Genomic DNA, 57,671 nt, shown 5'->3' on the forward strand with positions numbered 1-57,671 from the left:
TTGTTCAATTCCAATCTTCCTACATCTGTATTCGCAAGCGCTGCTGCTTTTTTTACAATTGCGAACGCTCTAATTAAACTTTCATGAATTTTATACCCTGTAATTGGGAAATTTTCAACAGCGCGTAAAGTCTGAATTCCGTAATATGCCTCAATAGGTAATTCCTTTCCTCCCAAAAAATCATTCTCCACTCGCACGTTCTTGTTTGTCATTGCCATTTTAATTTCTCCCCCATATTAAATGTAAAACCTAAATAAATCATATGAAGTCATTACCAATCCTTATCAGATTTTATTGTTAAATCGTAGGCTAAAGGCTCTTCAATAATTTTTTTAATCTCTTCTAATTTATTAGTTTTCCCAAGCGCCCACATCAATTTTGCTATGATGGCTTCCGTATTCATATCTCCAGACAATATTACTTGATGTTGCGCCACTTTCCGTCCTACTTCATAGAGAAGTATGTCTTCTCCTTCTTCCAGGCATTGAGTAGTAATCACTACAGCAATCCCCATTTCAGTCAACTCTTGAATTTTCGAAAGCAAGTTCCTTCCTTCAAAAGGTAATCCACCGTTTCCAAAACTTTCAATAATAATCCCTTTATACAAATCTTTTAAACAATCAAATACCTCAGGCTTTGTACCTGGATACAATTTCATAAGAAAAACATCCGTACATAAATTAGTATTTATTGAAAGTTCACTATGTGAGGAAGTTGGCTTCCAATGATATTTCACTTCATCTTCATTTACCTCAGCAACATATGGATAATTCACACTTTCAAATGCATCATAACTTTTTGTTCGCATTTTAACTGCTCTCGTCCCAATAATCACCCTACTATCAAAAACAATAAACACACCGCCAACATCCTCACAGGCAAACCTAAGAGCATCAGCTACATTTTTCTTTGCGTCTGTCTTTTTAAAACTAATAGGTACTTGTGAACCTGTTAAAACAACTGGTTTTCCTAAACCTTGCAGCATATAAGATAACGCAGAAGATGTATAAGCTAACGTATCCGTTCCATGTGTAATCACAAACCCGTCATAGTCATCATAGTGATTAAAAACAGCATTAGCTATTTCTTTCCAGTGCTCAGGTTGCATATTGGTACTATCAATATTCATTAAGATTTTGCAATCTATTTCTAAGTTTCGAGAAGACTTCGAAAAATAATTCAATAATTCCTCAGCGGACAATCCTGGAACAAGCCCCTCATTCCCCTCCACAGATGCAATTGTCCCACCAGTTGCAAGTAATAAAATTTTCTTCATACACAACCCCTCCATAAAATAAACAACGATATATCGTTCGCGTAATGCGTATTTATATTTATCATTATAGAACTTAATTTGAATTAATCAAGATTTTGTATTCAATACGCGTACTTTTTTTCTATTCTTGATTCTTTTTCTATGTTATAATTAATTTAATAAAATTAGATGGGGTATGAGACGAATGCTGGAACGTTTATCTAAATTAAGAAAAAATCAAAAATGGTCCTTACAAGAGACAGCAGATCGACTTGGGATTGCAAAAAGCACCTATGCCGGGTATGAAAATGGTTATAGATTACCTTCATTACAATCTTTATCAAAAATAGCCGATTTATTTGATACATCTGTAGATTATATATTAGGTCGAATTGAACATTCACATCAAAACAAAGATGTAATTGATATTACAAGACTCCTAAACGATCCAGATCCAACACTTTTAATAGATGGAGAAGCACTGTCAACAGAAGAGATAATAGATTTTATTGCTTTTGTGAGAAGTAAACGAGAACTAAGTTCCAAGAGAATAGAAAATATTGAACCAACATGTAAAAGTTGATTCAATAAAAAACGAAGACACTGTACTCTTTAAACTTAGAAATACTTAGACAATTAATTTGCAAACGGTTTATATAATGAATTCTTAGCAGCTGGCCTCATTCGGGGACTTATACTTGGAAACAATCCCATTGGTTATATGATTCAATTATTTTTCATCATTTGTGTAGTGGTAGCAGCTATTTCCGGAGGTTTCACATCCAATAAATCAATTATCATGAAACAAGGATTTCTCGCTATTTTAGCGTTGCTTGCCCTTTTATCTGTCATATAGAACTAAAACTTTTCAATAAAGGAACTCACTTTTGAAGAATACGCCATTCTTTCTGTAGATTTATAAGAAAGAATGGCGTTTTTGTATGTCTATTTCTGTATCGAAAGAATTTGAAAGTATAACAGAATTTAAACAAGAATTAGCAAAGTATATAAAATACTATAATCATGAAAGAATCAAGGAAAAATAAAAGGAAATGAATCCAGTATTGTACTAGGCTCATTCCCTAGAGGCTACTTAATAAACCGACCTTTCTAACTTTCGGGGGCACAGTCTAGTTGAAGTGCTACAAGCAACGAATTTACTATTTTAAAGTTAAGTGTTTAACCTTGAAGTACTTAAATTCTTTTTTTCAGACAAAGCATACATTATATCTTGATGCTTTATTGTCCTCTTATAATTATGTGGTATCGGGAATTTGTTTCGGTGTTCTTTTATTATAATTATGATTACTATAAGTGATAAAGCTACAGGTATAAAAACGATTAACAAAGCATCTTAATGTTTATGAAATTCTTTGTTAATCGTTGCTCTTCTCCCTAATCTCCTGCGAGACTATATTTTTTTATTAAAATTTTCCATATCTTATTTGATTTATTCTGTAACACCAGATTGGGTTACTTTTACATCAGCTGTTACACGAAAACGTAAATGTTTATAGGATTCTTCCCATTCTTGACTGTTCCATTTTCTTACGTGAGTTCTACCAAGCTTTCTAAGTCCTATAGGATCTGTGTCTTTTTTAATAAATCTCTTTATCAATGTAGTTGCTTTTTTTTCTATTTCTTTTTCCATAATTTTTTCTAATTTTTTTATTTCTTTAGGATTATCTAGATTTTTTGTTTTTGTAAATTCTTGAATTTCAGCTTTAACTTGAATATGAGCATTTACGAATGGATGCTTACTATTCCCCTCCATCTTATATTTTGTTCTAGCTTTTATATTCTCTATCGTGGCGTAAGTATTTGAGGAACCAGGTAGTTTGAATTGGTATGTACCTTGTTTAAAATTATCTGTCAACAATTTAAATACAAATAAATCTTTAGGGTTTACTTTATCAACCATTTTACATCTTTTAAAAAGTGCTATTCCATCTAACTCCAACACATTACCTTTTTTAGATATTATCGGTAAATATGAATCTCTCGCATCATCATTAAGTTGGTTTAAAAACATAAAAAAATTTGTTTTTGGCTGCGTTCCATTATCCATATTTTGCTCCAGTAAAGAGGATAGATAGGAAGCAATTTCTTTTTCTTCAGAATAGTTCCCCTTTAATAGTGATTCCCCTTTTACATTTGTAATTGCTAAATAAATTGCATTTCCTACACTAGGATTTCGGTTCAAAGTCTCTAAAATTTCCTGCATTCCTTTATCAATTATTTTTTGATTAAATATAATAACACGCAATTGCCCCAACTCTAGAGGTCCAGAAGATTTTTCGGATGCTCTTGCAAGAACTTCTCTACCAGTCTGGCCTGATGCTGAATAGATTTTCGTTTCACCTTCCCCGCCTCCTTTATAAGCTGAAATCGCAAAGGTTCCTTTTAGCTTACCTTTTGCTTCGGTATCATATGCCGCAACTTGAACTAAGTCAATGTCATCCACAATTTTCGTTTTAGCACAACCTATTAAGAAGACACTTACTATAAGGAAAAGTATCCATCGCTTCATGTTTATCTCCTTAACTTTATTTTGGCGGTTTGAATTAGCCATAATATAGGTAGGTATACATATATATATACAAAGCCAATTTGACCTGTCCAAGTATTTAATAAGTTAATTTTATTACGGTTATTCAAGAAAAATGATAAAACAAAGATGAACAGGATGATAACTGGCAAAACATATTTTTGCTTTATTCCCAGTGCCTCTTTTATACCACGACTTACTCCCCATAATGTAAAGGAAACATTGGGTAATATAAAAAAAGCCCAAACAGAAACAATAATGTATTCAAACCGCTCTATAAAGGGAAATTGTATAATTTTAATCATACTTAAATATGCCCATATCGCGCTCGCTAGTTGTTTTTCACTAAAAAACGCAAGAGTTAAAATCATAAGGTATGTGTAGACAATAGTCGTTACTAAATTTGCATAGTGCGCATATTTTTGAGACGTTCTTGCCTTTTTAATAAATGGGTAGTATAACAATAACATTTCAAATCCAAAAAAACTAAACATATTTCCTTTCATTCCTTTCATAATTTCTAGGAATGAATGCTGTGCAATTGGAAATAAATTTTGGAAATCTGCATACTGCAAAGGATAAAAAAATGTGAAGATTAGAATGCTTGGGATAACGATTCCAAAGAAGCCGATTCCGGCAACTACACGAAATCCTCCAGTCACAATGTAATAACATAGACCCAAAAAAGCCCCTGCTATAATCCAAGATGAAATGGAAGGAAACATCCAAACATGTACTACTTCTATATAAGTATGTAGTGTTGTTGCACCTAACAATACAATATAAGATAAAAAAATGAAGTTGAACAATCCACCAATCCATTTTCCAAGTACGTCTTGATTGATTGCAATGATATCTCCATTACCCTGATTTAAAATCTGATATATAATCCAAATCATAAGATTAACAGATATTCCAAAAAGCAGCGTGCTAATCCACGCATCATTTCCAACTAATTTTGCACTAATCCTTTCAAAACCAAGCATACCAACCCCCATCTGTATAGTAATAATTAAAAAAAACACCATATATGGAGAGACTTGATACTCAATTGGGATCTGTTTCATAATGCTCCTCCCTGTTAATTTCAATCATCAAAATCATTTCGTGATTTGATTTTATTTTTCTCTACCTCTTCTGGATTAAAACGAAAACGCTGTTTAGATCTTGAAAAAATAGGACGTCGAAACATCGCTGAGATCGGCAAACGGATAATGCTGTCTTTCCAATCTGTAGGGCGTGTAGGATAAAAAGGAAACAAATAAGGACGTCTTAATGATTCTGTACGTAATAAACGTGCTAAAAGCAAAGAACTTGTTAAAACAATTCCTAATAAACCCAACAGGTGTGCAGATATTATAAAAGGAAAACGAATTACTCGAATTGTATTACCAATTCGATATATTGGTGCTGTAAATGAGCTAAGAGCTGAAAGTGCAACAATAATAATAAGTACATTACTTGTAAGACTTGCCTCTACAGATGCCTGTCCAATTACAATACCACCTACTATACCGACAGTTAGACCCACTTTAGTTGGTAGACGTGCCCCCGCTTCTCTCAGTAATTCAATCGTTATTTCTAAAAAAAGCGCTTCAATTAATGGAGGAAAAGGTACTTTACTTCTCGATATGATTAACGTTTCAAGAAGTTCTTTTGGAATAAGCTCGTAATGATATGTTAAGATTGCAACATATAATGGAGTCGTTAAGACAGAAAACATAAAAGCAAAAAGCCTTAATAGACGAAAAAAAGAGGCAATAATCCAAGGCATGGTGTAATCTTCTGTCGTAGAAAAAAAGTCAATTAATGTTGTTGGAAGAGTGATTGCATAAGGTGAGCCATCTACAAAAAGTGCAATTTTCCCTTCTGCCAATACAGCTGCTACACGGTCTGGTCGTTCTGTATTCAAAAATTGAGGAAATATAGAATTCGGGTTGTCTGCAATTAACTGCATCAAATACGTGCTATCCAAAACGTGGTCTGTTTTTATTAGACTCACCCTTTTTATAATTTCTTGTAGATTTTGATCATTTACAATTCCCTCAATATATACAATCGCGACGGTTGTGTTAGATAGAGAGCCTACTTTCGATTCCTTCATTTGTAAATAAGGTGTTGGAAGCTTTCTACGTACTAAATTTAAGTTTACATCTAAATCTTCAACAAACGCGATTTGTGGACCCACGATATTGTATTCAATTTCAGCTTTTGTAATATCTCTTTTTTCTTTCTTTGCCACATTGATTAACAAGCCATTTAATTTATCTGTATCGAACTGAATAAGTATATAGCCGTTTAAAATACTATCCTGAACATCTTCCATTTGATTTGTTATTTTTGAATTTTCAAAGGGTAAGACAGACCGAATATCTTGTAATGAATCGAAGCTCTTCTCTTTTATATAAGTTAAAACCTCTTCATGAAATATATTTACATCGATTAAGGTTCTAAAATATGAAATGACTATAGAGGATTTGTTTGAAGCGATCTCCAACGTTATAAAATCTTTAGATTTTTTTAGTAATTGCATTAATTCCTGCAAAGATTTTATAGAGTGAACAGGTACTTTTTCATGTGGTTTCAATTGATAATACCCTTCCTTTCAAAAAGAACCTATATATAGTTTTTAGAAATTTCTATTTTAAAAATGAGGGATATTTATATGTCAATATGCTCCTTAAAAATAATGCCTTTTTAACTAACTTAACCAAAATTAGTTAAAAAATGTATTACAAGTAAAAATTTGAAATGTCTCCAAGAAAAATTACAATATTAAAAACATCCTTTCTTTTGGTTCTAAAGAAAGGATGTTTTTATAACAGGCTTTTTCAAGTGTCTATTCTATAGGGTACAATTTTACCAGTGTTCTTCTCTTTATTATTTCATTAAGTAACATTAGCATTATATTCTGTATGGTTTCTTAAAAATTTCAGTAAAAGAATATATTAATTTTGAAGTGTACAAATAGGGAGAGTGACTTCAACTGTAGTCCCCTTATTCATTTCACTCTTAATAAATATCTTTCCCTGATGTGTTTCAATGATTTTATAACAGATCATTAATCCTAAGCCAATCCCCTCTTCTTTAATACTATAAAAAGGTTCTCCGAGGTATGGTATACGTTCTTTTGGAATCCCACACCCTTGATCGATAAAACGAATGCTTACTTGATTATTATCAAGTATATTTATTTGAATCAGAATTTCCCCTCCCATCGGCATAGATTCAATTGCATTTTTTAATATATTAACAAATACTTGTTTTAATTGATTTCCTTCACATGAAATCAATGGAATACCAGGGTTAAGATCGATTCTAAATTTTATATTATTCATCATTGCTTGAGGTTGTAGTAGCATTAAAACTTGATCCATTAGCACACTCATATTATTAGGTTGCATTTTTACCACCTGTGGTTTGGCTACCGCCATAAATTCAGTTGTAATGCTCTCTATACGCTCAATCTCTGATGATATTATATTAATATAACCCTGATTATTCTCATTTTCCGTTGATTTTAGTAATTGCATGAACCCTTTCATTGCAGTTAATGGATTATTAATCTCATGAGCCATTACAGTCGCTAATTGTCCTACAACAGCAAGTTTTTCAGATTTTCGTAATAATTCTTCTGTTTTTAGCCGTTCAGTGATATCACGAGAAATACTTAGGAAAACCTTTTTACCATTTAAGTTAAAAACACGAACACTAAACTCAGTTGTTATTACTTTTCCTGTTGGAAAAACATATTCATCTTGCAAAGTGAAGGAAGTTTCTCCCTTTTTAATTTTTTCTAATAGCCTTACGATCATTTGAGAATCTTGTGGTACTATATTTGAAAATGATAATGAGAGCAACTCTTCTCTACTATATCCAAATCTTCTACACCCAACAGGGTTTACCTCAATAAATCGACTTGGAGCATTATCTTCATTTAGCTCTACTACATATACCGCATCAGTTGCTTGTTCAATTAGTGCACGGTACTTCATTTCACTATCTCTTAATTGCTGGTGTAATCGATGTCGTTCTCTTTCTGCTTGTTTTCTTTCAGAGATGTCTCTACATATTGCTGATAAAGCTATCACATTTCCCCTTACATCTAGTATAGGAGAAACTGTCAGACTAACATCAAGAAGACTCCCATCGCTCCTTTGTCTAACAGTTTCTAATCTAGTAACTACAGATTCACCCGTTAGAATTTTCTGAATATTTTCTAGCGATTCTTCCATTAAAAAATCTGGTACACAAGGTAATCTCTTACCTCTGATTTCTTGTGATGACCACCCAAATATCTTTTCATAAGCTTTATTGGCTTGTAAAATATGCCCTTCTCGATCAGAAATGGTAATAGCATCTAGATTGTGCTTTATAAATGATTCCAATAATTCTTTGGTAGCGCTTAATTCTGATTCTACCTTTTTCCTTTCGGTTATATCAACTGTAGAACCAACAACTTCAATAACTTGTCCATTTCGTTTAATCGGCCTAAGCGCAATAAGAATAATAGTTTTATCATTTGGCCAAGGTAATTCAAATATAATTTCTTTTCCTTCCCATGCCTGAAGATAGTACTTCATCAATTGTGGAACTAAATGTGGAGGAACAATAGAAGCATCAATAGTACGTAAGCTTTTTCCTACCACCTGTTCAGAATAAAATCCGTTTTGATAATAAAACTGTCCATCACATAAAGTGTGTATAAAGTGCTTATCCACTTTTTTAAATTTAAAAATTCCTCCTTGAAGCTCATGTACGGTATCTGCAAGTCCTTGCTTCGATTTTTTTAATTCTTGATTCATTTTAGATAAGTCCTGTGTTAAATAATACAATCTCTGGTAGGCTTCCATAAGAAATAGCCCAATTAAAAGTCCTAACGCTATATATAATAAGCCTCCTGTGTAAAGTAATGTAGTATTAAATAATACGCCAACTAACCACTTTATTCCAATAAAAACAGAAAAATCTAGCGATGCACTTTTAAAAGGATGTAGTTTTTTAAAATAAGTTTTAAAAGTAGAAAATAGAATCCCCATACCTAAATAAGCAATCACAGGAGGTTCCCAATACCCTCCAGTGTAAAAGATACGCATTACAATTATGCTAATTAACGTAATCCAACCAGCAATACGACCAAAGTAAATAAAAGATAGAATAAGAGGAACAACTCGAAGATCGTAGGAAAATCCCATGTATGGAAAAGAAAAGAACATTAACGTAACTGCAATAATCCCTCCATAGAGCTTTTCGAAATATCGACTAGAATTAATTGTAAACACTTGAATAAATATTGCTGCGCTAACTAATAAAGAAAAAATAGAAAGGTTGATGAAATAATCTTTAATAATCATGTAATGTCCCTCCTTGCATTAAGTGTATTCGACAAAAAAGCTAAAAATCCTACAAATTGTATAAACAGTTCAAATGCATAAATTTTAAACTAGGATAAAATCTGGAAAAGTAAATAAGGAGCACAGCAGATGAGATATTTTAATGAAAAATAGTTCAAAAAAGATAATAGTAACCGTTGACTACTATTATCTTTTTTCTTTAAGTTATCGTAATACGTATGAAACTCTAAGGGACGTGGTATGTCATTTCATCAAACAATGATTATATCCTGAGTCATGAATATAGAAATTTCAGCAGTAATTTTTGAAAAATAACATAAAAAACAAAACTATCTTTGAAAATGGAAAAAATCTATATGAATGTCAACTAATCTATGTACAAAAACGTTCACTTAATTTTGCATAAAATCACTCCACTTAGGAAGCTAAGTAATTCTTCAAGGTCGATAAGAACATCTGTAGATGCTTCAGGATAACTACATAATTGTATGGGTAATGTACTTGAAACCTTTCGGTAAAACCATACACATAATACAACTAACTCCTTGGTTCAATATTTACTTTTTCGCTGAACAAATTCTTTTTCTTGAGCAAAATATTCTAGGATATAAGGAGATTTTTCGATTAACTTGGTGTCTAGTTTATTCTCCAGCTCCAATTACTTCGTTACTTTCAGATTCAGTTCATTATATTTTGTACTTTGTCTTTATACACAACATATTCTTTACCATCCACTACTGCTACTACCGCAAATTCATCATTTGGATTGAATGAAAGCCAATCAGCCCACATGTTAGTATTAGCCCCTCCACTCCACATATTATGAACAGTGTTTTTCGTTAAATTCATAACTTTATAAGACGCATTTGGCGCATTTGTTCCAGTCTTTATTTCAAAAGTGTATGCGTTATGAATTTTTTTATAAAAGTAGAAAACGTTTGATGGACGAAGCTGATTCAAAAAATCCTGTTCTTTTTTCTCTGCAATTTTTATCCCTTCTTGCAAAGTGACAACATCTGTTTTTAATGTTTTCCAACTGTTTTTCGCTGCATTCAAGCTAGGGGTTAAGAATTTATATTTATTTTGATCAGCTTTTTGATCAGCTTTATCAATATGTCCCAGTACACCCGAATATTGAGAATCTAAATCCTCCCATTGCGTAGACATATAAGTAAGAGCAGTGATAGCACTATCAAGCATACTATGCATATCACTAATATTATGAAATGCAACTCCAACTACACGATTCAATGTTATTTTATAATCTACAGTCTGACGCAATTTTGCTAATTCAGGTTCTAGCCAACCTAACTTACCTCTTGCATCACCTATCATTATGCCACCAGCAATCAAGGTTGGAATAAAGGGGATTTTCACCATGTCTAACCCCTTAGATTCTATGTCTTTCTCATATTTTACTTGTCCTAAAAGGTCCTCTAGACGCTTTTGGTCCGCCTCCACATCAGCACCTTGGTTTTTTAAAATCGATTGCAATGTCTCTTTATGACTTCCAAATGTTCTAACATCTTCTCCAATAGCATTTTTTAATTGAATTAATTCTTCTATTAATGCTTTTGCAGACTTTTGATTTTGTTGAATTCCTCCCTGTAGATCTTTAATCCCTTTTTTTAAAGTATCTCCATTTCCAGTATTGATCGCCTCTACTAATGTTTCATAATGATTTTCAAATTTTGTATCGTATTCTATAATGCCTGTCAATGTATCAAAAAGTTGTTTTTTTACTTGTGTATTCCATGTAACAGCATGTGCTCTTGCATTCTTTTGATCTTGTACAATTTTACTAGGTAAATCTGCATTTCCATTAATAGTTATTCCTTCAAAACTCACATCTGGATTATTAATTAGCAAATAAGAATATTCATTCATAGCTTTTGCAAATAAACCAGCATCTTGCAAAGCTTTTTTCATCTGTTCTTCATTTGCTGAAAGAGATATATTTTCAATGTTCGTTTGTTCAATTTCAATTGCAAAAGTTTCTAGTGGTATGACTGCATAAGTAGTTGTTATAGTTAAAAACGCTGATATAGCGAGTAGTTTATTAGGGATTTTTTTCATCATTTCGTATTCCTCCTATATAAGGTATGGTTTCAAGTTCTAATCTTATTAAAAAGCGATGTCTTTCAAAATGAGTTCTACATCTTTTATCAGTATCGTTTGAACTTTCTTTAGCAGCCTTCAAATCATTAAGTATTAAAGAAAATGTATATAATCTACTTCAAATTAACCGATTCTGTTGCAAATTTTAAAAAAGCAATTAAACTACAAGGTTATTTTTTATTCGAATCATACTTATATATAATTGAAAGGCGAAGTCTTTAATGAGACTCCGCCTTTCTGTTATATAAGGATTTATTAATTATTACTTTTCTGTTTAACAGTGTAATCATAGACTTTCCATGTTTTAGTTCACTTTACAACAGAATTAATATTTCCCTATTTTTGTGGAGTAACAGTTTCCACTTTTAATTCCTTTATTCCTTCTTTTAATGTAACAGCATCTGTTCGTAATGTTTTCCAACTGTCTTTCGCTGCATTTAAATTAGGTTTTAAGAATTTAAATTTATTTTGATCGGCTTTTTGAGCTGCATTCTCAATATGCCCTAGAACGCCCGAATATTGAGAATCTAAATCATGCCACTGCGTGGACATATAAGTAAGAGCGTTAATGGCATCATCAAGCGCCTTGTGCATTTCATTAATATTACTGTAAGCAACTCCAACTACACGATTTAAGGTTACTTTATAATCCACGGTCTGACGTAATTCTGCTAATAAAGGCTCTAACTTACCTAAATTATCCCTTGCTACTCCCACTATAATACCACCAATTATTGGTAGACCCAAAATAGCACCCTTCATTACATTAAACCCATCAGATTCTAATTGTTTATAATAGTTTACTGATCCTAATACTTCTTCTAGACGCTTTTGATCGGCATCAACATCTGCACCTTGATTTTTTAAAATTGACTGCAAGAGCTCTTTATTACTTCCAAAAGCTCTAACATCATGTCCAATAGAGTCTCTTAATTTAGTTAATTCTTCTATTAGTTGTTGTGCATACTTTTGATTTTGTTGAATTTCACCTCGCAAATCTGTAATCCCTTCTTTTAAAGTTTCTCCATCCCCTGTATTAATCGCTTCTACCATTGTTTCATAATAATTGTCAAATGTTGTATCGTATTCAACAATACCATTCAATGTATCTAAAAGCTGTTTTTTTACTTTCGTATCCCAAGTAACAGCATGTGACCTTGCATTCTTTTGATCTTGTACGATTCTACCAGGTAAATCTACATATCCATTAATGGTAATTCCCTCAAAATTCACATCAGGATTCTTAATTAACATATAAGAATAGGCATTCATAGATTTTGCAAATAATCCAGCCTTTTGCAAGGTCTCTTTCATTCTCGCTTCATTTGCAGAAAGAGCCGTATCTCCATTATTCGTTTGTTCAATTTCACTTGCAAAAGTTGTTACTGGTGAAACTACATTAGCGGTTGTAATAGTTAATAGCGTCGATACAGCTAGTAATTTATAAGGGATTTTTTTTATCATTTCATTTTCCTCCAATTTAGGTTTTATATTTCAGTTCTACTCCTGTTTAAAAGCAATATCTTTTGAAATAAATTCTGCATCTTTATGAATATCATTCCAACTTTCTTTAGCGGCTTTTAAATCATCTGGTATTAAAGAGAATTTGTGGTCTTGCATAGAATCGATATTATCCAGTAAATCTGTATAATTTGCGCCCATTGTATTCCATTGCTTTTGAATATTTGTTAGAGACAATATCGCTTGATCTACAGTCTGATATAAATATGCCAATGTTTCTTTCGCGTTAGTAAGCGAAAGAACTGCTTGATTAGCACGATCTGCTTTCATACTTAATTCTCCGATTTTATTAGAAATTTCATTATAGGAGTCCATATGCTTAGATGCTGTGACACCAGCCGCAGTTCCTAGACCGATACCAGCTGCACCAAGAGCTGAAAGTCCACCAACAACAGCCGGTGTTGCTGTACCGCCCGTTACAACAATAACTACCGCTCCTCCAATAGCTGCAATAACTAAAATAGCTGCTCCCAATCCACCACCAATTGACCATGCTAATACATCATCAAAATGTTTTTTCTGAGTAGAACGAAGTTGCTCAATTTCAGCTTGAAGTTGTGGAATCGTTGCCTGTTGACCTGCTAATATTGCAGTTAATCCACCTTTCCCATCTGGACCACCAACATTATTTTTAAAATCTGTAGAATTTTGATATAGTTTCCCTTTGAAGTCTTGTAGCATCTTAATCACATCTGTAACTTCTTTTGAATTTGTATTGATTGTAGTAATTAAATCATTTATACCCTCTTTTAGACCTGCCTTATCTTTCTTTTGTACAGTTTCTACTAATGTGTCGTAATAATTTTGAAATTGTTCATCGTAATTTACAATATTACGAGCAGTTTTTTGAATCTGTGGCTTCGCTGTATCTAACCAGTAATTCGCATTGATTCGTGACAGCTCTTGATTAAGGTGAATATTTTTGAGCAACTCTCCCCCCTCTGAGCCTAAATCGATATTAGATAAATTTACATTTGGTTGCTTAATCATTGTTTTTGCGTATAAATCCATTACTAGAATATGAGACCCTGTTTCAGCCAATGCTTTCTTCAGTCCTTCGGGGCCTAATGCATAATTGCCTACTTTTTGTTCTTGAGCGGTCGTTTCTTGTGCAAATGCATGAATAGTGTTACCGGTAGTAGCAGTTATAACAGTTGCTAATGTAGCTAAAGTTAGTACTTTGAATGGAAATTTTTTCATGACTATTCTCCTTCTTTCGCTAAATGCTTATACTCTTTATAGATTTCCAAAAACGTAATATCAAAATTTATATACTTGCTCTTCAAGGTAACTTATTACATTTTTTAATTGTCTTAATGTATCTTTTTGAGACTGCTCGTTAGTTGTATCAACATTAGTAGATAATTTTGTAATGCTATTTTTTATTAGATTTAAATCTTCTTTATAGCGCTTTAGTAGATCAAGTTCTACATCTACTTGATTTGCAAACGTATGCAAATCATTTTGTGTAAGAAGAAGCATTGATTTTTGTAAATCAGCTATTGATAATTTCGTTGTTAAATCATATATTTTTTGATTTTGTTTCTCTAAATCATCTAAATATGCTCGCTGCTCTGCTGTTAATTTATTTACTTCAGCAAAAACGCCAAATGTTTTCTTAATCTTTTCGGTATCAATGACCTTCATCAGGTCATACTCTTGTGTTTTTGCTGCGGCTGCGGCTGCTATTTCACCTTGTTTGCTTTTCTCAATTGCTTCACGAGCTGCTTTTTTTGCTGATTCAATCTCTAGAGCAGTTTTACCTTGCTCTGTTGCTTCTTGCACTGCTTTTTTCTCAGCTTCTAGAATAGAGTTGTTAATTTCTTTTCCTTTGTTATACGCTGCCACCCCTGCTTGAGCAGCTGGTTCAATAATTTCTTTTGAAAGACTATAAACTTCTTTGAATATAGCAAATCCCTGTTCATTTAAAGCCCCTGGTATTAATGCAATTTGCTGTAAATCATTTTGAATTGCTTTTTTGGTATTTAATATTTCATTTTTTAACTGGTCTATTTTTCCTGTTCCATCTGTACTTAGTATGCCTTGAGCAGTTGCCACATTGGTATCAAAATCTTTTAATTTTTTATCAAGCTGTAATTTAAGATCTGTTAATTCATTGATTTGCCGTTGCGTATTTTCTTGATTCGTCATAGCCATTTCTTGAAGTACTTCAAGTCTATCCGAAAACCCTTCTCTATCTTCTTTATTGTCTACAAACGATTTTAATGTCGGGTAATAGCTATTAAATTTTGTTACAAATCCTTTACTTTTTGAATTTAATAGAATTAACTGTGGATAGAGTTCCGATGACCATTCCTTCATATCTTGTTTGATTAGGAATTGATTTGTATTTAAAGCTGTGACTTCCTCTAACTGTACATTAGGACTCATTAAAGATTGATCAATATACGTTTGGATTAATTTAGATTGCGCACCTAATTTTCGTAATGAAGAGGAAATATCCATGCCTTCCTGTTGAGTTTCCGCTTGAACGGTTGGTGTTGCGAGAGTATTGATAGGAATATTTCCTCCAGTTACAATGGATGTGACTAATAATCCTGTAATTATTTTAGTTTTCATTCCGTACACTCCTTTACCATTGTTTTTATAACTTAATTCATATAACTTGTACGACCTCTCTCTTTGTAAACTAGTTAAGAAGGAGAAATCTTTCAGATAGGGTAATATCGTTAGTTTTTACTTCTAATAGGATGTAAGGATTTTATTTATCTCTCATTTCGATACTCTATTTTTTTAAATATAAATAACAAAAATTTATTAACTATATTTGAATCAGGCACCCTATGAGTAGTAAATTATTAATTCTTTCCTAGAATTGCGGTTTAACCTACAGAATCGTGAGGATCAATAAACCAATGCTTACAGTTAATCTTGTCATAACATTGTTTAATTTAAATTTAATAATATTACTCTTAGTTTTATCAGCAAACTCCTTACTAGACTACAAAAGGTGGAATTATGCTGTACATCGCTTATACTTTTATTGCGGAATAACTTCACTTTTGTTATGCAGAAACTTAGAACACGTTTATTACAAATTTGATTCTTGACCTCTTGTAAATAAATTGACTATTTATAAAATTATTAACGACATAATGTTACTTACAACTTCACTATAATTCCTATTAGCGTAACCTTATCCTTTCTGTCTGGTCATACCAGTTATGTTGTTCATTAAAACATTAAATTTTTAATGCGTAAATAGAAAAATTTTGTCGATTACGCTCGATAATTTACTGTTAAATAAAAATATGCCCCGAAAAAAATTATATAAATATAGTTATTCGTAAATTTCATTTCTGTAATTGTAATGATTACAAATTAATGTGTATACGGTTAAAAATAACTATTTTAGCTCAACCAAGAAATTTTATTTTAGAAAAAATACTTATAGAATAATATAATAGGTCTTTTTATACTTTTTTACCTTTATTTAGTTATGTATAATTGCATAAAATGTAGATATATTTAGTAATATATGTTATATTGTTGTTTTTTTACAAAACATTTTAATATCATTATTAACAAATATACAATATGAAGATATTAGTCTATAAACTTATCATCGTTATAAACATAGGTTTTAAATTACAAAAAAGCTGCAAAGCTTACTTGAAACACTTTGCAGCCTTCTGTCTTTTTGTTTTCTTTAGCAAAATAATGGTTAGTGAATTTTCATTTTTGGGGATACTTATACCCATGTTTAAGTCTTTACATTGGAGACAGCAGATAACAAGCTTATATTACTGTATATTTTTCACGGTACTGCCTAGGAGTCATACTAGTGATTTTTTTGAAAACTCTTATAAAATAACTTTGGTCATTAAAGTTAAGCCAAGCACAGATATCTGATAACGAATAAGTAGTGAGTGTTAATAATTTCTTTGCTTCTTCCACTCGTTCCCTTTGAATATATTCGCTTAAAGTAATTCCCATTTCTTTTTTAAATAGTTTAGACAGATAAGTAGGCGTAATTTCTAAATGATTAGCAAGTTCATTCAGAGATATTCCATCGTAAACATTTTTATTAATATGTTTTATACATGTAGTAACCGCGTAAGAATACTTTTTTGCATTGTATTCTTTCACACGATCTGCAAAAGTACGTAAAGCATCCCCTGACAATCGCTTTACAGATTCTACATTATCTAATTGTTCCAGGGTTTGTATATATAAAATACTATGAGCAAAAGCAATATCTGGTGGCAGGTTTCCTTCTATTGCATATCGAGTGGCTAAGGTAATCGCAATAATTCCAAGGTTTTTTTGATTCCTGAGCGGATCCTCTATTAGCATAAGTTCAACATCTTCTTGCGAAACCGCATACATATACTGTATTAACTTTTTTTTATTCCCTTCTTTAATAGTCGAAAAGAAATCATTTACTAATGCCATATTGTGCGTTTTAGGTTTGTTTTGTCGGCGTTTTAAAATATATAAATCAGGTTTCACATTTTTATTAGGAATTTCCTCTAGTACTTTATTTTTTTCCAAGACAATATCTACATCTAACTTTTCATTGAAAATCATGTAATGTAATAAAATTCCCATATCAATTAATGTAGTTTTTTTAATCTCAGATAAACACTGATAATAGGCAAGTCTTTCTTGAATGTTATCATTTGATTTAAATTCTTTCTGAAATTTTATGATCATATCATCTGAATCTTTTGGATGTATAGTAGGACCGATTATGATAGTCCCTTTAATATCATCATGATTTTCTATATGAATTAGAACAAAATTTTCAAGATAGTTGTTACTTCGGAAAAGTGGCAAGTTAAAGGGATCGTTTTCTTGATAAATATCAGTAAGATGTTCTTCTTTTGAAGAATAAAAAGGACTACAAACATTATCAGATGTAGAATGATATAAAATTTTTTTGTCTGCAGATAAAATATGTACAGGGGCATTAAATGCTTTATGTGCAAGATCACACAAGTGTTGTATATCGATAGAAGTATTCATTACATTCTCCTTTATAGATCCATAAAATATATTCTGTTAGATATAATTCACGACAAATAATACTATAAAATATCAAATTAGTACAATTCACAACAAAATATTACTATATCTTTTTTATAAAAATCATATATTATTTAATTGTAGTTAGCATCTAAATATCAGAGTAGATAAGTAAAGTAAAGGAAATAAGCTAAGTTCTTTTCTTAATTCTACAAAATATAATTATTGAACTTGAGAAAATAGTGAAGTACTACAAAATACAGTGGTAGTCAATGCGAGGACCAAGCTGGAAAAAGATTTAAAATAAAGCGAAGTAACAGGAGATACTGTACCACCGCAAGAAACAACAGTCAAAGTTCCAATTCAATCACTTATACAAATTGAATTCAAAAAAATAAATACTGCTAATTTAAATATGAAACTGAAAAACTATTTTGCTCCAAATTTTAAAAAAAAGATAATAAAGAAGTTGTGAAATTGGAAACAGATGAAAGCGATACGGCTATTTTTGAAGCACTATGCTTTGAAAAGTACAAGGTGGAGGAAATTCAAGTACTCAACTAAACATTTAATTGAGAGAAAGGTCTTTTCATCAACTAAAAATAAAAAAACGAATGGGATTTTCAAAAAAATGACACTATATTACTGGTCGCAACATTAGTTTACTTTCCACAAAAGAGGAAAATATATATAGACTTTACAAATACTAAAAATAGCAAACTAGATAGTTTTAGTACCGCATCACATAAAGTGAAACTTTAATCAGTGGGGGTTTTGTTCATCCCCACTGATTATTAGCCCACACCAATCGGGCTTTTACGGGCAGCCCGCCCCCCACCTAACTTCTTTGCTTCCGCTGAATTTTGAGGTGGGGGTCTTACTGCCCGGCAAATAGCGAGATAAACTTATTATTAATTTCCAAATACAATAGTTGTTAATCAACAAAAAATTTCAATAACCAAGATGCACAGTAAATTGACCTCAAAACAATTCTTACTACAATATCAGGTTTTGCTTATTCTATAAAAAAAGAAATATCACTAAAAAACTATTCCTTTATATCGATTTAGACATAAAACATTTTATTATATCGGCTTAAGTATTATGAAATTAAAATTGCAAATAACACCAAAACTCTTTTAAAGGCTCATACATCGTTCATATCGGGTTGATTATCTTTTGATACCTATGTCATTAACACAAATAAAAAAGTTTATTACAAAGGAATCTGAGAGGTTTTTTCAATTTCGAAATTTATTTTTTTGTAAATTAAAGGAAAAATAATCCATATATATATACGGATTATTTTCTTAGTGTAGTCTGTATTGACCTGTTAACTGTTTTTCAGCCATTCAAACTAAGCGTTTTGTAATCTCTCCACCGATCCGAACCATTTGCAGATGATGTGATGTATCAGGTCCCCGTGTGACCCCTAGTTCAAAAGCACTTTCATACTTCATTTGCTCAATAGTACTTGTAGTAGCAGAAATAAGAATTTCATTTGTATTACTTTCGTATCTTTGAATATTTATAAATAACATGTACCTAATTATGCTATTTACGCATGAATAACCTAATTTATTCCAGTATTTTTTATAGGAACCCTTTCCCTCCCCTTATTTCACCAATTAAATTTGAAACACAAATGTACATTGCATTTCAATATAACAATAAAAGCTACAAAAGCAACGAATTTACTATTTTAAAGTTAAGTGTTTAACCTTTAAGTACTTAAATTCTTTTTTCCAGATAAAGCATACATTATATCTTGATGTTTTATTGTCCTCTTATAATTATGTGGTATCGGGAATTTATTTCGGTGTTCTTTTATTATAATTAAAGTTTGAAGTTCTATGCTCAATACTTTTGCGAGAACATGATAGTTATATCCATTGTTTAACAGAGAAATTATGTCATAAAACATAGTTTTTCCGCCTACTAATTTTACCAATCTATTCTTTAACTCATCCCTTTTTTCTTTAGCTTCCTCAATTTCTAACAACATAGATTTTTTATTTGTTTGCTTAATGTATTGAGTATATAACTCTGGGAATTCTTTTTGGACTTCTTTGTTTAATACTGGTTTATATTTAATCATATAAGTAACTTGTAACAAAGAGCGTTTTAACAAACTATCTTCAATGAGATACGCTACTTTATTAAATAAATGTACATATTCCTCAATATTGGAATAACTATTAAAATGAGCTAATACTCTACTTTTTATACTAAAAGCCTTGCCTACATAAATAATATTGTCATTATAATCTTTAATGAAATAAATACCACTGTCAGATTTTTTTAATTTATTATCAAATTCTTCTATACTCATAAAATGCAATTCACTCATACTTCTCTCTCCTTAGCAGTTTTAAATCGTAAAAAACAAGCAAGGTTTCTAAAAAAGTACTTAGCTGCCCTAGCATCTCTTATTTTATCTCTTGCTAAATGTCAAAAAACTGTTTCTATGTTACTCAACTATCAATATGATTATTAATAAAATTTTCGATCGTTATTATCTCGCAATTTTATCATGTAATTTCGAGATCGTTTCCTCATTTAAATTACTGTGTTTTATCGAATAAAGGAAATATACTACTACCCCAATAGTAATCCAAATACTAAAGTACACCCATGTCCTTAACGGTAAATTTAGCATTAAAAACACACAGCATACAATTGCAACGCATGGTAATACAGGTACAAAAGGTACCATAAATCCACGTTTTAAATTTGGGTGTGATTTACGAAGAATAATAACTGATAGACAAACTAACGCAAATGTCACCAAACTACCGATATTAACTAAATTAACTAATTCTTTCAAATCAATAAACCCAGCTATTATAGAGCTCCCTATTCCTGCTAATCCAGTTATAAAAGTGGGTGCTCCAGTTTTCTTATTAACTTTCGCAAATGATTTCGGTAACAATCCATCACGACTCATTGCAAAGAATACTCGTGTTGCCGCATACATATTGGAAAAAATAACAGCCATAAGGCCAATTACAGCACCTGCAGCAATTGCACCAGCGACTTTTCCTTGTCCTACAACTTCCATTACATAAGCCATTGCCTCAGGAACATTTAATTCTTTATAGGAAACCATTCCTGTCATAACAAGGCATACCATAACATAAATAATTGTACATATGATTAATGATGCAATAATACCGATGGGAAGATTACGTTTCGGATCTTTTACTTCTTCTGCTGAAGTTGCTAATATATCAAAACCCGTAAAAGCGAATAAAATAGCTGCTCCACCCGTAAAAACTCCACTTAAACCGTATGGTGCAATTGGTATCCAGTTCATTGGTTTTACATAGAATATACCAACCGTAATAAACAACAAAATCATTCCAATTTTAATCAATACCATTGTATTATTGATTCGTTTGCTTTCCCTCGTACCACGGGATAACATCCATGCTAATATCAATGTAATGATTACTGCTGGTAGATTCACAATACCACCATGCGAAGGAATTGTTACTAGAGCTTTAGGTATCTCTAATCCAAATCCCTTTATTAAATTGTGGAAATAGCCTGTCCATCCAGCAGCGACAGCTGCTGTTGCCACGATATATATTAACAGCAATGACCAACCTACTAGATGAGCAACAAACTCACCAATTGTTGCATATGAGTACGTATATACACTACCAGACGCCGGGAGTGTAGAAGCAATTTCCGCGTAACATAATGCTATAAATCCACATATAATTGCTGCAAGTATAAATGAAAAAATAACTGCTGGACCAGCATCTCTTGCTGCTACTAATCCAGTTAACACAAGAACCCCCGTTCCAACTATCGAGCCTATCCCTAACATAATTAAATCAAATGCTCCTAATGTTTTCGTTAAAGTCTTGCTTTGATTATGCTCTAACAATTGTGTAACGGATTTCTTTTTTAGTAAATTACTCATATTTTCTGTATCCCCTTTAAAATAAGGTTGGTTCTTCTCGTTAGTGTTGTATATAAATTTACTTAGTTATTAGATAGTCTTATAATATTTCTTTTACGTTAAATAAATTTGAAACATTCTATTTTTTTCTTTCCTCCACTGTTCAACAAACATCAGCTATAATGTGTTATAGCTAATTCAATTTACCTCCAAAGATATAAATAAAAGATTTTTTCATTTCAAAGAGATAATTAGTTTTGTATGCCCGATAATGGTATGATAAACAAAAATAATTTATTTATTTAATTGAGTTTCACTAGAACTTAAGGTATTTTTCTTCCGTAATACACTAACAATATACCCACATACACCGCCTATAATAGCCGGAAATCCCCACCCTAAACCTACACTATATAAAGGAAGAAAGTGCTCAAAAAAATTATGGATTATTTCACTTTCTATTCCAGCAGCTTTTAATCCATCTAACGAACTAAAAATAAATGTCAATATCAAACTCCCTTGATATACTTCAAATCTACCATTGAATACAGAGTGTAAAAATGTTAGAAATATTAAGGTAATAGCAATTGGATACATAGTTATTAATACAGGGATTGAAATCTTAATTAATTGTGTTAACCCTATATTCGCAACTAGTGTACTGAAAACAGACAAAATAATAGCAAGTTTTTTGTAAGAAATCTTTGGAAATAATTTATGAAAAAAAGAAGAACAAGCAGTGATAAGTCCTATGCTTGTGATTAAACATGCTACTATAATCATTACACCTAAGAAGATTGCACCATACGAACCAAAGTAATAGCCCGAAACTTTTGCTAAAACTTCAGCCCCATTATTTAAATGACCTAGTTTTTCTACACTAGAAGCGCCCATATAGGAAAGGGCAGTATAGATAAGAGCTAAGAGTGTAGCAGCAATAGTCGTTGCTTTTACACAAACAACCATAAGCTGCTTTTTAGTAGTAGCCCCTTTTTCTCTAATTGCATTCACAATAATAATTCCGAAAACAAAAGCTCCAAGAGCATCTAATGTTAAATACCCTTCTTGAAAACCTTTAAAAAATGCATCTGATGCATACACTTCACTAGGTGCCTGAATTCTTCCAATTGGGTGAATAAAAGCAACAACTACGAGCATCCCAATAACAGTCAATTTGATAGGAGTCAAAATTTTTCCAACTATATCAACAAGTTTTGTAGGATTAAGGGATAATAAGCATGTAACTGTGAAAAATAAGATTGTAAATACGGTTAATGCAGCAGGACCTGCATCATTTGATAAAAACGGTTTAATTCCAATTTCAAATGATACAGTTCCAGATCTAGGGATGGCATAAAAGGGACCAATCGCTAGATAGAGAACGATCGCAAATACAATACCAAACACCGGATGTACACGACTAGCTAAAGATTGCAAATCACTTTCACCTGAAAAAACAAATGCTGTTATTGCTAACAATGGTAAACCAACTCCAGTAACTAAAAAGCCTGCATTGGCTATCCATACATTATTTCCAGCCATTTGACCAAGCATAGGTGGAAAAATTAAATTTCCTGCTCCAAAAAACAATGCAAACAGCATCAATCCTATAATAATGATAAAAGAAGTAGGAACTTTATTTGACATAACAACTCCTCCGATTATACATTTGTATACGCTCTTTATTTTTCAAATAATATATATTAATCTAGTTTATTCCAGCCTAGAGCACCATTGTGAAAGGCAATTTTATGCCCCGCTCTCTATAAGAGAATAGCAACAAGCTTTTAATTTAAATAATAGCTTACATTAATGGATATGAAGTTACGCCTAAACAAATCTTCTCACTTACTAGTTAAACGAGACATTTCCATAGATTTTTTCGTACAACGTTTCATAGCTGAAATGATAGCTGTTCTTAAACCTTTTTCTTCTAATGTTGCTACAGCTTCTATCGTCGTTCCCCCTGGAGAACAAACCATATCCTTCAATTCACCTGGATGTATTCCCGTTTCCAATACCATTTTTGCAGAACCTAATACAGCCTGAGCCGCAAATTTATAAGCCTGTTTTCTCGGCATACCGTCAAGTACAGCAGCATCTGCCATGGCTTCTATAAACATATACACATATGCTGGAGAAGAACCACTAATAGATGTAACAACATCCATTAATTTTTCATTTACGACCTCCGTCTGGCCGAAACTATTAAATATATTTAGTACCTCTTTTATATCTTTTTCTGTAACCATTTCATTAAAAGATAATGCAGACATTCCTTCCCCAACAAGTACCGGTGTATTCGGCATTACTCTAATAACCTTTAACTTTCTATCAAATTCATTCTCAGTGCTCTTAATACTTTTTCCTGCAGCAATAGTTACAACAATTACATCATTTTTTATTTGGTTTTTTATTTGGTTAATTACCGATGTGTATAAGTCTGGTTTAATTGATAAAATTAAAATGTCGGCACTGTTAGCAACTTCATTATTGTTAGTAGTTATAGTTATGCCATATTTATCACTAGCATTTTTTAAATTACTGACGTTTAAATCTGAACAAATTATTTGATTTGGAGACACTATATTTTTATTAATCATCCCACCTATCATAGCAATACCCATGTTTCCACATCCGATAAATCCTATTTGTTTATTCATAATAATTTGATCTTGCTCCTTCTATTCTAAACTTTATTGATTTTGAAATTATTATTCTAAGTTAGGGCTATTACAATTACTGGGTTTATCAATAGAATTTAAAAATTCTCCTTCCTATAATGAGTTATGTTTTCGTATGTACTTTACAAGCATGCATTTTAAAAAATGAAGCGACTTTCTATTCATAGAACTATTAAAAACAATAGTAAAATGGTGATAATTTTTCGGAATTAATATTCTTTAACTATTCACCATTTTAAATAGAGCTTACATATTCCTCTAATAATTACTTATTTTCAAAATTTATAGTTACGCTCAAGAAAATGTATTTAAATTCCAAATAATTATCCCCATAGATAATATGAAACAAAGTAATGCAGGAATTGCTATTAAAATAGATTGTTTTGCTCGAAAAATATGAGCATGAATGGCTCCGACCATGAGAACTGCTAATAACGTATTTGCTCCTAGCGCTAAGTATTGATTCCAAATACCACCGATTATACCTATTGCTCCAATAATTTCAATAAAACCAATTATAGACATAAACCATAATGAATATTGATATTGTCGCCAATGTTCTACTTGAAAAGATATACGGAAAATTTTTATGAATCCCCCTACTACAATAAAAATTGCTAAAACTACCTGAAGAACAATCATCATTTAAACTCGCTCCTTTTAAGACTTTGTTAATTTTCATACTTCACAAGGAATAAATATATGCGTTTTACAAATATCAGAAAGGGAGATATACATAATTTAACTTTTTATACGCTAAGAACTAAGTAGATAACCTTTACTACATAATATTTTCTTAAGAAAAATATTTATTTTAATATATTTACCTCTTTTGTTAACCTGAATAGATTGTTTTTAATTTCAGACATGCTGATATTTTTTCTTGAAACACCGGTTTCCACTGCAGCACGTGCGACAGCATATGCTACATGTGGCACCACCCTAGGATCAAACGGATTTGGAATGACATAGTTGACATGAAGCTCTTCTTCTGAAATTAACTCAGCTATTGCATAAACAGCTGCTAGCTTCATTTCTTCATTAATTTCTTTTGCTTGTACATCTAAAGCTCCACGAAAAACTCCGGGGAAAGCTAGTACATTATTTACTTGATTAGGAAAATCAGAACGTCCTGTACCAACTACTAGTGCTCCTGCTATTTTTGCTTTATTAGGCATAATTTCAGGTGTAGGGTTAGCCAAGGCAAAAATAATAGGATTATGATTCATAGAACGAATCATATCCTCATCAACTACATCTGCAGCTGATACTCCAATAAATACATCAGCATCAATAAGGGCCTCTGCTAATGTTCCCCGCTTCTGTTCTATATTTGTAATACGAGCTATTTCTTCTTTAAGCGCATTCATTCCAATAGGTCGCTGTTCATATATTATCCCTTTTGTGTCACACAAAATAACATTTTTTACATGCATATGAAGTAACAGCTTAACAATCGCTATCCCAGCAGCACCAGCACCATTCACAACGATTTGCACATCTTCAATTTTTTTATTTGTTAACTTAAGTGCATTAATTAGGCCAGCAATCGTTACAATAGCTGTACCGTGTTGATCATCATGGAAAACAGGAATATCACAAGATTTTCTTAGGCGCTCCTCAATTTCAAAGCATTGTGGTGCTGCAATATCTTCTAAGTTTATCCCACCAAAATTTGGTTCTAATAATTTAACAACCTCAACAATCTTATCCGGATTATTAGTGTTTAAACAAATAGGAAAAGCATCGATCTCAGCAAATGATTTGAAAAGTAAAGCTTTTCCCTCCATCACTGGCATAGCTGCTTTAGGTCCAATATTCCCAAGACCTAATACTGCAGTTCCATCAGATATAACTCCAACTAGATTCCCTTTCATTGTATAATCATATACTTTGCTTTCATCTTTATAAATCTCTAAGCATGGCTCAGCAACACCTGGTGAGTAAGCGAGACTTAAATCTGTTGAATTTTGTACTTTAACTTTAGAATAAACACCAATCTTCCCCTGTTTTTCTTTATGCATTTTTAATGCTTCATCTCGTAAAGGTGACATATAATTTCGCTCCTATAATTAAGTTAAGAGTTCATTAACTCTATCTTAAACTTGATATTGTATGATATAAGTAAGACTTCTAATATAATCATTATTTATTTTTATAACCTTTTAACATATCTTTTGCATAACGATTGGGGTATAAAGTATTTAACATATTGTATGGACTTCCCTTCCAATATCTTCTTAATGGTGTCCATAACTTATGTTTAATTAACCATCTTTGTGTGTAAATAGATAGTAATTGCCCCTCTGTTAGTTTTTCCTTTTCTTCAATAGTCCACTTCAGCGCCTCTAATGCTTTTTTTTCAGTCCAAAATCCGGTAGGTGTGAATTTATATTCCCATTCTTTATTTTGACCAGGATATAAGTCATTGATCATGGCGTACGGACTGTTATTCCAGAATATTTGACAAGGAGAAATTAAATTATGAATAGTAAGCCATTTTACACTGTAAACTTGTAATAATTGAAAAGAAGTTAATTTTTCTTTTTCTTCAATAGTCCACCTTAATGCTACCAATGCTTTTTCTTTAGTCCAAAAATTGTTAGGAGTCATACTAAATTCCCACTCTTTAAATTTATTAGGATATAAAGAATTTATCATTGCATAAGGACTACCATTCCAATACATAACTAATGGTGCACTGAGTTTATTTTTCTCTAACCATTTTTTACTATAGAATTTGAATAGTTCTACTTTACTTAGTTTTTCTTTTTCTTCAACAGTCCATTTTAATGCTTCAAGAGCTTTTTCTTTAGTCCAAAAATTTAATGGTGCCATACCAAACTCCCACTCTTTAAATCTATTGGGATATAAGTCTTCAATCATCTTATAGGGACTATTATCATAACTATGTTTGAGCGCGCCGAGTAATCGATATTTTATAATTAAAGGCGTATTCCATTTTTGTTTAATATCCTCTTCATTCCATTTTAAAAGTGTTTCAATTAAATATTTTGTGACCCTTTTAGATAGCTCTCTATTGCTATCTTCTTTCCATGTATTCGGTGGAAACCTACTTCTTTTACCGTCTAATATTTCTTGATAGATTTCTTCTATTTGCACTGCTTTCGCTTGCACTTCAAACTCCCTCCTATTCAAGATATATAGCGATTCCTCTTTCCTAACGTTAAATAACACGCCAATAGTAACTATTGTGATTTACTTTTATAACGCAAAAGAAATGTATAGGGTAAAATCATTTCTTTAATTTATAATAAGAAGGACATAAAAAAACAAAAAGTTACAAAAGTTTTTAAATTAAAATTTTTGTAACTTTTTGTTTTGATGCAAATATAATTTCAATTAAGGTATCTCACCGTTTTAAACTTGACGCTCCATAATCTTGTATAGTTACATTTATATGATATTTAATCGGTACCTTACTAAATGTTCGATCCCAATCTTTTTTGACTTTCTCCCATGTTCTCGGGTGTTTAATTCTTAATTGGTTGCCAAAACCCGCAATATCGACTTGGTATTCTTTTTGTATTTTTTTTGTAACATGATGTACTAAGTGCTTTACTTCTTTTTCAATAGCTTTTTCTTCCCTTTTTAAAAATTCATTTTCAAAATCTTTTCCTGATTGCATCCAATTTTCAGACAAACGCCCTTCTGATTCAATGTTTACATCAAAGGAAATATTATTTCCGTTAACATGTGGTATGATTTTGCTTTTTATTGACTTTATTTCGTATATAATGAGTTTCTTTGATTCTTTATCAAAAGTTTTTACCACACCACCATTCCTTTTTCCGTTTATCCATACTACTCCTTCCAATTCCTGTTCATTTAAAAAGCCCATCAACTTTTTTGTCTTCCCTTTAATTACAGCAGCTCCTGCAAATTTCGTTTCTCCTTTTATCGAGATTACATTTTGCAATAGAAAACTGGACCCTGACCGCATCTTTCCTTCCAATTTAGCGAGTGATACAGGAGGTAAAATCCTTGTTGTTCTCTTTCGATTATCTGCAATTCCAGACAAACGAAATGCTGGGATTTCTCCTTTTTTGTTTGATTCCAGTACCTCCTTCGCTAGACCCTTGCTAATTAAGATCATACAGCTAAGCCGAACTTCATTGTCGCGGAGATACTGTTCAAGTAATTGTTCTAAACTGTATGTACGTACAAGACTATCACTAATAACAATGTTTTTTAAATGTGGGCTGAACATTGCGCTCTCTCTTTTCAATGAAAACTCACGAACAATTTGATGAATGGAATCACCGGTCTCAGAAACATTTATATAACGTTTTTGTTGTCCGTTTCCTTTACTTTGTGCTTGCGAACTGACAATTTGATAAGTTGCTTTTATAAGATTTCTTTTAGGATAACCTCCTTCCTCATCCTCTTTCTCAATTGTTGAATTCTTCCCTTTATCTAGTGCTATACCTGCAGTTAAACTCAACTCTTCTACTTCTTTACTGCTCCAACATCCTGTTAAAAATAGAAGCAAAAGCGTACATAACAAAACCAAATAGAACCGCATATAATTAAATTTATTTTTCACGCTACTCCTCCTTTTAATCGCTTAATAATAAGAAGAAGCAGTGGCAGTAAACCAAATAAAAATAAAGCAGCATTACCGAGCATATCCCCCAGTTTAAGCAAATCATTTATATTTTTCGAAGTCATAGCAATGATGTAAATGATTGGAATCAAAGCAAAAATAAACGGATGAATACTCTTTTTAAAGAGTTGTGCCAATCCTAATGCAGCTGCATAGTAACTAATTGTATAGGTAGCAAATATTTGCATAATCCATATTACAAGCAGTAAAGATTCAAAACGTTCAAATATTAAACCAGAAATTTCAAAACTGCGCATAAGGTCAATTGTCGGCCATGTTCTTGTTACAACCCCATCAATTGATAATGCACCAATGACCATTACAACAGTTATTACATAAAAGATTAACGGAATAGAAATTCCAACTAAAATAGCTTTTACTGCTTTCTTTCGTTGTTCCATAAACACCAAAAGAATTAACATAATTTCTGGACCTGTATATGCGAGAGACGTTGTTTTTACCCCATCTAACACCGGTTTAATTCCCAAACCTAATACGGGACGGAGATTATCTATCTCGAATATCCCTATACTCATAAAAGAAATGAGTAAAAAAATAAAGAAAGTAATAGGAAATATTATTTCAAACATCCGTGCAATCGAGTTAATACCACTCATAATCAAATAGAGACCTATCCACATAAAAGGCATAACAATAGCCCATGTGGGGGTTCCTTCTAGCAAAAAAAAGCTTATTACTTCTGCCATTGAACGAATTTGAAAGGCTGAAGTTGTAAGAAAATACCCTATAATAAGAAAACTAAGCAACCTGCCTATCCATTTCCCTACAATATCTTGACTGTATTGATAAAATGTTTTATCTGGAAACTGCTGACTTAGTTTGACCATAATTACTCCTGAAACCATTGCGAGTATCCCACCTAATATCACACTTAACCATACATCTGGTGTTTTCACTTTTTCTACAGATGCTCTGGGCAGAGTGAGGATTCCTGTTCCCAGTATGTAATTTACAATAATAACAACTGCTTGTGCAGTTGTTATTCGGTCTTTAGGTATAGTAATCACTGAAGGCCACTTCCTTTCGTCATCAGCTACCTTTTGCGGTTAGTTTTTTTGGTATGCATTATTTTCGGTCGACGTCTCATTATTTTTAATGGCATGCGAACCATAAAATCTTTCCAATCACTAAATCGGTACGGAACAGCAGGGCTAGTATAAGGAACGCCAAAACTTTTCAGTTTCACTAAATGACTGCAAAGTAAAAGAAAGAAGAGAATAACTCCATACAAGCCAAATATCGCAGCACAAAACATAGCTACAAAACGAAGAATGCGTAACGTAATTCCCACACTATATTGCGGAATAGTAAAAGAAGAAATAGCTGTTACCGCAACAACGATAACCATTATTGGACTAACAATTCCTGCTTCTACGGCAGCCTGACCAATTATTAAACCGCCCACAATTCCCATTGCAGGTCCAATTGGTTTAGGCAGACGTAAACCCGCTTCTCGTAAAACTTCGATAGCTACTTCCATAATTAACGCTTCTATTAAAGCGGGAAAAGGAACTCCTTCTCGCGATCCGAGAATAGAAATAGCGAGCTTAGTGGGAATTAATCCTGGATGAAACGAAATGAAAGAAATATACAGTGCTGGAGCAAATAATGAAACAAAAGCTGTCATGAAGCGTAATAAGCGGAGAAGCGTACCAGGAAGCCACCTTTCATAATAATCTTCTGGTGATTGCAGTAGCATACTAAATGTAACTGGAGCAATTAAAACAAATGGTGTTCCATCTAACAAAATAGCTACTCGACCTTCCATCAAAGCACTAATAACACGATCAGGTCGTTCTGTATTTTGAATCTGCGGAAAAGGACTTAGATAATTATCTTCAATGAGTTGCTCTATATAACCAGATTCGAGTACACTATCTATGTCAATTTTCTGAATTCTGTTTTTTATTTCTTCCACCAATTCTGTACTAGCAAGATCTTTAATAAATGCGACAACTAGCTCTTTCTTTGCACGCTCTCCTACTGGTAGCTTTACTAATGATAAGCTCTCATCCGCACAGTGTCGTCGCAAAAGTGAGGTATTATCACTTAATACTTCAGTAAAACCGACCCGTGGCCCTCTGACTAATGCCTCCGATACTGGTTCTTCAATGTTTCGTTTATTTGCTTTTGTTGTACCAAGAATAAACACATCTGCTAAACCATCAATTAAAAGAGCTGTTGAACCTATCAATACTTTGGGTATTAAATCTTTTATGTAATGGACTTCTGCTACTTCACTAATTGTAAGAACTTTATTTTTAATATATTCTTTTGAAACAGTCCCCTCCACATAAGAAGATTCATTTTTATATTCATCAGAAAAATCATCCATTAGTAATTTCATAATATGTTTGTCAATTATCTCTTTATCTGATAGACCATCAACAAAAACGATCCCAGCCTGAATATCTGTGCGTCCAATATTAAACTTCCGAAAGCGAACATCAGAATTATGTCCGATTTGTTGCTTTATAAGTTCTAAGTTAGAGGCAAAATCATTCGTGAAATGAACAGTTGTATTTTGAGAAGGTTTATGCTCTTGTTTCGTTTTACTTTGAATATTATTTTTTTTCACTTGTTTATCTCTTGACTTCCACCAACTCATTCTTCCCACTCTTTCTCTGACATACGAACCCAATGAAAAAATCTTGAGATAGTATACGGAATTAAAAACAAGATAAAAGCTTGTACAAAGACTTTCCAATCTGGAAGATAAGAAGTAATTATGTTCCACATGTTTATCACCTAATTTATATACTCTGCTAGGATTGAGACTTCTAAAGAACGGTATGTACTTAATAAAAAATAACTATAAGATTAAAGAGCAGAAAAGCAAGACATTATGCTTATTTAGTACCAATAACCTAATTAGTATAAAAACATTTCTGACCTAAAATACCATTTCCAATTATAATTTGTTAGATATTATCTCCTTTTCCTTTATTTATATGCCCGCATTTGAATTTAAAATAACATAAGTATCAATGATATTTCCTCTTAAAGAAAAAAGATGCTAGAAGATAGCATCTTTTTTCTTTATTCAACTTACTATGTATTTATATCTTATTGTGAAATTTTTTATTTCCTTTAACGAATATTAATATTTAAAAATAGAGCATACACATTTTTTTGTTCTAAGTTAATATATTTCCACTGAATCCATACGGAATTTTCTGATTTTAAAACCAATATGAAATAAAGGAAAATACTCTCTTAGAAAAACTATATAAAACAAATAACATGAAAACAACTATCAATCTATTAATTGAAAGTAATAATGAGCAAGAGTTTATCATCGTAATTCCAAGTGTATTCGTTTTGCTTCAAAATAAAGAACTTGAATAAATTTTTTCGTATCAATACGAGCAGGTACTGTTGGTTCATTATTCAATTCTGTCATCTTTCTCCTTACGGTAGTAAAATCAAAAAATCTAGAGGCATAATTTTCGAACTTCGGGTTTAAAAAATCAGTAAGTCCAAGGGATGCTAAATGGTTTAATGATTGATAAATTGCTCTCCGAATCCGTTGTTTGGAAGCTTCTATGAACCTTTTTAATTCGGTATCTTCAGCTGAATCCCCAAGTTTTTTTTGAGCTAAATTCATAAAAATCTCTTTTAGTGAAGGAAAACCTTGTTCCAACGTGTTATCTTGTTCATATTTATATAAATAATCTAGCATATCCATTAAATCTTTACTTCCACTTTCACTGGCTATTCCTAATTCAGACAAAAGAAAATGAATGGAATTTTGAAAATGATTGAAAGTATTTAAATGTTTTTCACTACGGTATTTTTCTTGCGTACTTAAATTACTATCCAATTTTAGTACCATATTAAGCGATTCTTGAATGTTTTTTATTGATTTTTCCAAACGAATTCGTTCAATGACTTTCCGAACAACTGTTAATACTTCAATCCGGTTAATTGGCTTAATAATATAGTATTCAACACCAAGCGAATAAGCTTCAGCAATTAATTCTTTTGATTCTACTTGAGAGACCATGATGATTTTCCCTTTAAACGAAGGCTTTATTTGACGAATTGTTTTTATTCCATCTTGATTCGGCATTAACAAATCGATAAATAAAATGTCTATATTTTTAAGGATTACCATTTGTTGCTCTAAAGATAAACCATCCTCAGCTTCTCCTATAACCTCCCCAAGATCTTCATCCTCGATAATTTGAGCCAACATTGAGCGAACCGCTTTTTCATCATCTACTATATAAAAATACATAGAATCACCCTTTCGAAATTATATGATCAATCCCTAATCTAATTATAAAAATTGATCCTTTTCCTTCGGTTCTGTCCTCAAGCGTAACATCACCTTCTAGTTGTTCGACCATTTCTTTAACATACGATAGTCCGATGCCTGTCGATGGATTGCCTAAATCATCATATTTAGAAGTAAAACCAGGCTCAAAAATTGAATCTTTATATTTTGAAGAAATACCTGGACCGTTATCTCCTACTCGAAATTCAACAAAATGATGGTCTTTATTAATGTCAATTGTGATGATTCCCATACCTTGGATAGCTTCTACAGCGTTTGTAACGATATTATTTATAATAGATAAGATTGTGTAAATATGATAATGAGGATGCACACCATCAATTTTATACACAAATTGGATGTCTTTCTCTAGCAACCGTGCATATTTCGTATTTGCCCGTATAATGATATTTACTAGTTCATGCACAGACATATAATCTGTAAAACTTTCATCAGAAATTAATTTTGAAAGTCCCGCAAAAATACGTTGGTTATCCTTTTTAACGTCATGGACCTCACCAGCAATTTGTAATGCCTGTTGCCTTAAATCCTCAAACTGAAAATCCATCTGTTTGTGCTCAAAAGAGTCTAAGGTTTTATATAAATCATAGGATTTTTTTGTTATATTCTCAGCATCTTGTAATGTTTTTTTTAAATGAACAGCATCTTCATATAAATTAGAGATGAGCATGAGCATGTGTTCATTTTGCTTCTTTATATGTCTCTCCCTTGATTGCGCTTCATACAATTTCATCATATTGAAAAAGCTTAGAACTATAAAACTATGGGAACATGCGATAACAATGATCTCATTTATTGCCTCAGATGTGATCGATGTTTTTAATACGAAATATTGAATCATTAATTCCACACAGTCTGACAGTATTTCAATCATGCAACCAATAAAACCAATCATTAGTGGTTGATGATAAAAACGTTTGATTTTTGCTAAATGAAAGAGATACGAATAAGTAAAATAAAAGAAAAAACTAGGATAGTGCGTATGAAAAGCGGCTAGCCAATCCATATTTCCCTTTATAATGACATCCATTGAGATACGAAATACTACCACGACTATCGCTGTTAAAAAACCCGGTAAAAATGCTGGAATTCGTCGAAACAATAACAAAAAAAAGAAAAATGTTGGTGCGCCAAAGCTCATTCTAAATGTTTCATTTAAAGGAAATGACTTTATTTCACCTACTAAGGGTACTGTAAGTATCATTAAAACGAGAATATAGATGTCTTTTTTTACTAAATTACTAAGATTCAAAATAATCACTTCTCACTTTCGCCTAACAGTCAGTATACAAACCTATTTGCATTAATACAATACTTACTCTATTTTTTTCAAAAACTGATAAATAAGATATAAACGAAAGCATTATAGATTGTGAGTATTCATTACACCCTTCTACTTTAGAAAGATACTTTATAACTCAAAAATGTTCAGACACAATATAAGGTCTGAACACTTTTGGACTCGCTCTAACACCAAAATATCTGTGCTCCTTTTTAAAATATACTTAAATCCCATTCTTTTGCAATATGTTCTAACAACATAATTCCTGGTAAACTATTCCCATACTCATCAATGGCTGGTCCGTAAATACCAATACCACATCCATCTTGAAATGATAAATCCTTCCTAGATTTTGAGGGAACAAGTGTCATAATTCCGCCCGATACCCCACTCTTAGCTGGTAATCCAATGAAAGCAGCAAATTTTCCGGAAGCATTGTACATTCCACAAGTAAGCATTAAAGCTTTTGTTAACCTAGCTACTTCTTTAGGGAGCACTTGTTCTTTGCGAATAGGATGATATCCATCATGTGCTAGTATAAGCCCTATTAAGGCAATATCTTCTGTATTTATTTCAATCGAACATTGTTTTAGGTAAACCTCTAGTGTCTCCTCCACATCTGATTCTAGAAAACCGTTCTCCTTTAAATAGTATGCTAATGCTCTATTACGATGAGCCGTTTCCCATTCGGATTGAAATACTATTTCATTAATAGCGGGACGCTTCTCTATCATTTTTTCAATTAATACGTATAGTGGTTCTAATTTTTCTTGCACCGATTTCCCTGGCAAAAGTGAAGCTATCGTAATCGCTCCAGCATTAATCATAGGATTAAAAGGTTTTCCTGGTTTATGTATCTCTAAACGAATAATTGAATTAAAGGCATCTCCAGTTGGCTCTACGTCAACTCGTTCTAATACATAAGAAATACCGCGACTTAAACAAGCGGCTATAAAACCGATTACTTTTGATATACTTTGTAATGTGAAAGGTATCTCCCAATCTCCTGACTTTATCATTGTTCCATCTGGCTTTACTATACAAATACCTAACTGCGATACATTTATTTCCCCCAGAGCGGGAATATAACTGGCGCTTCGTCCCTTAGCTGCATACGTTCGATAATGGGCTACCCATTGATCTAAGCAAACTTTTTCTTGACCCTCAATTTGAATGCTATAATCTTTTATCATTTAAAAATATTCCCCCGTACTATTAACTTTATATAGAATGATTTTTTCTTTACTATAATCAATAATATTTGCACTAGAACCAAGAAAAATATTCAGACATATTGCAGTCTGAATATCCTTCTTATTACACACTTTTCTTTTTTGAAGTTTTCTCATAACTATCCCAACATTCAATATTTTCAAGCCCTTTAATGTTTTCTTTATAAAAAATAGGATCTTTACCAGCTTTTTTCTGGTTTATATAATCTTGTAACGCCGCAAATGCTACTTTTGAAAGTAAGGTAATAGCAATTAAATTAATAATAACCATAAAGCCCATAAATAAGTCCGCTAAATCCCATACAATTTGAATCTTTGCAACAGAACCAAATACAATCATAGCCAACACACTTATTCTGTATATCATTAGCCACACTTTACTTGTATGTAAGAAGCGAATATTTGTTTCACCATAATAATAGTTGCCAATTAACGCACCAAATCCAAATAAAAAAACAAAGATAGCAAGACAACCCGATGCCCAAGGACCTATGTGTTCACTTAATGCTGCTTGTGTAAGTGCAATACCATTTAATCCCGGTTGTTTATATGCATCAGACAGCAAAATAATAAAGGCAGTGCTAGTACAAATGATCAGTGTATCCGTTAATACACCAAATGCTTGAATCAGTCCTTGTTTCACCGGATGACTTGTTGTTGCTGTTGCGGCAACGTTTGGTGCACTTCCCATACCAGCTTCATTTGAAAATAAACCACGTTTAACTCCATTCATAAGTGCTGCACCAATTGAACCGCCTGCTATTTGTTTAAAACCAAATGCGTTTTGAACAATAAGAGAAAGAACTTCCGGCATTTTTGATATGTTGGTAACTACAACAAATAATGCAACTCCAATGTATAATACCGCTAAAAATACCACCTTGTATTCAGCCATTTTTGCAATACGTTGTACACCACCAAAAATAATCGCAGCGAAAGCAATGGCCATGATTATCCCAACTGTTAGACGATCTGTACCAAATGAGTTTTGAAAAGCAATTGTAACTGTATTTGATTGTACTGAATTGAATACAAGACCAAAAGTAATTGTGATTAAAATAGAGAATAATACTCCCATCCAACGTTTATTCAACCCTTTTTCCATATAATAGGATGGACCACCGCGGAAACCAGTTTTATCTTTTACTTTATATATCTGTGCTAATGTGCTTTCGACAAAACTAGATGCCGAGCTGATAATAGAAATAATCCACATCCAAAATACAGCTCCAGGACCACCTAATGCAATTGCAATCGCAATTCCTGTAATATTCCCTGTTCCAACGCGGGCTGCCATACCAATACAAAACGCTTGAAAAGGAGAGACTTGATCTTTAGCACCACTTTTTCCCTCCATTAATACACGGACCATCTCTTTTAACATTCGAAACTGTACAAAATTCAATTTAAATGTAAAATAAATTCCGCAAATAACAAGCATAATAATTAACAATTTAGACCATAAAAAATCATTTGTTGATCCGACTAACTCTACAAAAAATCTTTCCATATTATCACTCCATACCAAAAATTTATCTATCATAATCTATATAAAATCACCTATATTCCTTGGCATAAATACCTCATTCATATTCAAATACAACAAGGATAAAAATTTTCTATATGAATAGAATTGGCCTGTTTAAACAAACATCGCAACACGCAACTACAAAACTGAATCTTCTAAAAACTTACCGTTTATACACACGATGCTCTATCCCCTTCTGCAAAACTAATATTCTTATCCACTAATGTTGTTGTACTATTATGTTTGTTTCATTTACCGGTGATTTACATTTAAATCATAATAATCAATAGTGATTAACTGGTTTTTTGTTAATTTTCTTAAGAACATGGAAATATCTCCTTTCTTACTACTAATCTCAAAAATAGGCTAGGTAAAAATTTCACGAAAACCTATAAAGCGCTTTCAATCTTTAACTAAGAGAAGCTTGTCTTTAATTTATAATTAAAAGTACAGAATGTTACGAAAAAGTACAGATTTTTATAAAAACAAAAAAATATTTTAAGATTTTTCATCTAAAAAAACAGTTAGATTTTGTGAATTTTATACAGTATCCAAACGTCACAGATTTTGTTCTACCTATCCTTTGACAAGCCTCTATTTTCTTCATAAAAACATGCATACTTTTTCTCTTTTAGAACTTCTTATAAAGTATTTGAAATCAAGAATCAATAGAATATTATAAGAATATTAAAAAAATAAAGCATTTAATTTATTTATGGTATCATACAAAAAACATTTGTTTTCTCAATTAATCCCCCTAGTGAGATTTGTTGAATATCTATTATTAAATGTATATTTCCTTTGCGTTTCATTCTACTAACATAGATTACAGGTGGTGTATTGTGAAAGAAATAGTATTCGTTCAAAGTAAAAAAAGACTCCTTATGAAATTCGAATTTTTAAAAAAGGATTTAGTACTTACCATTTCACTGATACTAGCAATTGTAAGCTGCTTAATACATTCGCCAAAGATCGAATATATTAACTTTGAAGTGTTAATTAGCTTATTTAATCTAATGGTGGCCATTAAGGCCTTGGAACAGCTAAAGATATTAGACAAACTTGCCGTTGCGATTTTAAATAAATGCAATAACAGCAGGTCAATATCTATTATTCTAATTTTGTTATGCTTTATTTGCTCCATGTTTGTAACAAATGATGTCGCTCTCCTCACTTTTGTTCCAATAACACTTGTCATTAGTAAAAAAACACAAATGAACATGATGGATACAATCATCCTGCAAACAATTGCGGCAAACATCGGCAGTAGCTTGATGCCTATGGGAAACCCACAAAATTTATACTTATATTCTTACTATGGAATTAAGCTCATCCCATTTTTAGGTTCAATCCTGCTTTTAGCTGTACTTGGAATCAGTTTGTTATTTATATTTACTCAAAAACTTCAAAAAACAAATTTAAAAATAGAACTACCTGTTATTACCGTGAAGAATCGAAAAAAAGCTACCATCTGGATTTTGATACTTATCACTATCATTGCATCTATTTTTGGTGTCATTAATTATTACATTGCGCTAATAGTTACATTGATGGCAGCATTTACGTTAGATAGAAACTTACTATTTAAGATCGATTACTTTCTTCTAATAACCTTTGTCTGTTTTTTTATTTTTATCGGAAACATTTCCCATTCCGATGCGCTGGAGACATTTGCTCGCGCTAATTTAAGAGGAGATACTTCAGTCTTCTTTAGTTCCATATTCTTGAGTCAATTGATTAGCAATTTTCCTACTTCAATTCTTCTATCAAACTTTACTTCTGATTGGAAAGCTTTATTACTAGGAGTAAATATTGGAGGGCTTGGAACAATTATCGCATCTTTAGCCAGTGTAATTTCCTATAAACTATTCACTCAGGCCAATGGTAAAGAGAGTAAGGCGTATTTAATTAAATTTAGCATTTACAACTTTTCATTTTTAATCATACTTACATGTATACAATACTTTATCTTTAAATTTCTAAAAATTTTTTAAAAAATTGATTACTTTAAAAAAACCCAAATATCTCAGCATTAAATTGAGAAATTTGGGTTTTAATATAGGTATGTTTAAAGAGATACAACAAAGTTACCATCAATTTAATATTTTAAAATGTTCTCAAAGCGAAAATCTTTTAGCTTTTACGTTATTTATTAGAATTCAGTTCATTTTTTATGTACTCAGTTATATAATAAATGACTGAATTTATAGGGTAATAACTTTCAATTAATAATAGAAATATAACTTATTACAATGTTATTTCATTTTTGAAGTCCTCTTCACAAAATCCTTAATGTCCCTCAATTTTTTTCCGCTAATATTATCTTTGATCGTTGAATCTATGTCATTTTCAATATAAAAAGTTTTATTCTTAACCTTTGTTTCAAATTTATATTTATTTTTATCCCAATTTATTAGATTGCTCTTTAGGTGTGCAATATTTCTTACATCAAATTCAATCATAAAAGGTTCTAAAGCTGGATAAAAATGTCCAAGTTTATTATTTTCTTTTAAAAAAACTATATATGTCTCCTCGGATTTTGGTTTTATATACAATGGATCTTTATTTTCTACTTTTTTAGTAAACACTTTCGTAGCACCTTTCAGAATGATTCCATTTTTATCAATGATTTCATTACTTTCCTCTAATACGAGATTTTCTGAATATCTATGATTTATTAAGATTTCATTCTTTACATAGTCCCCTTTTAAGATTTCTTTGACATGAAAACTAAACAAATGGCCTTCAACATCTTCACTTTGAATCTCATGTGATGAACTGTTTGCCATATTCCATTTAGAGTATAAGCCGTCATATTCACCTAGTACAATAACGTCTGCTTCTTCAACCATTTCGCTTAAATGATTTGTAGTTTTGAATGTCTTATTTAATACTATAGTTTCAGAATTCGATGACACGCTAGACACTCCTGCCACATCTATACTGGACCAAATTGTTTTACCAATAATAATTAAAAAAGTAAATATGAATAAACATAGACACCATTTCATTGCTTTATATTTATACATTATAATAAAGTCTCCCTAAATTATATTTTCTCAATACAAAATATTCTAAATGTTAATTAAATATTAATCCAAAAGAAGAGAATGGTGCTATAATTCTCTTGTTAAAAATAATCTTTGGAGGGATAATATGAATTTTAAAAAAGGGATTACTGCATTTTTATTAGGTACTGTGTTTGTTTTTTCAAGCGTTGGCGTTTCAGAGGCTTATGTAAAAGAAGGATGGAAGCTGCCTTCAAAATCAGCTACATATAAATGGGGGGACAGATTAGACGATGGTTCAAGTATCATCAAATCTGGTTGGCAAGCTGCCGATTCAGCCTGGTACACTGCTTCTCGTATTAATTTTACAGTTTCCTCTTCTTCTGTGAACACATTAAACTCTTGGTTTGAAAGTTCCTCTACTTATTATGGAAGAATGAAGACATCTTATAATACATCCACTAAAAAAGTAACGAAATTTGCTGGTGATATTAACGCAGGTAATACAAATATTACAAAATCAAATGTTGCTAAAAGTACAGGAGTCCATGAGTTTGGTCATGCAATAGGAATAGGTCACAACAGTGGTACTTCAATTATGAACAGCAATCGTAATCGTACTACTATGCATGTCCCTCAAACTGACGATAAAAATGGTGTAAATGCAATCTATTAACAGAAAAAGGAGATGATTTCTTAATGTTAAGTAAAAAAGCAAAAACTATGGTAATTGCAATACCTTTGGCTACAGTAATTGGTTTGGGAGGATATTCAGCATTTAATAGTCACTTCTCCCCTGTTGCTGAAGAAGATAAGAATACCGAAACTGTTATTCTCAGTAAAGATTTCCCTGCTACAAGTGATTTAAATCAAATGATTAATGAAGCAGATCTAGTTGTAATCGGTGAATATGAAGGTCTTGACTCTAAGTGGAATATGGCACGTAATCCAAGTAATCCATCGGAAGAGGACAAAGAAAATTACGTTGAAGGACATCTATATAATTTCAACATTTCCGAAACAATTAAAGGTGTGAATGAAAATAAACAAATAAAAATCAATCATCGTTTCGCTGAAACTGTAAAACTTGAAGATTCTAATGCAGTTGTTGCACCAGATGGCACAGTTACAAAAAAGGCTACTAAGATAACTACTAAAGAGGTGCAAAATAAGGATCCTTTATATATCGAACCTATGGTTAATAAAAAATATATGATGTTTTTGAAGAAGGATCAATTATTTGGTAACTACTACGGAGCAATTGAACCATTCGCAATTACCTTTGATGAAAATAACAAAGCAGACCTTCAAACAAACATAGAAACTATTAATGAAAGTAAAATGTCTTCCAAAGCACAACTTGCAGGAAAAACAATTGTATTAAAAAATGAAATACATGAAACTATTACTGACAATATTAGCGGTAAGACCCTTGATGAATTAAAAGAACAAGTAAAACAAAAAAACAAGTAATAATTATAACTTATATTGATTTTCCCTATTTCATAAGATAATTAAAATTAATTTATAACTGTTATTACAGATTAAAGAAAAATCATTTTTTTCACCCAAAAGCAAAGCAACTGCCTATCAAATTTTTTAGTAGGCAGTTGTTCAATTATTAAAATAAAGTACCATACTGTTTAATTAAATACTATTTCCAAAACAAAAAAGTAAAGGTTTTCAATTCACTTGAGCTTTCTTGTCTCTAATTCATATATTCTTCTAAATTTATTTTTTGTATATCCCCAAAAAAAATCCTACATAGCGCATGTACCAAGATTCATCTGCATAACTAGTTACATTCTCCTTTTTCTATTGTTAATAGCTTCACAATAAAAGCTGTTAAACGGAAAAAGTGGGAAGTCTTAAATTAGACTTCCCACCTTATATAAATTTACAATTAGTGACAATACCCATACAAATACAATAGTATATATAATAATCACTCATTATATGTGTTGCTCTTTTAACCGGCCAATGTAACCCCTTAGCCATCCTTCATGATTGACTTGATTGTTTCTAGATACTTAATCCCTCTATACTCTTTCAAGCGGTAATCCATTCCGATGGAAATTACAAATGACAAAATTTATCCGTTTTTCCTACTTTCTAAATTCAGCAAGTAAAATGTTTTTAAAAACTTCCGGGTTATTAAGGTTTAAACTGTTCGAATTGATAGCGAGTGTATGTTTACCTTCAAGTGTTCCACCAGCAAAAGTGGAAAACCCTGGAACGGCCCCCCTGTGTCCCCATACCGAGACACCGTTCGGAAGCTTAATTTCAAGTATTCCAAGACCATATCCGGTTCCCTCTCTATTTGTAGGGACTGTAGTAAGCATTTGTTTTAGTTGCTGTTCCTTCAATAATTTGCCACCTAGTAAGCAAGAGAAGAATTTGTTTAAGTCGTCAGCAGTAGAAATCATATCTCCATCCGAGCTACCTGGGTTAATATAAGTAACATCTTTTAGCTCACTCGCTCCGTCTAGTTGCAAATAGCCACGGGCATGCTTGGTGCCTGGAATCACGCTTGAATTACCAGGTAGAAATGTATTTGACAAATCAAGCGGTTCAATAATCCGATTTTCAACCTCTTCCGCATAGCTGTTTCCTGTTACTTTTTCAATAAGGATTCCTAGTATTACATATCCTGTATTTGAATAAGACCAACCCTTTCCTGGGGCAAAGTCTGGGGGAAGTGAAATCCCCATCTTTACAAATTCTTCAGCCGTATACGATTTTTTTATATCCGTAATATCAAAGTCTTTTGAATTTATATAGTCAGCAATACCACTTGTATGATTCAATATTTGCCGGATCGTAATCTGGTTACCATCATATCCGTTTCCTTGAATAACACCAGGTAACCATTTTTCAATGGAGTCGTCTAGATTCAAACGGTTCTCTCCAGATAATTGAAGTAGAACTGTTGCAATGAACGTTTTCGTCACACTGCCAATACGAAAGCGAAAATCTGCTTTCATTGGTTTCTTAGTTTTCAGATCTGCTACCCCAGCACTATAACTCCAAGTTTTACCCCCCTTAGAAATTTTAGCGAGTATTCCCGGGTATCCAAGTTGCAGTTCATCTCGCATTGCTTTCTTAACGGAAGTACGATCGCTTTTCGTACTTGTTTGTAACGAACTAGATACATTTTGCGTAGATTCTGCTTTTACAATTGATGTTGGTGTTATGTATAACAGGGAACTTCCACCTATTAAAAGTGCTAGACTTGCACATGTAATTTTACTGCTTGTTTTCATAAAGAATTCCTCTCTTCTATTAAAATCGTATTGATGGTTAATAACTATGTCATATGCTAACCACACAGCTATCAACTCTCCCAATGATAAAAGTCAACACTGAATTTGCAATCAACGCACTAATCATTATTTTCACAAACACCATTGTGTTCTAACAATCTCTAAATCACTCTTTTTCCACATACATATTAACCATAGAAATTACTTCTTTTCCTTAAAACACTCTTGTTACTGATTATTTGTTTTATATGTAGGCCGTACTTGTTCCCCCCCTTCATGCCTCCTTATATTTTTATCCTACACAATGAAAATCTCTTTTTTCTTACCTATTCCTTACAAATTCCTTACATACAAAATCACTTCTACAATAGGATTGAAGTAGCATCTGTGCCCGAAAGCGCAAAAAACACCGATGCTTTTCGCTTCAGTGTTTTTACGCTTTACATATTGAAGATTCGTTTTACTCTTAACAGGTTAAACTGCTAATTTTTTCTAATGCGATTATTCTGCTTGCTATATAGAACAAATTTCATTGTGTTATATGAAACACTATGAAATTTGTCATTAAGGCACATGATTCTAAATTTATTGATGTACTTGAGATGGACTCACTTTTTGAATTTGAACAAGTATATCAAACGCTTTACCTAATGATATATCAACAGTTTTTGGTATATCAGGCCCTTCGGTAGTTATTCCAGCGAAAATTGGATGTTGTTCGTTTAACCAAGTTTTTGTCACGCCGTTCGCCTTACGTAAATCAATAAAAAATTGATCTTTTTTGACCTGTCCAAAAATGTAATTATAACTGTTTGGATCATCCGATTTTAATGTTCCATAGGGGCCAAATTCACCATTGCTATTCTTCACATTGTATTGTCCTTCATAAACTGACGTTCCAATAGATACGTACCGTTTTCCGTAATATTCTGCTAAATGCTGCCCTGCTACTTTAGGGTATATAAAAGAAAGCATATTTGTTTTCGAAACGTGTCCATTATGTCCCCATACAATGGTTTTTCCTAAATGTTCTTCAGTCCACTTCGCATTTTCATACATTGCAATATCATGTTTCAAATAAAAATCCGCTGGTTTATCAGGAGGTGTCACTAACATTGTAGTAAACTGTTCAATAATACGAGCATTTTGCTTTATCCATGCAAACTCTTTAGATTTCCCATTTAAATAGCTTTTATTTTCCTCTAATAAAGCACTAATTTGTTTAGCATCTAAAACATACTTTTCTTTTTCTTCTTTCGTAAGGCTTTCAAAAGTATTCATATCCTTTGTTACAGGAATAAGCCCTTTTATCTTCTCTTCTACTCTAGGCAACAGTTTTGAATTGTTTGCTTTAATATATTCTATTATATTATTATAAACATTTTCGTTTACTGATTGAATGTCCATCCCGATGACACGTACTTTCGATTTATGTTTTGGATTAGCATTATATTGCCGAATCCAATCAAGTAAATCTAGCATTTCTTTCGTCTTAAATACAGGTGTTAGATGTTGGCTTGGGTTTCCCTTACCAGTAAGAACATATTGATCAAGTTCCAAGGCCCTGTCCCATCCCTCTTCTAAAACTAGATTGGTAAAGCCCTTTTCAGATACTAAATACTTAACAATGCGGTGTTTCATTGTAAAAACTTCATGAGCCCCATGCGTAGCTTCACCTAAACCTACAATTGAAGCTGAACCTACCATATTCTTAAGTGGTTTCAAATCATTAAGAGATGCAGTTGGATTAGTTGTTTTTAAAGGCTTTGCATGTGCTTCTAACCATTTCGCTATTTGATTTGTATTGTAGGGAGCTGTAACAGAAACCTCTGTTTTCGAATCTGCATAAGTATTTCCTACAAAATGAGTCATTGTTATAGCAGAAGCAACAATTGCAATAATTATTTTCTTTTTCATAAAAAACCTCCTGAAATATTTACTTATAGCTTTTTGACATACTCTGCCAACTTCCGTTTAAAACATTCATTTTCTTATTACTGTTAAGATACATTTATTCTAGTTCCTAAAACTCACTTATTTCTTAATAGGTTCTTAAGAAATTCTTAATTCACTTATACGAATATAAAACTAAATAAGCTTCAATTCATTGTATTGTAAATTCCTCATTGCATAACATTATAATGTACAGATATTCGTTATAAATGATGTTATCTAAAGTATTCAATTTCAGTATGTATTATTAACGTAGTTAATATATGGTTAATATGATGTTCCAAATTTTGATTGTTTGTAGTCTCTTTATCATAGGGTTAATTTAGGGGTTATTTTTTGTTCACTTCATTTTTTTCGGCACTCTGCATCTAGACGGTATACCCATTGGCCACAGTTAGACTATTTCAAATCAAAAAACTAGATTACCTGCACACTAAAGAGTATAGCGCACAGGTAATCTAGTTGTTTTTGAGATTAATAAAAAACTAATTTATCTTTTGAATTCTTCCATCAATAATAGACTGAATTGGTTCTTTTGATTTTTTTATATAATCTACTAATGCTTCAAAATCAGTTGGTCCTGTTTCAGCATCTTTACCGTTTTTAAAGGATACAAATCCATCTCCACCTGAAGCTAGAAATGCGTTCGCAACGACGCTGTAAGTTTTAGAAGGAATGATTTCTTCTCCATTTGCTAAGCGAATACTTGTTACTTTTTCTCCATTAGGCTTGTTCACATCCCAAGTGTATTGGATACCTGAAATTTGAAGCATTCTTGTTATATCTTTTTGCCATTGTTGATTTAAAATATCACGAATGTCTTGACCTGTTAAATTTACTTTTATTAATTGATTTCCGAATGGTTGAATACCATATATCTCTCCCCATGTAATATCACCAGCATCTAAGTCATTACGAATACCACCAGGATTCATAAGTGCAATTTGGGATTGCATTGTTGCACGCTGGGCATCAGCAACTAAATTTCCGAGAGTAGATTCACCAGCCGTATTGAGTTTACGATCTAGTGGAGCAATAGACTTACCTACAACTTCATTAACAAGAGGTGCGATTTTTGCTTGATATTTCTCCATCTTCTTCTTTATTTTTTTATCAGGCTCCATGCCTTCATGGTAAGTTGTAACAATTTCTGCTTTTTTCTCAACAATATCTTGTGTCTTACGATCAATCTTTACATCAACATCAGCAAAAGCCATACCATATGAATTTGCTTGTACGACAAGTTTATTATTAACAGTTCCATTTACATAAGTGTGGCTATGGCCACCAAAAATAACATCGACTTCTGGATCAGTCTCATTTGCTAATCGGACGATATCACCATTTGTTACGCCGTTCCCATCTGTTGTACCTCCGTTATGTGCAAGAACAACGATAGATTTAACGCCTAGTTTTTTTAATTGCTTTACGGATTTGTTAATAGCTTCAACTTCATCTGTAATTTCTACATTCTTTAGCATAGTAGGCATAACAAGGTTAGGAACATCCGTTGTTACGACTCCGATAAAGCCAACAGGCACTCCTTGTACCTTTTTTATAGTGAATGGTGGTAAAAATAGACGCCCGGTGGATTTATTATAGAAATTTGCAGCAACATATGGGAATTTTGCTCCTTTAAAATTACCTGTTTTCTCATGGTATCCACCATAAATAAGGCGGTTCATTTCTTCAACACCTTCATCAAATTCATGATTTCCTATCGTTCCAACATCGAATTTCAAATCATTTAGAAATTCAATCGTAGGTTCGTCTTGTAATAATGCTGAAACAGGAGTACTTGCTCCAACAACATCGCCAGCATGTACCTTTAATGTATTCGGATTTTGTTTTTCACGATCACGTAAATAAGCCCCTAAGTACTCAATTCCCCCTGCATCTTTATTGTTAATTTTTTTTACAGTGTCTAGTTGTCCATGAAAATCGTTAATACCGAGCATTTGTACATCTATGTAGCGGTTTTGTTCTGTACTTGCTTGGATTGAAGGCGCAGCAAATACACTAGTAAAAGTAACTGTACTTAATGCTAAAGCAACTGGAATGATTTTTTTCAACATAAAATTTCTCTCCCCTAATTAAAATCTGACATAATACGATGTTATTTTAATATATTAAGAGAATTATTTCCACAAAAATTCTACCAATTATAAAAATTAATAAGATTTTATTGTTTTCTGACAAGATATTTCTTCCTCAGAAAAATGTATATTTCTTTGTTTTGAGGATTATTCAAAATATTATCTTGATAGTAATATAACAATACTTCTAAGAAATCTAAAAAACTCTAATCAATATATTTTAGCTGTTAAGAAGAGTATTCACTCCAAAATTAATGGAGATTTATCAACCTAACATCTCAATATCACCATTTAAAAAGATGCTCCTGGATTTATCCAAGAGCATCTTTTATAAAGCTTTATTTTTTACTTATTTATAATTTATCAACTAACAATTATATAGTTGTAATCAGTCCTTTAAAAATAATAGGAGTGCTTCATTAAATTCTTTAGCATGCGTTGCATTTAGCCCATGTGGACCACCCTTTATTAAGGCTACTTTAGAATTAGGAATTGCTTCATGTGTTAATTTCCCACTATATTCATATGGTACAGTTGCATCAGAATCACCGTGAATAATAAGAGTAGGTATATTAAACTTCTCCAAGTCTTTTCTAAAATCTGTCTTACTAAAGGCGGTAATACAATCAAGTGTTCCTTTAGGTGATGCACTGGCTGCAATATCCCAATTATATAAACGGAATGGTTCACTAACTAAATCTGTTCGATTACCAGCCGCGAAAAATCCCTTAGTAAATTCATCAAGAAATGCAAGGCGGTCATTTATCACACCACTTTTGAATGCTTCAATTGTAGCATCATCTAATGCCCCTTCAGGATAATCCTCTGATTTGTATAAATATGGAGGAACTGCTCCAGCAAAAACAGCCTTTTCAATACGACCTGTTCCATACGTACTAATGTACCGGGCTACCTCGCCTCCACCCATAGAAAAACCAACAAGTGTGACATTTTGAAGCTCTAAATGTTCTAATAGTTGATGTAAATCAGAAGTAAAGGTATTATATTCATACCCTTCCCACGGCTGAGATGATTGTCCAAATCCTCGACGATCATATGTTATAACTCTGTATCCAGCCTCAACAAGAGCGGGAACTTGGTATTCCCAAGATCGACCACTTAACGGCCAACCATGAATGAGTACAACTGGTTTTCCTGTGCCATGATCCTCATAATATATCTCAATTGGTTCTTGCTTTTCGCTTCCTACAGTAATTTTAGCCATGCTTCTACCTCCCAAAAATATTCTAATATGTATCCTTTTCTTCAATAATCTGGATGAATGTCATAACCTATTCATGCACGTTTATGTTGTGAATTCTAAGTATGAAACTCTATTGTTCCAATGCATTCATTTTCTCCTTTTGGAACAATCCCCCCTCTAATACCTTTTTCATCATAAAATAATTACTGAACATTACTCCTATTCAATTGTAATAACAAAAATAGGTGACTATCAATATCGTTCTATCTATAGGATGTATAGGTAAAACCAATCTATTTTATAGTGAAAACAACTATAGTTACGACCTATGAAAATTATAGATAATTTAGAATTGATTAATGAATCAGTTTTCAAATACTATAAATTTGTATAGCACTTCATGTTCTGTGAAGGCTGCTATGACCAATATTATTGGTCAGCTTAGTTATAAACGAAGAAACTTATGATAGTATTCGACTATTTAAACTTTCTTCGATTACTTAATTTTTAGGAGGAATACATAATGACTGATCTCTATTCTCGTATTAACAAAGATGATGCTGTCGTGCTTTTAGTAGATCATCAAACTGGTCTTATGTCTGGACTAGTACGTGACTATGGTGTTGATGAATTCAAGAACAATGTTTTAGCTCTTGCTCATACTGCTAAGTTTTTTGATTTACCAGTTATTTTAACAACAAGTTTTGAAAACGGGCCTAACGGACCTTTAATGCAAGAATTAGTTGATCTCTTTCCTCATGCACCAAAAATAGCTCGACCTGGACAAATTAACGCATGGGATAATGATGATTTTGTAAAAGCAATCGAAGAAACTGGAAAAAAGCAACTTATCATCGCGGGCGTAGTTACGGACGTTTGTGTTGCTTTCCCTGCACTTTCCGCTATAAAAGCTGGATATGAAGTATTTGCTGTTACTGATGCTTCAGGAACTTTCAGTAAACAAGTAGCAGATGCTGCAAATACTCGTATGGCACATAGTGGTGTGCAACTTATGAACTGGTTTAGCGTAGCTTGCGAATTACAACGTGATTGGCGCAACGATGTCGAAGGTTTTGGCAATTTGCTTGCTAGCAATCTTCCAGGCTATCAAAATATAATTGGAAGCTATATGGGCGCGCAGCGGGATCTTAGTAAACAAAATGCATAAATGTATTTCAAGGAAATAGCTTTAAATCACCTTTTTTAAAGTAGATAGTATAAATTTAGTGCTGATTAAATCAGCACTAAATTTAAGTTAAAGAGTATAGCAGATCTTATATTGACAGAATATATATTATTTTCAATAAACAATTAAAAAAGGAGCGTTTTATTATGAGTAATTTAGAATTGTTAAATCCGGAGAACAGTGCCTTAATTTTAATTGATTTTCAACCTCAAATGACTTTTGGAGTTGCAAGTATTGATAGACAAACATTGATTAATAACGTTATGCTACTTGCTAAATCAGCAAAAACTTTTAACGTACCTACTATTCTTACTACAGTTGAAACACGCAGCTTTTCTGGTTATTTTTGGCCACAAATTCTTGATATATTCCCAAACCATGAAATTATAGAACGTAGTTCAATGAACTCTTGGGAAGATCCGAAATTTGTTGAGGCAGTTAAAGCAACCGGTAGAAAGAAATTAATATTTGCAGCACTTTGGACTGAAGTTTGCCTTGCATTCCCTGTGCTTGAAGCAATTAAAGCTGGCTATGAGGTGTATGCAGTTGATGATGCTTCAGGTGGTACTAGTTTGACAGCACATAACGCTGCTATGCGTCGTGTAGAACAAGCTGGTGCAATTCCAGTGACAGCAATTCAAGTTTTACTTGAATATCAACGTGACTGGGCACACAAAGACACTTATGATGCTGTAATGGAGATTGTAAAGGAACACACTGGTGCTTATGGTCAAGGTGTAGAATACGCATATACTATGGTGCATGGCGCGCTTCCAAGCAGGAAAATATGAAACAAGAAGGAGTAGCTGTCGAAGAGACTTATACAGGGAACACGATGGATGCCGGCAATCCAGTAACAACGATTGTTACATGGGAAATTCAAGAAGGTAGAGAAGAACAGTTTGAAACATGGAGACATGAAATTGAGGCTGCGGCTACTAAATTCCCAGGACATTTAGGTGTAAATCTAATAGTCCCAAGTAACGAATCCAGAGAGTATACTGTTATTTTTCGCTTTGATACGTATGAGCATCTACGTACTTGGCAAGAATCAGATGTTCGCCGGGATTTGTTAAAAACGGCGGAGCAATTTCAAGCCACTAATCCAACTTACAAAACTGAAAGCAGTTTGGCTTATTGGTTTGTTACTCCGAAAACGCCAGTTCCACCGCCAAAATGGAAAATGTCTATCATTACCCTTCTGGGTGTATGGCCTCTTAGCATGTTAGTTCCTAAAGTGATAGGACCTATTATAAAACATATGAATCCTATTATGTCAGCTTTTTTTGTTTCTGTATGTATAGTGTCCTTGCTATCATGGGTAGTCATGCCGATTTTCGGTAAATTATTTCATCCATGGTTACAAAATAATAGAAAGTAGACGAGGTGTGAACATGAATTTACCGGATATGATCTTATATAACGGAAAAATTACTACCCTTGACCCTTCTCAGCCTGAGGTATCTGCTATCGCCATAACTGATGGTTTAGTCACTGCAGTAGGTGGAGATGAGCTTCTTAATAGTGCCACGGAAAAAACAAAAAAAATAGACCTTAAAAGAAAGAGAGCTATTCCAGGCCTGAATGACTCCCATATACACGTGATTCGTGGTGGTCTGCATTATAATATGGAATTACGTTGGGAAGGCGTGCCATCACTTTTTATTGCTCTAGAAATGCTCAAAGAACAGGCAAGGCGTACACCTGCTCCTCAGTGGGTAAGAGTAGTTGGAGGTTGGTCTGAATTTCAATTTAAAGAGAGACGGATGCCAACATTAGAAGAGATTAATGCTGTTTCTGAAGACACGCCTGTCTTTGTGCTACATCTTTACGATAGAGCACTTGTAAATCGTGCAGGGCTACGTGCACTGGGATACACGAAAGATACCCCAGACCCTCCAGGCTGTTTAATTCAGCGGGATAAAAGAGGTAATCCAACGGGCCTTTTAATTGCTAACCCTAACGCTTCTATTCTTTATTCAAGTTTGGGTAAAGCTCCAGTACTTAATCTTGACGACCAGATTAACTCAACTCGCCATTTTATGCGTGAATTAAATAGATTAGGTATTACAAGTGCCATCGACGCAGGTGGTGGTTTCCAAAATTACCCTGATGACTACAAAGTTGTTGAACATTTAGCCGAGAAGGAACAATTAACTTTGCGTATTGCTTATAATCTATTTACGCAAAATCCTAATCATGAATATGAAGACTTTGCTTCATGGGCAAAAATTGTTTCTCCAGGTCAAGGAAATGATAAGTATAAAATGAATGGTGCCGGAGAAATGTTAGTATTCTCAGCAGCCGATTTTGAAAAATTTCAAATGCCACGGCCCGAACTAGCTACAGTAATGGAAGCCGACTTAAAGAAAGTAATTTCTCTATTGGTGGAAAACCGTTGGCCATTCCGTTTACATGCAACTTATGACGAGTCAATCACACGTTTCTTAAATGTATTTGAGGAAGTTAACAGAGAAATTCCTTTTAATGGGCTACGATGGTGGTTTGATCATGCAGAAACAATCTCAGATCGTAGTATGGAACGTGTTAAGGCTTTAAATGGCGGTATTGCCATCCAAGACCGCATGGCTTTTCAAGGTGAATACTTTGTTGACTTATACGGAAAGGAAGCTGCAAAGCATACTCCTCCGATTTATCGTATGTTAGACCTTGGTATACCTGTTGGCGCCGGTAGTGATGCAACCAGGGTTTCCAGCTATAACCCTTGGGTTGCTCTTTACTGGATGGTTGCTGGAAAAACCATTGGTGGGCTTTCCATATACGATGAAAAAAATAAACTTGATAGAAAAGTAGCCCTGGAATTATATTCAAAAGGAAGTGCGTGGTTCTCTGGTGATGAAGGTAAAAAAGGAACCCTGGCAGTAGGTCAGTTTGCTGATATTGCTGTATTGTCTGCTGACTACTTTATTGTGCCGGAAGAAGAAATCAAAGACCTTGAATCATTGCTCACCATTATGGGCGGGCAGGTTGTTTATGGAAATAATGAATTTAAAAACTTATCACCTGAATTGCCGCCAGCATCACCTGATTGGTCACCGACGGGCGTTTATGGTTATGGTGGTGCTAACCTAGCCAACACTATACTTTCTCACGATTCCCATGATAACAAGTTACATAGTTGTAGTAACCCTCTCCATCAACACACTCATACCGTAATAGGAAAAGATGGAACTAAATGGGGTATTGGTTGTACTTGCTTTGCTTTCTAAATCAAAACCACCGGTATAATGCCGGTGGTTTTCTTTCTACAATAAGGATATATAAATTCAAAATAGCAGTGTATATCCCTTATGGAATCTGTTACTATACGATAAGACCGAAGAATTGATTGATTAACTTAACTTGTTTTTGATAACCTTCTCTCCTTGCAAAGTCTTTCCTTTTTTCCTTAATTAAAAGTCAATGGTATCCCCTTTTGATCGACTACACCACACATATAAATCCACTGCCCTTTGACTTTAATATAGATCTTAATTTTTCAATTGTTACACTAAAATCATTATTATTTCTATTACACTGATACTTTTTGAGAATTATTTAACTTCTGCATAAAGATGCGTGCTGCAAAACTTAAAGATTTATCATCAAAGTGTATAAGATTAATATCTTGATTTGGTGTTGGATCAGTAATACGAACTATGCTCAAAGTATCATTATTAACAAAGTTAACCAGTGAAAGAGGTATTATGGCAACACCATGTCCATTGTATACAAGGCTCAGTAGAGAAATAGAAGATTTTGTTTCTATATTTGCTTCAGATAAAGATAACCCTAAACTCTCACAATATATCTTAATAGATTCACGACAACTACATGAAACCATTACTCTACTGAGCCCTACTAATTCTTGAAAAGAAACAAATGATTTTTCATTTAAAGGATGATTTTTTGGAATTACAAGGACGAGCTCTTCACTATACAAAAGGGTGTTTGTTAATGTGTCTGGAATTTGAGCACTACGTGTAATCCCGAAATCAATATTTTTGTCAACGATTTGATTTACAGCAACTTCGGATTCTATAATCTTTACTACAATGTTGGGATAATGTTGTTGAAACTTCATAATATAAGGTGTTAAATAAGTGAGATCCTCTAATAAACCTCCTATAGTAATCACACCTCTTTTTACACCCTTTAATTCAAAAATTTCATTATAAACGTCATCAAATTGTTGCATGATAAATTTTCCTTTATCAAATAGCAGCTTACCCGCTTCTGTCATTTTGATACCTCTTCCAACTCGATGAAACAAGGGTGTATCAAGTTCACCTTCTAAAACTCGTATTTGTTGACTTAAAGTCGGCTGTGAAATACCTAGAACTTCCGCAGCTTTAGTGAAACTATTATTATTACAAACTTGAATAAAATACTCTAAATGACGTAATTCCATTCTTGATACCCACTCTCCGCTTTATGAAAGATTTATAATTTAAAGGACGATATGTATACGTTAACATAACAACTTTATTTCATATTATACCGATTGAAATTACACGCTTTATTCATTTTGTATTATAATAAATTTACTACCATTTATTAATTTTTCCTCCTATTTATTTAAATTATATTTAATTAGGACATTACTAATTCGAGATATATTTCTAAAAATTTATAGTTCGAGTGCATAATACCCTAATTTTTTCAACTTTTCGATTATCATTTTTTTCTCAATATAGTCCAAACCACCAAATATTTGCTGAATCGCCTCTTTATGCTGAGGAAAAATAATATCCATTAGTTCAATACCTTCTGAAGTAATTGACGCATACATGACACGGCGGTCTTTAGGACATGGTTTTCGTATTAAGAACCTCTTCTTTTCCAACTTATCCACTACATACGTGATACTACTACTTGCAAGTAATATTTTGTCTCCAATTTTTTGTATAGGCTGATCGCCTTTACTATACAGTAGCTCAAGCACTGCAAATTCAGTTGGATTAAGTCCATAACTTTTTATATCCTCTTCAATACGCTTAGTAATTGACTGTACTGCCCTTGATAATATAACAAATAACTTTAAAGATAAGCTCTCATCGTTAATCATGCTCATAATTACCAATCCCTTACAAGTTATCTTGAATTCGAGATTCATTATATTATCGTCAAAATATTATGTCAATCATTCATTTTAGCTTTATCAATCTATTTATAATTTATTTCTCAACATATGACATATGGAATTAGAAGAAAACAATTGTTAATATATAAGTATCTCAATTACGTTATTTCTTTTAAAGAGAGCTTGTTTTTAATCGCAAGTTCTCTTTTGCCATATTCTAAATTGAATCCGGACAAATTTCAGATGATGAGTCTGCCCCCATGTATATGATATAGTTTTTAAACAAAGATTAGAGCTCTCCTACAGGAAGGAGAGCTCTAATCTTTCATATAAATATTCACCATTTTTATCATTGCGAGGACATCAAAACTTTAACTTGATGGGGATATGGTACTACCCCAATTAATAAATATTACAAACAATATATCTATCATATTTTTTATCAACAGGATTAATTAGATTTAAAAAAAGATTTCTTTTTCTTTACTCGTAATAAGTCACCTGTCCATCCTTTGAATCGCATATACATATACATCCCCCCAGTTATGAAAATAATAAATAAGAGAGCGATTAAATAGCTATATTTCCATTCTAGTTCAGGCATGTATTTAAAATTCATACCCCATAATGCTCCTAAGGCTGTCAAAGGCGTACTCACAGCAGTTAATACAGTAAGAGCTTTCATAATTTCATTCCCACGATGAGAAGAAACAACTTCTTGTAAATGAATCATCGTGTCTAATTCTTCTTGGTACTCTTTGACAAGTTGTAATCCACGCTCTAATTTTACGTGTGTTTGTTTATAACAAAGGGTGCTTGTTAGTTTTTCTAACCAAGCTTCCTCCAATCCTTGTAACACTTCTTGTATTAAGCGAAACACATGTGTGTTCATAAATAATTCATGACGAATATGATAAATCCTTTCTAAAACTGCTATGTTATTATGATGGTAAAAATCCCATAATACATTTCTGAAATTGTTTTCAAAGTAGTCAACCTTTCGCAAATAATGAGATATAAACATTGATAAGATAGCACATAATCCTTCAGCGGAACTATTACAATTTTTTGTATCCATAGGGAAATTATGTATTAATTTTCGGAAATCCTCTTCCTCTTTTTCCTGAACTGTTATCAGTATTCCATCAGCTACGAAATAATGAAGAAATTTTTGAATTTTGGCGTCCTTTTTATCTTGATCATATAAAAACGAACCATATACACAAGTTTGACTTGGTGATAACGTATAAACATATAATCCATTTTCACAAGGAGAACTTATTTTCTTTACAAATTGAGCGAAATAAGATGTTACATCACGAGGGATTATAGAAGAAAGTTTTTCAAGCTCACTAGTTTTCACATGATACCAACTCCATTTCGTCATTTTTATGCATTCCATATTATTCTTCCTTTCTAAATAGTTTTATGTTTGATCGAATCATATCCGTAATACGAAATTTGTATGTAGGTATTCATGTCTTGGAGGAAGAGTTTTTAGATCATCTAAATTACAAAATAAATAACATAGGAGGTCTTATTCTTTTAAAAGGAAGACCCCCTATATATTAGTTATTTTTATTTTCAATTTTAAACATTTCCTCTATACAAGCACTTTTTATCTTTTCTTATAAAGAATTTATTATATGTGGAAAAGAAGCTACATAATTTGGCACGTCTATTCAACGAACTCCATTTCATTCGTTATTATAATTTGGATTCATATGCAGATTGATTGGTGATGTCCTCAAATACTTGACTCCCAATAATGTAGTATCCATGGAGTGCAGCCTCTTTCGAAGCGTCTACCATACGGAAAGAAGAAATTTCACTTTGCATTTTTTCAATTCGTTTTTTGTGAAGATCTACTATTCCTCCTGTCCAAATAATAGTGTTATACTGTTCTAACTTAAATTGTTCTTGTAATACACGCATGACGTCTTGGAAGTGTGCATCCAACTCTTTTTGAATCAAAGTATGAATTTGACTTGTCTCATGATTTTCTTCTCGACATTCATATCCTTTTTCTAATATGTTTGGCATGTCGTTAATATGCAATTGATTACTTTCACCCTCATGATTCTGCACGATATTCTTAATATTTTTCAAAGGCTTGCTACATCCTAGTTCCGCCTCATAATGATTTAAAATGACATTCTGTTTCATATCTGTCATTTCTACTGTACGAAATCCGCCATCAATAATTAAGATGCGATCTCGTTCCTGAATAATTCCCTCTTTTAAGAAATAGGCATGTAAAGCGACTGGTTGCTGAAGAATCAAAGCATTTTCCACCGTAATATGAATAAATTTCCCATCAATTTGTACGGAAGTTTCTTTTTTTAGTGCACGTTGTAATTGCTCATGCTGACTACCAAAACAAGTAACGGGAAGCCCGGTAACAACTAGAGGTAACACGATATTTTCTTTATAATCCTTTGCAATGCAACCAAATATTTGTTGTTTAAATCGTTCGCTTTCATAATAATTGTCTATTTCTTCGTCAAAT

At 32.5% G+C, this 57,671-nt stretch carries 43 protein-coding genes and 5 pseudogenes (1 of these 48 running past the window's edge); 11 read left to right on the forward strand and 37 right to left on the reverse strand.

Going from position 1 to position 57,671, the window contains the following annotated elements:
• Together ACS2QP_RS22540 and ansA are read right to left on the reverse strand one after the other, a co-directional pair.
• Positions 1 to 218, reverse strand: a pseudogene (locus ACS2QP_RS22540) (lyase family protein); the annotation flags it as partial.
• 53 nt (positions 219 to 271) lie between these two features.
• Positions 272 to 1,276, reverse strand: coding sequence for an asparaginase (ansA, locus tag ACS2QP_RS22545; protein ID WP_063536773.1), 1,005 nt, complete (start codon positions 1,274 to 1,276; stop codon positions 272 to 274).
• A 184-nt stretch (positions 1,277 to 1,460) separates the two neighbouring features.
• On the opposite strand from ansA, the gene ansR reads away from it, so the two are divergent.
• The 3 genes and pseudogenes from ansR to ACS2QP_RS22560 all read left to right on the forward strand — a co-directional run.
• Positions 1,461 to 1,838, forward strand: a complete 378-nt coding sequence (gene ansR / locus ACS2QP_RS22550; protein ID WP_000893569.1) for an HTH-type transcriptional regulator AnsR — start codon at positions 1,461 to 1,463, stop codon at positions 1,836 to 1,838.
• A gap of 57 nt (positions 1,839 to 1,895) precedes the next feature.
• Positions 1,896 to 2,111 (forward strand): annotated as a pseudogene (locus ACS2QP_RS22555) (DUF1304 domain-containing protein); the annotation flags it as partial.
• A gap of 103 nt (positions 2,112 to 2,214) precedes the next feature.
• Positions 2,215 to 2,301: pseudogene (locus ACS2QP_RS22560) on the forward strand (IS3 family transposase); the annotation flags it as partial.
• Positions 2,302 to 2,705: 404 nt separating this feature from the next.
• On the opposite strand, the gene ACS2QP_RS22565 reads toward ACS2QP_RS22560, so the two are convergent.
• The 10 genes and pseudogenes from ACS2QP_RS22565 to ACS2QP_RS22610 form a co-directional block, all read right to left on the reverse strand.
• Positions 2,706 to 3,785 (reverse strand): Ger(x)C family spore germination protein, encoded by a 1,080-nt coding sequence (locus tag ACS2QP_RS22565; RefSeq protein ID WP_326263596.1) that lies wholly within the window; start codon positions 3,783 to 3,785, stop codon positions 2,706 to 2,708.
• Positions 3,786 to 3,787: 2 nt separating this feature from the next.
• Positions 3,788 to 4,870: a GerAB/ArcD/ProY family transporter gene (locus ACS2QP_RS22570; protein WP_000809697.1), complete on the reverse strand. Its 1,083-nt coding sequence runs from the start codon at positions 4,868 to 4,870 to the stop codon at positions 3,788 to 3,790.
• Between the two features lie 20 nt (positions 4,871 to 4,890).
• Positions 4,891 to 6,390 carry a spore germination protein gene (locus ACS2QP_RS22575; protein ID WP_438882871.1) on the reverse strand — a complete coding sequence of 500 codons (1,500 nt, stop codon included), beginning with the start codon at positions 6,388 to 6,390 and terminating at the stop codon, positions 4,891 to 4,893.
• A gap of 361 nt (positions 6,391 to 6,751) precedes the next feature.
• Positions 6,752 to 9,157, reverse strand: a complete 2,406-nt coding sequence (locus ACS2QP_RS22580) for a PAS domain S-box protein (RefSeq protein ID WP_438882872.1) — start codon at positions 9,155 to 9,157, stop codon at positions 6,752 to 6,754.
• 430 nt (positions 9,158 to 9,587) lie between these two features.
• A pseudogene (locus ACS2QP_RS22585) lies at positions 9,588 to 9,815 on the reverse strand (hypothetical protein); the annotation flags it as partial.
• A gap of 20 nt (positions 9,816 to 9,835) precedes the next feature.
• The gene (gene hblB, locus ACS2QP_RS22590; RefSeq protein WP_438882873.1) at positions 9,836 to 11,236 is read right to left on the reverse strand and encodes a hemolysin BL regulatory component HblB; all 1,401 of its coding nucleotides are present in this window, start codon (positions 11,234 to 11,236) and stop codon (positions 9,836 to 9,838) included.
• Between the two features lie 375 nt (positions 11,237 to 11,611).
• Positions 11,612 to 12,739, reverse strand: a complete 1,128-nt coding sequence (hblA, locus tag ACS2QP_RS22595; RefSeq protein WP_000591975.1) for a hemolysin BL binding component B — start codon at positions 12,737 to 12,739, stop codon at positions 11,612 to 11,614.
• A 36-nt stretch (positions 12,740 to 12,775) separates the two neighbouring features.
• A complete protein-coding gene (hblD, locus tag ACS2QP_RS22600) occupies positions 12,776 to 13,996 on the reverse strand; it encodes a hemolytic enterotoxin HBL lytic component L1 (RefSeq protein WP_000714435.1) in 1,221 nt (406 codons plus the stop codon).
• Between the two features lie 60 nt (positions 13,997 to 14,056).
• Complete coding sequence (gene hblC, locus ACS2QP_RS22605; protein WP_074619122.1) at positions 14,057 to 15,376, reverse strand: hemolytic enterotoxin HBL lytic component L2; 1,320 nt, start codon at positions 15,374 to 15,376, stop codon at positions 14,057 to 14,059.
• Positions 15,377 to 16,555: 1,179 nt separating this feature from the next.
• Entirely contained in the window at positions 16,556 to 17,785 is a 1,230-nt protein-coding gene (locus ACS2QP_RS22610; protein WP_001097903.1) for a helix-turn-helix domain-containing protein, read from the reverse strand.
• Positions 17,786 to 18,219: 434 nt separating this feature from the next.
• Here ACS2QP_RS22610 and ACS2QP_RS22615 point away from each other — a divergent pair.
• A pseudogene (locus ACS2QP_RS22615) lies at positions 18,220 to 18,349 on the forward strand (peptidase).
• A gap of 788 nt (positions 18,350 to 19,137) precedes the next feature.
• Here the strand turns inward: ACS2QP_RS22615 and ACS2QP_RS22620 are convergent.
• From ACS2QP_RS22620 to ACS2QP_RS22695, 16 genes are all read right to left on the reverse strand, one after another.
• Positions 19,138 to 19,326 carry a small, acid-soluble spore protein, alpha/beta type gene (locus tag ACS2QP_RS22620; protein ID WP_000897408.1) on the reverse strand — a complete coding sequence of 63 codons (189 nt, stop codon included), beginning with the start codon at positions 19,324 to 19,326 and terminating at the stop codon, positions 19,138 to 19,140.
• 182 nt (positions 19,327 to 19,508) lie between these two features.
• Positions 19,509 to 20,135, reverse strand: coding sequence for a nucleotide excision repair endonuclease (locus ACS2QP_RS22625; protein ID WP_438882874.1), 627 nt, complete (start codon positions 20,133 to 20,135; stop codon positions 19,509 to 19,511).
• Between the two features lie 165 nt (positions 20,136 to 20,300).
• A complete protein-coding gene (locus tag ACS2QP_RS22630) occupies positions 20,301 to 21,716 on the reverse strand; it encodes an amino acid permease (protein ID WP_016122783.1) in 1,416 nt (471 codons plus the stop codon).
• A 273-nt stretch (positions 21,717 to 21,989) separates the two neighbouring features.
• Entirely contained in the window at positions 21,990 to 23,342 is a 1,353-nt protein-coding gene (gene brnQ5, locus ACS2QP_RS22635; RefSeq protein WP_438882875.1) for a branched-chain amino acid transport system II carrier protein BrnQ5, read from the reverse strand.
• A 197-nt stretch (positions 23,343 to 23,539) separates the two neighbouring features.
• Positions 23,540 to 24,358 carry a pyrroline-5-carboxylate reductase gene (gene proC, locus ACS2QP_RS22640; protein WP_001041309.1) on the reverse strand — a complete coding sequence of 273 codons (819 nt, stop codon included), beginning with the start codon at positions 24,356 to 24,358 and terminating at the stop codon, positions 23,540 to 23,542.
• Between the two features lie 315 nt (positions 24,359 to 24,673).
• Entirely contained in the window at positions 24,674 to 25,024 is a 351-nt protein-coding gene (locus ACS2QP_RS22645; protein WP_438882876.1) for a DoxX family protein, read from the reverse strand.
• Positions 25,025 to 25,188: 164 nt separating this feature from the next.
• Complete coding sequence (locus ACS2QP_RS22650) at positions 25,189 to 26,433, reverse strand: NAD(P)-dependent malic enzyme (RefSeq protein WP_000074778.1); 1,245 nt, start codon at positions 26,431 to 26,433, stop codon at positions 25,189 to 25,191.
• A 91-nt stretch (positions 26,434 to 26,524) separates the two neighbouring features.
• On the reverse strand, positions 26,525 to 27,517 hold the full coding sequence (locus ACS2QP_RS22655; protein WP_438882877.1) for a DUF4046 domain-containing protein: 993 nt from the start codon (positions 27,515 to 27,517) through the stop codon (positions 26,525 to 26,527).
• A gap of 235 nt (positions 27,518 to 27,752) precedes the next feature.
• Positions 27,753 to 28,946, reverse strand: a complete 1,194-nt coding sequence (locus ACS2QP_RS22660; RefSeq protein ID WP_438882878.1) for a Ger(x)C family spore germination protein — start codon at positions 28,944 to 28,946, stop codon at positions 27,753 to 27,755.
• Positions 28,943 to 30,034, reverse strand: coding sequence for a spore germination protein (locus ACS2QP_RS22665; RefSeq protein ID WP_438882879.1), 1,092 nt, complete (start codon positions 30,032 to 30,034; stop codon positions 28,943 to 28,945). Before ACS2QP_RS22665 ends, ACS2QP_RS22660 begins: the two co-directional genes overlap by 4 nt.
• A 26-nt stretch (positions 30,035 to 30,060) precedes the next feature.
• On the reverse strand, positions 30,061 to 31,635 hold the full coding sequence (locus ACS2QP_RS22670; protein WP_438882880.1) for a spore germination protein: 1,575 nt from the start codon (positions 31,633 to 31,635) through the stop codon (positions 30,061 to 30,063).
• The gene (locus ACS2QP_RS22675; RefSeq protein WP_000267088.1) at positions 31,632 to 31,766 is read right to left on the reverse strand and encodes a hypothetical protein; all 135 of its coding nucleotides are present in this window, start codon (positions 31,764 to 31,766) and stop codon (positions 31,632 to 31,634) included. The genes ACS2QP_RS22670 and ACS2QP_RS22675 overlap by 4 nt, the downstream gene beginning before the upstream one ends.
• A gap of 556 nt (positions 31,767 to 32,322) precedes the next feature.
• Positions 32,323 to 33,267 (reverse strand): response regulator, encoded by a 945-nt coding sequence (locus ACS2QP_RS22680; RefSeq protein ID WP_000274086.1) that lies wholly within the window; start codon positions 33,265 to 33,267, stop codon positions 32,323 to 32,325.
• Between the two features lie 4 nt (positions 33,268 to 33,271).
• A complete protein-coding gene (locus tag ACS2QP_RS22685) occupies positions 33,272 to 34,588 on the reverse strand; it encodes a sensor histidine kinase (RefSeq protein ID WP_000584787.1) in 1,317 nt (438 codons plus the stop codon).
• A gap of 233 nt (positions 34,589 to 34,821) precedes the next feature.
• Positions 34,822 to 35,802: a glutaminase GlsA gene (gene glsA, locus ACS2QP_RS22690; protein ID WP_438882881.1), complete on the reverse strand. Its 981-nt coding sequence runs from the start codon at positions 35,800 to 35,802 to the stop codon at positions 34,822 to 34,824.
• Positions 35,803 to 35,926: 124 nt separating this feature from the next.
• Positions 35,927 to 37,351: an alanine/glycine:cation symporter family protein gene (locus tag ACS2QP_RS22695; RefSeq protein WP_000439281.1), complete on the reverse strand. Its 1,425-nt coding sequence runs from the start codon at positions 37,349 to 37,351 to the stop codon at positions 35,927 to 35,929.
• A gap of 860 nt (positions 37,352 to 38,211) precedes the next feature.
• Here ACS2QP_RS22695 and ACS2QP_RS22700 point away from each other — a divergent pair.
• On the forward strand, positions 38,212 to 39,363 hold the full coding sequence (locus ACS2QP_RS22700) for an anion transporter (RefSeq protein ID WP_000659307.1): 1,152 nt from the start codon (positions 38,212 to 38,214) through the stop codon (positions 39,361 to 39,363).
• A 261-nt stretch (positions 39,364 to 39,624) separates the two neighbouring features.
• Here the strand turns inward: ACS2QP_RS22700 and ACS2QP_RS22705 are convergent, their stop codons facing one another.
• Positions 39,625 to 40,398 carry a hypothetical protein gene (locus tag ACS2QP_RS22705; protein ID WP_000280045.1) on the reverse strand — a complete coding sequence of 258 codons (774 nt, stop codon included), beginning with the start codon at positions 40,396 to 40,398 and terminating at the stop codon, positions 39,625 to 39,627.
• A gap of 127 nt (positions 40,399 to 40,525) precedes the next feature.
• Here ACS2QP_RS22705 and ACS2QP_RS22710 point away from each other — a divergent pair, with 127 nt between their 5' ends.
• Complete coding sequence (locus tag ACS2QP_RS22710; protein ID WP_001009605.1) at positions 40,526 to 41,053, forward strand: matrixin family metalloprotease; 528 nt, start codon at positions 40,526 to 40,528, stop codon at positions 41,051 to 41,053.
• Positions 41,054 to 41,076: 23 nt separating this feature from the next.
• Positions 41,077 to 41,850 carry a hypothetical protein gene (locus ACS2QP_RS22715; protein ID WP_000949362.1) on the forward strand — a complete coding sequence of 258 codons (774 nt, stop codon included), beginning with the start codon at positions 41,077 to 41,079 and terminating at the stop codon, positions 41,848 to 41,850.
• 632 nt (positions 41,851 to 42,482) lie between these two features.
• Here ACS2QP_RS22715 and ACS2QP_RS22720 read toward each other — a convergent pair.
• The 4 genes from ACS2QP_RS22720 to ACS2QP_RS22735 form a co-directional block, all read right to left on the reverse strand.
• Complete coding sequence (locus tag ACS2QP_RS22720) at positions 42,483 to 43,640, reverse strand: serine hydrolase domain-containing protein (protein WP_088338305.1); 1,158 nt, start codon at positions 43,638 to 43,640, stop codon at positions 42,483 to 42,485.
• Positions 43,641 to 44,225: 585 nt separating this feature from the next.
• A complete protein-coding gene (locus tag ACS2QP_RS22725) occupies positions 44,226 to 45,557 on the reverse strand; it encodes an erythromycin esterase family protein (protein WP_438882882.1) in 1,332 nt (443 codons plus the stop codon).
• Between the two features lie 521 nt (positions 45,558 to 46,078).
• Positions 46,079 to 47,668: a bifunctional metallophosphatase/5'-nucleotidase gene (locus tag ACS2QP_RS22730; protein WP_063536788.1), complete on the reverse strand. Its 1,590-nt coding sequence runs from the start codon at positions 47,666 to 47,668 to the stop codon at positions 46,079 to 46,081.
• Between the two features lie 409 nt (positions 47,669 to 48,077).
• The gene (locus ACS2QP_RS22735; RefSeq protein WP_438882883.1) at positions 48,078 to 48,914 is read right to left on the reverse strand and encodes a bromoperoxidase; all 837 of its coding nucleotides are present in this window, start codon (positions 48,912 to 48,914) and stop codon (positions 48,078 to 48,080) included.
• A gap of 502 nt (positions 48,915 to 49,416) precedes the next feature.
• Here ACS2QP_RS22735 and ycaC point away from each other — a divergent pair.
• From ycaC to ACS2QP_RS22755, 4 genes are all read left to right on the forward strand, one after another.
• Positions 49,417 to 50,061, forward strand: coding sequence for an isochorismate family cysteine hydrolase YcaC (gene ycaC / locus ACS2QP_RS22740; RefSeq protein WP_000131213.1), 645 nt, complete (start codon positions 49,417 to 49,419; stop codon positions 50,059 to 50,061).
• A 164-nt stretch (positions 50,062 to 50,225) separates the two neighbouring features.
• Positions 50,226 to 50,870 carry a hydrolase gene (locus tag ACS2QP_RS22745; protein WP_000067162.1) on the forward strand — a complete coding sequence of 215 codons (645 nt, stop codon included), beginning with the start codon at positions 50,226 to 50,228 and terminating at the stop codon, positions 50,868 to 50,870.
• Positions 50,867 to 51,460, forward strand: a complete 594-nt coding sequence (locus ACS2QP_RS22750; protein WP_438882884.1) for an antibiotic biosynthesis monooxygenase — start codon at positions 50,867 to 50,869, stop codon at positions 51,458 to 51,460. Before ACS2QP_RS22745 ends, ACS2QP_RS22750 begins: the two co-directional genes overlap by 4 nt.
• A 13-nt stretch (positions 51,461 to 51,473) precedes the next feature.
• Positions 51,474 to 53,309 carry an amidohydrolase gene (locus ACS2QP_RS22755; protein ID WP_153581843.1) on the forward strand — a complete coding sequence of 612 codons (1,836 nt, stop codon included), beginning with the start codon at positions 51,474 to 51,476 and terminating at the stop codon, positions 53,307 to 53,309.
• A 302-nt stretch (positions 53,310 to 53,611) separates the two neighbouring features.
• Here ACS2QP_RS22755 and ACS2QP_RS22760 read toward each other — a convergent pair whose 3' ends face one another.
• From ACS2QP_RS22760 to ACS2QP_RS22775, 4 genes are all read right to left on the reverse strand, one after another.
• A complete protein-coding gene (locus ACS2QP_RS22760) occupies positions 53,612 to 54,490 on the reverse strand; it encodes a LysR family transcriptional regulator (RefSeq protein WP_153581844.1) in 879 nt (292 codons plus the stop codon).
• A gap of 219 nt (positions 54,491 to 54,709) precedes the next feature.
• A complete protein-coding gene (locus ACS2QP_RS22765; RefSeq protein WP_438882885.1) occupies positions 54,710 to 55,153 on the reverse strand; it encodes a MarR family winged helix-turn-helix transcriptional regulator in 444 nt (147 codons plus the stop codon).
• 460 nt (positions 55,154 to 55,613) lie between these two features.
• Positions 55,614 to 56,564 carry a magnesium transporter CorA family protein gene (locus ACS2QP_RS22770; protein ID WP_438882886.1) on the reverse strand — a complete coding sequence of 317 codons (951 nt, stop codon included), beginning with the start codon at positions 56,562 to 56,564 and terminating at the stop codon, positions 55,614 to 55,616.
• A gap of 305 nt (positions 56,565 to 56,869) precedes the next feature.
• Positions 56,870 to 57,671, reverse strand: the 3' portion of a protein-coding gene (locus tag ACS2QP_RS22775) for a ParM/StbA family protein (RefSeq protein ID WP_438882887.1). The gene runs 224 nt beyond the window's last position; only the last 802 of its 1,026 coding nucleotides appear in the window; the start codon falls outside the window, past its right edge — the gene reads right to left on this strand; its stop codon occupies positions 56,870 to 56,872.

This window comes from Bacillus cereus group sp. Bce019 (assembly GCF_051781745.1).
In the GTDB taxonomy this organism is placed as follows: domain Bacteria; phylum Bacillota; class Bacilli; order Bacillales; family Bacillaceae_G; genus Bacillus_A; species Bacillus_A cereus.

Excerpts from the sequence above, each read along its gene's own strand:
- ACS2QP_RS22770 (WP_438882886.1), bottom strand. The coding sequence starts at position 56,564 with ATGGAATGCATAAAAATGACGAAATGGAGTTGGTATCATGTGAAAACT.
- ycaC (WP_000131213.1), top strand. The coding sequence starts at position 49,417 with ATGACTGATCTCTATTCTCGTATTAACAAAGATGATGCTGTCGTGCTT.
- ACS2QP_RS22715 (WP_000949362.1), top strand. The coding sequence starts at position 41,077 with ATGTTAAGTAAAAAAGCAAAAACTATGGTAATTGCAATACCTTTGGCT.
- ACS2QP_RS22670 (WP_438882880.1), bottom strand. The coding sequence starts at position 31,635 with ATGAGTTGGTGGAAGTCAAGAGATAAACAAGTGAAAAAAAATAATATT.
- ACS2QP_RS22625 (WP_438882874.1), bottom strand. The coding sequence starts at position 20,135 with ATGAGTGAATTGCATTTTATGAGTATAGAAGAATTTGATAATAAATTA.
- ansR (WP_000893569.1), top strand. The coding sequence starts at position 1,461 with ATGCTGGAACGTTTATCTAAATTAAGAAAAAATCAAAAATGGTCCTTA.
- ACS2QP_RS22720 (WP_088338305.1), bottom strand. The coding sequence starts at position 43,640 with ATGAAAACAAGCAGTAAAATTACATGTGCAAGTCTAGCACTTTTAATA.
- hblD (WP_000714435.1), bottom strand. The coding sequence starts at position 13,996 with ATGAAAAAATTTCCATTCAAAGTACTAACTTTAGCTACATTAGCAACT.
- glsA (WP_438882881.1), bottom strand. The coding sequence starts at position 35,802 with ATGATAAAAGATTATAGCATTCAAATTGAGGGTCAAGAAAAAGTTTGC.
- hblC (WP_074619122.1), bottom strand. The coding sequence starts at position 15,376 with ATGAAAACTAAAATAATTACAGGATTATTAGTCACATCCATTGTAACT.
- ACS2QP_RS22765 (WP_438882885.1), bottom strand. The coding sequence starts at position 55,153 with ATGAGCATGATTAACGATGAGAGCTTATCTTTAAAGTTATTTGTTATA.
- ACS2QP_RS22705 (WP_000280045.1), bottom strand. The coding sequence starts at position 40,398 with ATGTATAAATATAAAGCAATGAAATGGTGTCTATGTTTATTCATATTT.
- ACS2QP_RS22725 (WP_438882882.1), bottom strand. The coding sequence starts at position 45,557 with ATGAAAAAGAAAATAATTATTGCAATTGTTGCTTCTGCTATAACAATG.
- ACS2QP_RS22695 (WP_000439281.1), bottom strand. The coding sequence starts at position 37,351 with ATGGAAAGATTTTTTGTAGAGTTAGTCGGATCAACAAATGATTTTTTA.
- ansA (WP_063536773.1), bottom strand. The coding sequence starts at position 1,276 with ATGAAGAAAATTTTATTACTTGCAACTGGTGGGACAATTGCATCTGTG.
- ACS2QP_RS22680 (WP_000274086.1), bottom strand. The coding sequence starts at position 33,267 with ATGTATTTTTATATAGTAGATGATGAAAAAGCGGTTCGCTCAATGTTG.
- ACS2QP_RS22580 (WP_438882872.1), bottom strand. The coding sequence starts at position 9,157 with ATGATTATTAAAGATTATTTCATCAACCTTTCTATTTTTTCTTTATTA.
- ACS2QP_RS22730 (WP_063536788.1), bottom strand. The coding sequence starts at position 47,668 with ATGTTGAAAAAAATCATTCCAGTTGCTTTAGCATTAAGTACAGTTACT.
- ACS2QP_RS22760 (WP_153581844.1), bottom strand. The coding sequence starts at position 54,490 with ATGGAATTACGTCATTTAGAGTATTTTATTCAAGTTTGTAATAATAAT.
- ACS2QP_RS22710 (WP_001009605.1), top strand. The coding sequence starts at position 40,526 with ATGAATTTTAAAAAAGGGATTACTGCATTTTTATTAGGTACTGTGTTT.
- ACS2QP_RS22750 (WP_438882884.1), top strand. The coding sequence starts at position 50,867 with ATGAAACAAGAAGGAGTAGCTGTCGAAGAGACTTATACAGGGAACACG.
- ACS2QP_RS22755 (WP_153581843.1), top strand. The coding sequence starts at position 51,474 with ATGAATTTACCGGATATGATCTTATATAACGGAAAAATTACTACCCTT.
- proC (WP_001041309.1), bottom strand. The coding sequence starts at position 24,358 with ATGAATAAACAAATAGGATTTATCGGATGTGGAAACATGGGTATTGCT.
- ACS2QP_RS22675 (WP_000267088.1), bottom strand. The coding sequence starts at position 31,766 with ATGTGGAACATAATTACTTCTTATCTTCCAGATTGGAAAGTCTTTGTA.
- ACS2QP_RS22650 (WP_000074778.1), bottom strand. The coding sequence starts at position 26,433 with ATGTCACCTTTACGAGATGAAGCATTAAAAATGCATAAAGAAAAACAG.
- ACS2QP_RS22630 (WP_016122783.1), bottom strand. The coding sequence starts at position 21,716 with ATGAGTAATTTACTAAAAAAGAAATCCGTTACACAATTGTTAGAGCAT.
- ACS2QP_RS22570 (WP_000809697.1), bottom strand. The coding sequence starts at position 4,870 with ATGAAACAGATCCCAATTGAGTATCAAGTCTCTCCATATATGGTGTTT.
- hblB (WP_438882873.1), bottom strand. The coding sequence starts at position 11,236 with ATGATGAAAAAAATCCCTAATAAACTACTCGCTATATCAGCGTTTTTA.
- brnQ5 (WP_438882875.1), bottom strand. The coding sequence starts at position 23,342 with ATGTCAAATAAAGTTCCTACTTCTTTTATCATTATTATAGGATTGATG.
- ACS2QP_RS22610 (WP_001097903.1), bottom strand. The coding sequence starts at position 17,785 with ATGAATACTTCTATCGATATACAACACTTGTGTGATCTTGCACATAAA.
- hblA (WP_000591975.1), bottom strand. The coding sequence starts at position 12,739 with ATGATAAAAAAAATCCCTTATAAATTACTAGCTGTATCGACGCTATTA.
- ACS2QP_RS22565 (WP_326263596.1), bottom strand. The coding sequence starts at position 3,785 with ATGAAGCGATGGATACTTTTCCTTATAGTAAGTGTCTTCTTAATAGGT.
- ACS2QP_RS22645 (WP_438882876.1), bottom strand. The coding sequence starts at position 25,024 with ATGATGATTGTTCTTCAGGTAGTTTTAGCAATTTTTATTGTAGTAGGG.
- ACS2QP_RS22745 (WP_000067162.1), top strand. The coding sequence starts at position 50,226 with ATGAGTAATTTAGAATTGTTAAATCCGGAGAACAGTGCCTTAATTTTA.
- ACS2QP_RS22735 (WP_438882883.1), bottom strand. The coding sequence starts at position 48,914 with ATGGCTAAAATTACTGTAGGAAGCGAAAAGCAAGAACCAATTGAGATA.
- ACS2QP_RS22620 (WP_000897408.1), bottom strand. The coding sequence starts at position 19,326 with ATGTTATTTATAAATATTCAAAGATACGAAAGTAATACAAATGAAATT.